The 57,671-nt window shown below is 40.1% G+C and carries 56 protein-coding genes and 1 other annotated feature (2 of these 57 only partly in view); of the genes, 32 read left to right on the top strand and 24 right to left on the bottom strand.

Features of this window, described 5'->3' with window-relative positions; all coding sequences use genetic code 11:
• Positions 1-237: the beginning of an ABC transporter permease gene (locus JOC36_RS01400; protein ID WP_205144719.1), read on the bottom strand. Its footprint begins 819 nt before the window's first position; the window shows 237 of its 1,056 coding nt (coding positions 1-237); the start codon lies at positions 235-237; its stop codon lies beyond the left edge, outside the window.
• Positions 238-396: 159 nt separating this feature from the next.
• Between JOC36_RS01400 and JOC36_RS01395 the strand changes: the two genes are divergently transcribed.
• The 12 genes from JOC36_RS01395 to JOC36_RS01340 all read left to right on the top strand — a co-directional run bounded on the left by JOC36_RS01395 (position 397) and on the right by JOC36_RS01340 (position 9,288).
• On the top strand, positions 397-939 hold the full coding sequence (locus JOC36_RS01395; RefSeq protein ID WP_205144718.1) for an RNA polymerase sigma factor: 543 nt from the start codon (positions 397-399) through the stop codon (positions 937-939).
• Between the two features lie 89 nt (positions 940-1,028).
• Positions 1,029-1,178: a 50S ribosomal protein L33 gene (gene rpmG / locus JOC36_RS01390; RefSeq protein WP_205144717.1), complete on the top strand. Its 150-nt coding sequence runs from the start codon at positions 1,029-1,031 to the stop codon at positions 1,176-1,178.
• Positions 1,179-1,200: 22 nt separating this feature from the next.
• Entirely contained in the window at positions 1,201-1,371 is a 171-nt protein-coding gene (secE, locus tag JOC36_RS01385; protein WP_205144716.1) for a preprotein translocase subunit SecE, read from the top strand.
• 90 nt (positions 1,372-1,461) lie between these two features.
• On the top strand, positions 1,462-2,019 hold the full coding sequence (gene nusG / locus JOC36_RS01380; protein ID WP_205144715.1) for a transcription termination/antitermination protein NusG: 558 nt from the start codon (positions 1,462-1,464) through the stop codon (positions 2,017-2,019).
• A 137-nt stretch (positions 2,020-2,156) separates the two neighbouring features.
• On the top strand, positions 2,157-2,582 hold the full coding sequence (rplK, locus tag JOC36_RS01375; protein WP_205144714.1) for a 50S ribosomal protein L11: 426 nt from the start codon (positions 2,157-2,159) through the stop codon (positions 2,580-2,582).
• A gap of 95 nt (positions 2,583-2,677) precedes the next feature.
• A complete protein-coding gene (rplA, locus tag JOC36_RS01370) occupies positions 2,678-3,370 on the top strand; it encodes a 50S ribosomal protein L1 (RefSeq protein ID WP_205144713.1) in 693 nt (230 codons plus the stop codon).
• Between the two features lie 67 nt (positions 3,371-3,437).
• Positions 3,438-3,565, top strand: a sequence feature (ribosomal protein L10 leader region).
• 26 nt (positions 3,566-3,591) lie between these two features.
• Positions 3,592-4,137, top strand: a complete 546-nt coding sequence (gene rplJ / locus JOC36_RS01365) for a 50S ribosomal protein L10 (RefSeq protein ID WP_205144712.1) — start codon at positions 3,592-3,594, stop codon at positions 4,135-4,137.
• 93 nt (positions 4,138-4,230) lie between these two features.
• Positions 4,231-4,599, top strand: coding sequence for a 50S ribosomal protein L7/L12 (gene rplL / locus JOC36_RS01360; RefSeq protein WP_205144711.1), 369 nt, complete (start codon positions 4,231-4,233; stop codon positions 4,597-4,599).
• A gap of 220 nt (positions 4,600-4,819) precedes the next feature.
• The gene (locus JOC36_RS01355) at positions 4,820-5,557 is read left to right on the top strand and encodes a metal ABC transporter ATP-binding protein (protein WP_205144710.1); all 738 of its coding nucleotides are present in this window, start codon (positions 4,820-4,822) and stop codon (positions 5,555-5,557) included.
• 1 nt (position 5,558) lies between these two features.
• Positions 5,559-6,410 carry a metal ABC transporter permease gene (locus tag JOC36_RS01350; protein ID WP_205144709.1) on the top strand — a complete coding sequence of 284 codons (852 nt, stop codon included), beginning with the start codon at positions 5,559-5,561 and terminating at the stop codon, positions 6,408-6,410.
• Positions 6,410-7,360, top strand: a complete 951-nt coding sequence (locus JOC36_RS01345) for a metal ABC transporter solute-binding protein, Zn/Mn family (RefSeq protein ID WP_205144708.1) — start codon at positions 6,410-6,412, stop codon at positions 7,358-7,360. The genes JOC36_RS01350 and JOC36_RS01345 overlap by 1 nt, the downstream gene beginning before the upstream one ends.
• Before the next feature lie 233 nt (positions 7,361-7,593).
• A complete protein-coding gene (locus tag JOC36_RS01340) occupies positions 7,594-9,288 on the top strand; it encodes an NAD(P)/FAD-dependent oxidoreductase (RefSeq protein WP_205144707.1) in 1,695 nt (564 codons plus the stop codon).
• A 69-nt stretch (positions 9,289-9,357) separates the two neighbouring features.
• Here the strand turns inward: JOC36_RS01340 and JOC36_RS01335 are convergent, their stop codons facing one another.
• Positions 9,358-9,960, bottom strand: a complete 603-nt coding sequence (locus JOC36_RS01335) for a TrmH family RNA methyltransferase (protein ID WP_205144706.1) — start codon at positions 9,958-9,960, stop codon at positions 9,358-9,360.
• 5 nt (positions 9,961-9,965) lie between these two features.
• Positions 9,966-10,979, bottom strand: coding sequence for an acyltransferase family protein (locus JOC36_RS01330; RefSeq protein ID WP_205144705.1), 1,014 nt, complete (start codon positions 10,977-10,979; stop codon positions 9,966-9,968).
• A gap of 158 nt (positions 10,980-11,137) precedes the next feature.
• On the opposite strand from JOC36_RS01330, the gene JOC36_RS01325 reads away from it, so the two are divergent.
• From JOC36_RS01325 to JOC36_RS01270, 13 genes are all read left to right on the top strand, one after another.
• Positions 11,138-11,980, top strand: coding sequence for an energy-coupling factor ABC transporter ATP-binding protein (locus JOC36_RS01325; protein ID WP_205144704.1), 843 nt, complete (start codon positions 11,138-11,140; stop codon positions 11,978-11,980).
• A complete protein-coding gene (locus JOC36_RS01320; protein ID WP_205144703.1) occupies positions 11,956-12,819 on the top strand; it encodes an energy-coupling factor transporter ATPase in 864 nt (287 codons plus the stop codon). The genes JOC36_RS01325 and JOC36_RS01320 overlap by 25 nt, the downstream gene beginning before the upstream one ends.
• The gene (locus JOC36_RS01315; RefSeq protein WP_205144702.1) at positions 12,812-13,609 is read left to right on the top strand and encodes an energy-coupling factor transporter transmembrane component T family protein; all 798 of its coding nucleotides are present in this window, start codon (positions 12,812-12,814) and stop codon (positions 13,607-13,609) included. Before JOC36_RS01320 ends, JOC36_RS01315 begins: the two co-directional genes overlap by 8 nt.
• Before the next feature lie 27 nt (positions 13,610-13,636).
• Complete coding sequence (gene truA / locus JOC36_RS01310) at positions 13,637-14,386, top strand: tRNA pseudouridine(38-40) synthase TruA (RefSeq protein WP_205144701.1); 750 nt, start codon at positions 13,637-13,639, stop codon at positions 14,384-14,386.
• A 168-nt stretch (positions 14,387-14,554) separates the two neighbouring features.
• Positions 14,555-14,998 carry a 50S ribosomal protein L13 gene (gene rplM / locus JOC36_RS01305; RefSeq protein ID WP_205144700.1) on the top strand — a complete coding sequence of 148 codons (444 nt, stop codon included), beginning with the start codon at positions 14,555-14,557 and terminating at the stop codon, positions 14,996-14,998.
• 25 nt (positions 14,999-15,023) lie between these two features.
• A complete protein-coding gene (gene rpsI / locus JOC36_RS01300; RefSeq protein ID WP_205144699.1) occupies positions 15,024-15,416 on the top strand; it encodes a 30S ribosomal protein S9 in 393 nt (130 codons plus the stop codon).
• Positions 15,417-16,030: 614 nt separating this feature from the next.
• Positions 16,031-17,236 carry a DNA cytosine methyltransferase gene (locus JOC36_RS01295; protein ID WP_205144698.1) on the top strand — a complete coding sequence of 402 codons (1,206 nt, stop codon included), beginning with the start codon at positions 16,031-16,033 and terminating at the stop codon, positions 17,234-17,236.
• A 77-nt stretch (positions 17,237-17,313) separates the two neighbouring features.
• Positions 17,314-17,478, top strand: coding sequence for a hypothetical protein (locus tag JOC36_RS08660; protein WP_239517490.1), 165 nt, complete (start codon positions 17,314-17,316; stop codon positions 17,476-17,478).
• Positions 17,462-18,616, top strand: a complete 1,155-nt coding sequence (locus JOC36_RS01290; protein ID WP_239517489.1) for a phospholipase D-like domain-containing protein — start codon at positions 17,462-17,464, stop codon at positions 18,614-18,616. The genes JOC36_RS08660 and JOC36_RS01290 overlap by 17 nt, the downstream gene beginning before the upstream one ends.
• A 55-nt stretch (positions 18,617-18,671) precedes the next feature.
• Positions 18,672-20,399: a DUF262 domain-containing protein gene (locus JOC36_RS01285; RefSeq protein WP_205144697.1), complete on the top strand. Its 1,728-nt coding sequence runs from the start codon at positions 18,672-18,674 to the stop codon at positions 20,397-20,399.
• Positions 20,400-20,513: 114 nt separating this feature from the next.
• Complete coding sequence (locus tag JOC36_RS01280) at positions 20,514-21,425, top strand: aldo/keto reductase (RefSeq protein WP_205144696.1); 912 nt, start codon at positions 20,514-20,516, stop codon at positions 21,423-21,425.
• Positions 21,426-21,586: 161 nt separating this feature from the next.
• On the top strand, positions 21,587-23,266 hold the full coding sequence (locus tag JOC36_RS01275; RefSeq protein ID WP_205144695.1) for an alpha-glucosidase: 1,680 nt from the start codon (positions 21,587-21,589) through the stop codon (positions 23,264-23,266).
• Complete coding sequence (locus JOC36_RS01270) at positions 23,266-25,236, top strand: PTS sucrose transporter subunit IIABC (protein WP_205144694.1); 1,971 nt, start codon at positions 23,266-23,268, stop codon at positions 25,234-25,236. The genes JOC36_RS01275 and JOC36_RS01270 overlap by 1 nt, the downstream gene beginning before the upstream one ends.
• A 34-nt stretch (positions 25,237-25,270) precedes the next feature.
• Here the strand turns inward: JOC36_RS01270 and JOC36_RS01265 are convergent, their stop codons facing one another.
• Positions 25,271-26,233, bottom strand: coding sequence for a LacI family DNA-binding transcriptional regulator (locus JOC36_RS01265; RefSeq protein WP_205144693.1), 963 nt, complete (start codon positions 26,231-26,233; stop codon positions 25,271-25,273).
• Positions 26,234-26,381: 148 nt separating this feature from the next.
• Between JOC36_RS01265 and JOC36_RS01260 the strand changes: the two genes are divergently transcribed.
• The 4 genes from JOC36_RS01260 to JOC36_RS01245 all read left to right on the top strand — a co-directional run bounded on the left by JOC36_RS01260 (position 26,382) and on the right by JOC36_RS01245 (position 32,683).
• Entirely contained in the window at positions 26,382-27,662 is a 1,281-nt protein-coding gene (locus JOC36_RS01260) for a glycoside hydrolase family 32 protein (protein WP_239517488.1), read from the top strand.
• A gap of 284 nt (positions 27,663-27,946) precedes the next feature.
• The gene (locus JOC36_RS01255; protein ID WP_205144692.1) at positions 27,947-28,660 is read left to right on the top strand and encodes an ABC transporter ATP-binding protein; all 714 of its coding nucleotides are present in this window, start codon (positions 27,947-27,949) and stop codon (positions 28,658-28,660) included.
• Positions 28,661-28,663: 3 nt separating this feature from the next.
• Positions 28,664-31,264: an ABC transporter permease gene (locus JOC36_RS01250; protein ID WP_205144691.1), complete on the top strand. Its 2,601-nt coding sequence runs from the start codon at positions 28,664-28,666 to the stop codon at positions 31,262-31,264.
• A 384-nt stretch (positions 31,265-31,648) separates the two neighbouring features.
• Positions 31,649-32,683, top strand: a complete 1,035-nt coding sequence (locus tag JOC36_RS01245; RefSeq protein WP_205144690.1) for an aldose epimerase family protein — start codon at positions 31,649-31,651, stop codon at positions 32,681-32,683.
• A gap of 124 nt (positions 32,684-32,807) precedes the next feature.
• Here the strand turns inward: JOC36_RS01245 and JOC36_RS01240 are convergent, their stop codons facing one another.
• Both JOC36_RS01240 and JOC36_RS01235 read right to left on the bottom strand, forming a co-directional pair.
• Positions 32,808-34,334 (bottom strand): FGGY-family carbohydrate kinase, encoded by a 1,527-nt coding sequence (locus JOC36_RS01240; RefSeq protein ID WP_205144689.1) that lies wholly within the window; start codon positions 34,332-34,334, stop codon positions 32,808-32,810.
• Positions 34,335-34,363: 29 nt separating this feature from the next.
• Positions 34,364-35,140: an SDR family oxidoreductase gene (locus tag JOC36_RS01235; protein ID WP_205144688.1), complete on the bottom strand. Its 777-nt coding sequence runs from the start codon at positions 35,138-35,140 to the stop codon at positions 34,364-34,366.
• A 197-nt stretch (positions 35,141-35,337) separates the two neighbouring features.
• Here JOC36_RS01235 and JOC36_RS01230 point away from each other — a divergent pair, with 197 nt between their 5' ends.
• Positions 35,338-36,465, top strand: a complete 1,128-nt coding sequence (locus JOC36_RS01230) for an ROK family transcriptional regulator (protein WP_205144687.1) — start codon at positions 35,338-35,340, stop codon at positions 36,463-36,465.
• 42 nt (positions 36,466-36,507) lie between these two features.
• On the opposite strand, the gene JOC36_RS01225 is transcribed toward JOC36_RS01230, so the two are convergent.
• Positions 36,508-36,984 carry an NUDIX domain-containing protein gene (locus tag JOC36_RS01225; RefSeq protein WP_205144686.1) on the bottom strand — a complete coding sequence of 159 codons (477 nt, stop codon included), beginning with the start codon at positions 36,982-36,984 and terminating at the stop codon, positions 36,508-36,510.
• A gap of 65 nt (positions 36,985-37,049) precedes the next feature.
• A complete protein-coding gene (locus JOC36_RS01220; RefSeq protein WP_205144685.1) occupies positions 37,050-37,871 on the bottom strand; it encodes a LysR family transcriptional regulator in 822 nt (273 codons plus the stop codon).
• Between the two features lie 130 nt (positions 37,872-38,001).
• Here JOC36_RS01220 and JOC36_RS01215 point away from each other — a divergent pair, with 130 nt between their 5' ends.
• Positions 38,002-39,000: a YeiH family protein gene (locus JOC36_RS01215; protein WP_205144684.1), complete on the top strand. Its 999-nt coding sequence runs from the start codon at positions 38,002-38,004 to the stop codon at positions 38,998-39,000.
• A 65-nt stretch (positions 39,001-39,065) separates the two neighbouring features.
• Here the strand turns inward: JOC36_RS01215 and JOC36_RS01210 are convergent, their stop codons facing one another.
• The 6 genes from JOC36_RS01210 to JOC36_RS01185 all read right to left on the bottom strand — a co-directional run bounded on the left by JOC36_RS01210 (position 39,066) and on the right by JOC36_RS01185 (position 48,337).
• Positions 39,066-40,445 (bottom strand): gluconate:H+ symporter, encoded by a 1,380-nt coding sequence (locus JOC36_RS01210; protein ID WP_205144683.1) that lies wholly within the window; start codon positions 40,443-40,445, stop codon positions 39,066-39,068.
• 127 nt (positions 40,446-40,572) lie between these two features.
• The gene (locus tag JOC36_RS01205; RefSeq protein WP_205144682.1) at positions 40,573-42,615 is read right to left on the bottom strand and encodes a peptidoglycan amidohydrolase family protein; all 2,043 of its coding nucleotides are present in this window, start codon (positions 42,613-42,615) and stop codon (positions 40,573-40,575) included.
• A 123-nt stretch (positions 42,616-42,738) separates the two neighbouring features.
• On the bottom strand, positions 42,739-44,703 hold the full coding sequence (locus tag JOC36_RS01200) for a KxYKxGKxW signal peptide domain-containing protein (RefSeq protein WP_205144681.1): 1,965 nt from the start codon (positions 44,701-44,703) through the stop codon (positions 42,739-42,741).
• Between the two features lie 252 nt (positions 44,704-44,955).
• Positions 44,956-46,824 (bottom strand): CHAP domain-containing protein, encoded by a 1,869-nt coding sequence (locus tag JOC36_RS01195; protein ID WP_205144680.1) that lies wholly within the window; start codon positions 46,822-46,824, stop codon positions 44,956-44,958.
• Positions 46,825-47,019: 195 nt separating this feature from the next.
• Positions 47,020-48,006, bottom strand: coding sequence for a LacI family DNA-binding transcriptional regulator (locus tag JOC36_RS01190; protein ID WP_205144679.1), 987 nt, complete (start codon positions 48,004-48,006; stop codon positions 47,020-47,022).
• Entirely contained in the window at positions 47,999-48,337 is a 339-nt protein-coding gene (locus JOC36_RS01185) for a hypothetical protein (protein ID WP_205144678.1), read from the bottom strand. Before JOC36_RS01185 ends, JOC36_RS01190 begins: the two co-directional genes overlap by 8 nt.
• 203 nt (positions 48,338-48,540) lie before the next feature.
• Here JOC36_RS01185 and uvrA point away from each other — a divergent pair, with 203 nt between their 5' ends.
• Complete coding sequence (gene uvrA / locus JOC36_RS01180; protein WP_205144677.1) at positions 48,541-51,390, top strand: excinuclease ABC subunit UvrA; 2,850 nt, start codon at positions 48,541-48,543, stop codon at positions 51,388-51,390.
• Between the two features lie 720 nt (positions 51,391-52,110).
• Here uvrA and JOC36_RS01175 read toward each other — a convergent pair.
• The 10 genes from JOC36_RS01175 to JOC36_RS01130 all read right to left on the bottom strand — a co-directional run.
• A complete protein-coding gene (locus JOC36_RS01175; RefSeq protein ID WP_205144676.1) occupies positions 52,111-52,503 on the bottom strand; it encodes a RusA family crossover junction endodeoxyribonuclease in 393 nt (130 codons plus the stop codon).
• 17 nt (positions 52,504-52,520) lie between these two features.
• A complete protein-coding gene (locus JOC36_RS01170; protein WP_205144675.1) occupies positions 52,521-52,937 on the bottom strand; it encodes a hypothetical protein in 417 nt (138 codons plus the stop codon).
• A gap of 432 nt (positions 52,938-53,369) precedes the next feature.
• Complete coding sequence (locus tag JOC36_RS01165) at positions 53,370-54,956, bottom strand: DNA primase family protein (RefSeq protein WP_205144674.1); 1,587 nt, start codon at positions 54,954-54,956, stop codon at positions 53,370-53,372.
• 15 nt (positions 54,957-54,971) lie between these two features.
• Positions 54,972-55,862, bottom strand: a complete 891-nt coding sequence (locus JOC36_RS01160; RefSeq protein WP_205144673.1) for a hypothetical protein — start codon at positions 55,860-55,862, stop codon at positions 54,972-54,974.
• Positions 55,859-56,131, bottom strand: coding sequence for a hypothetical protein (locus tag JOC36_RS01155; protein WP_205144672.1), 273 nt, complete (start codon positions 56,129-56,131; stop codon positions 55,859-55,861). The genes JOC36_RS01160 and JOC36_RS01155 overlap by 4 nt, the downstream gene beginning before the upstream one ends.
• 36 nt (positions 56,132-56,167) lie before the next feature.
• Positions 56,168-56,470 (bottom strand): hypothetical protein, encoded by a 303-nt coding sequence (locus tag JOC36_RS01150; protein WP_205144671.1) that lies wholly within the window; start codon positions 56,468-56,470, stop codon positions 56,168-56,170.
• 100 nt (positions 56,471-56,570) lie between these two features.
• Positions 56,571-56,921, bottom strand: a complete 351-nt coding sequence (locus tag JOC36_RS01145) for a hypothetical protein (protein ID WP_205144670.1) — start codon at positions 56,919-56,921, stop codon at positions 56,571-56,573.
• Positions 56,914-57,165, bottom strand: a complete 252-nt coding sequence (locus JOC36_RS01140) for a hypothetical protein (RefSeq protein WP_205144669.1) — start codon at positions 57,163-57,165, stop codon at positions 56,914-56,916. The genes JOC36_RS01145 and JOC36_RS01140 overlap by 8 nt, the downstream gene beginning before the upstream one ends.
• Positions 57,166-57,184: 19 nt before the next feature.
• A complete protein-coding gene (locus JOC36_RS01135; RefSeq protein WP_205144668.1) occupies positions 57,185-57,376 on the bottom strand; it encodes a hypothetical protein in 192 nt (63 codons plus the stop codon).
• A protein-coding gene (locus JOC36_RS01130) for a MerR family transcriptional regulator (RefSeq protein ID WP_205144667.1) crosses the window boundary here: on the bottom strand, positions 57,373-57,671 show its 3' portion. Its footprint extends 73 nt past the window's final position; only the last 299 of its 372 coding nucleotides appear in the window; its start codon lies beyond the right edge, outside the window; the stop codon is at positions 57,373-57,375. Before JOC36_RS01130 ends, JOC36_RS01135 begins: the two co-directional genes overlap by 4 nt.

The raw sequence follows: 57,671 nt of genomic DNA, 5'->3' as shown, positions 1-57,671 counted from the left end.
GGGATAAGCTTTTAATGCTTCAGTGGATAACAAGGATTGTCCCATGTTACCATTGGCATCTTTTGATAAGAGGACTTGTTTAGTGGGCCAAGACGATAGCGCCTCGGTGTTTTCATTGGCTAGACCTAGCGCAAGGGCACTAATAATAAAAATTAAAAAGCTGATTAAACTAATGACCGCGATCATTAGACTATAGCGTAACTTTTCATAAAGCATTTCATGGCGGGCTAAAAACATGCGAAACCTCCGTTTTATTTTTTGTGACACAGTGTCATTCTTTGAACATAGGTTACTTTAAAACTAAAATGACACAGTGTCAATTAAAATAAAAACAAATTTATTTAGATTGCGTCTTTCTTGAAAAGTTTGCATACTGATGTTTTTAAGGAGGCGGGCATGCAAAGCAAGCAACGAAATCAACTTTTGGACAAGGCTCTACTTGGGGATGAAACAGCATTTTGTGAGTTGCTACATGAATTTGATGGCTTAATTTGGCAACAATTCCAACAACAGCGGGTGCGGCAAGCGCCGGCTGATTGGTACCAGGAATGCCGCATCGTGATGCACCGTTGTTTAACTAAACTGCCACAACAACATTGGGGTGTATTAACCATGTATTTTAGGCAGGCTTTGTTTCATCACATCACCTCAGTATGGCGTTTGGAATATCAATCAAAGTTTGGACCAGTCCTAAGTGATGAATGCTTAGCTTATTGTCCGGTGCCAGAAACTTCTTTAGCGCGGCAAACAGAATTTACAGAGCTGTTTGATCAGGTTAAGCATCAGTTAGCACCAACTCAACAAAAATTATTAGTGTTGCGCTTTAAGGGTTACACCATTAAGGAGTGTGCTAAACAACTTCACCGGTCGCCCTCATGGTGCTATCAGCAATGGCGCTTAATTCAAAAATATTTTGTTAGTTTAAAACAACCGGATTAGAGGGCTCAACAGAGGATTAAAGGCTGTTGTTTTTGAAAAAACGTGGTACACTAGACGATATGAACTAAATAAATAAGGTGGGATGTTTGATGACCACGAAGAAAATTGCCTTGGCCTGCAGTGTCTGCGGCTCAAGAAATTATACGATTAACAAAAAGCCTGATCGTTCAGATCGGCTTGAAGTAAAAAAATATTGTAAATACTGCGACCAGCATACAATTCATCGGGAAACGATGTAAGAACAAGTAAAGGAGATTAGCAATGAAGTTCATTCGTAGCGTTTTTGAAGAAATGAAAAAAGTGACTTGGCCCACTTTTAACGAAAACATTCATAATACAACGGTTGTTATCATTACAAGCTTATTCTTTGCTTTGTTCTTAGGTAGCGCCGATTGGATCTTTGAGCAGGGAATTACCTTCTTGTCGAAGTAATGGGTCTAAGGTATAATTAGAATATTCAATGAAGACAAAACAACCTCCAGTTAACGGGGGTTTTTATTTAACAAAAATTTAGGAGGCAGCATGGCAGACGAATCTTTTGACAATCAATGGTATGTGATTCACACTTATTCAGGTTATGAAAACAGTGTGAAGACTAATTTGGAGTCACGTATCGAAACAATGGGCATGACGGATTATATTTTCCGAGTTGTGGTCCCTGAACGCGAAGTTACCGTAAAGGAAAACGGTGAAACCAAGGTTGTTAAAGAAAATGATTTCCCAGGTTATGTCTTGGTAGAAATGGTAATGACTGACGAAGCTTGGTATGTGGTTCGTAATACGCCAGGTGTCACTGGTTTCTTGGGTTCACACGGTGGTGGTTCAAAGCCAACATCATTGTTGCCAGAAGAAGTTGATGAGATGCTTGCGCGTGTTGAAGATACTGAACGTGACGTGGTTGATCATATTGATGCCGAAGTGGGCGACGTGGTAAATATCACGAGTGGTTCATTTGAAGGTATGGAAGGTACCATTACCCAAATCGATAATGATAAGCAAGAAGTCACAGTATTGGTTAACTTCTTGGGACGTGAAACACCAACCGAAATTTCATTTTCTGACGTTAAGCCAGTTGTTTAAAAATAAAATTCACCCGTAGGCTTGCAAAAGCTTGCGGGTTTTATTATAATGTTCAAGTATGCGTGGCGACACGTATATGTGGGAGGCGGAAATCGAAACTCGCCATTTATACCACAAACACGAAGGAGGAAACAATCGTGGCTAAGAAAGTTTCAAGTATTGTTAAGTTGCAGATTCCAGCCGGTAAGGCTACCCCTGCACCTCCAGTTGGACCTGCTTTGGGTCAAGCTGGTGTTAACATCATGGGATTCGCAAAGGAATTTAATGCACGTACTGCAGATCAAGACGGTATGCTAATTCCTGTTGTTATTACTGTATATGAAGATCGTTCATTCGAGTTCGTCACTAAGACGCCACCTGCAGCTGTATTGCTAAAGAAGGCCGCTGGTGTTGAAAAGGGTTCTGGAGAACCTAACACGAAGAAGGTTGCTACAGTGACTGCAGCACAAGTGCGTGAAATTGCAGAAACAAAGATGCAAGATCTAAACGCAGCTGATGTAGACGCAGCAGCTCGCATGATTGAAGGTACTGCACGTTCAATGGGCTTCAACATCGAAGGTTAATTAACGTTAGTACGGATCGCGTAGGAAACTAAGCAAGATCAAGCGGGAGGTCCAAAAAGACCATTTGACCGCGATTGCAAGGAGGAATAGCTACCATGGCTAAGAAGTATGGTAAGAAATATTTGGCAGCAGCCGAAAAAGTTGACAGTGACAAGTTGTACTCTGTTGACGAAGCTGCCGCTTTAGTGAAAGACATTGATTTCGCAAAGTTCGATGCAACTGTTGAAATTGCATTTAACTTGAATGTTGATACGCGTCAAGCTGATCAACAATTGCGTGGTGCCGTTGTTTTGCCTAACGGTACTGGTAAGGACCAAACTGTTGTGGTCTTTGCACAAGGTGATAAGGCTAAAGAAGCTGAAGCAGCTGGTGCCGACGTTGTTGGTGCTGCTGACTTGGTACAACGCATTTCTGACGGTTGGTTGGACTTTGACGTTGCCATTGCTACGCCTGACATGATGGCCCAAGTTGGTCGTGTTGGACGTACATTGGGACCTAAGGGCTTGATGCCTAACCCTAAGACTGGAACTGTTACTTTTGACGTGGCTAAGGCCGTTTCTGACGCCAAGTCAGGTCAAGTAACATACCGTACAGACCGTGACGGAAACGTTGCAGTTCCTGCCGGTAAGGTTTCATTTGATGCTGATAAGCTTGCTGGTAACCTTAAGGCTTTGGGAGACCTTATCCTTAAGGCCCGTCCTTCATCAGTTAAGGGAACATACGTACAACACGTATCAATCTCTTCAACGTTTGGACCAGCTATCAACATCGACCCAACTACTTTGTAATCTATCTTAACTGATAGTTTATTGGGTTGTTGTTGACGCTTCCTCGGATAACTGTTATAGTAATCTGAGTAATAAATCGATTCTACCTAAGACGCAGGTGTCGTAAGACTTAATATCCAGCCGAGGAAGTGAAAAACGCGAAAGCGACTTTTGACCCTCGGCGCAACTGTGTGCCGAGGGTTTTAGTTAGGATCAAATCTAAACAGGAGGAGAATGATACCATGAGTGAAGCAACTATTGCTTTAAAAGCTCAACAAGTAGAAGAAGTTGCTGACAAGTTCAAGCAATCAGCTTCTGCCATTGTTGTTGACGTACGTGGATTGACAGTTGCAGAGTCAACTGAATTGCGTGCGGCTTTGCGCCAAGAAGGTGTTCAATTGAAGGTTATCAAGAACAAGATTTTGACTCGTGCCGTTGACGAAGCTGATTTGTCAGACATGAAAGACTTGTTTGCTGGACCTTCAGCGGTCGCTTTCTCAAGCGAAGACCCTATTGCCCCTGCTCGTGTATTGAAGAAGTTCGCTGATTCAATCGAAGCATTGGAAATTAAGGGTGGCGTGATTGATGGTCATGTCGCAACTCTTGAAGAGATTCAAAAGATTGCTTCATTGCCAGATCGCGATGGTTTGCTATCAATGTTGTTGTCAACATTGCAAGCACCTATCCGTAACGTTGCTTATGCAGTTAACGCTGTTAAGGACGCCAAGGAAGAAGAACCAGAATCAGCTTCTGAATCATCAGATTCAGATTCAAACGACGAAGCTTAATTTTTTAAGTTTAGTTTGTTGATTGATTCAAACTTGTTTTTAACAAAATAAAAATATACCGATACGGTAACAATATATTTGGAGGAATTTATCATGGCTTTTGATAAGGATTCAATCATTGCTTCATTGAAGGAAGCAACGATCATGGACTTGGCTGACTTGGTTTCAGCTATTGAAGAAGAATTTGGTGTTTCAGCTGCTGCTCCTGTAGCCGCTGCTGGTGCTGCTGGTGGAGATGCTGCCGCTGCTAAGACTGAATTCGATGTTGAATTGACTTCAGCTGGTTCAGCTAAGATCAAGGTGATCAAGGCTGTTCGTGAAGCTACTGGTTTGGGATTGAAGGAAGCTAAGGACTTAGTTGACGGTGCTCCTTCAGTTGTTAAGGAAGGTTTGTCAGAAGACGACGCCAACGCCTTGAAGTCACAAATCGAAGAAGCTGGTGGATCAGCAGAATTGAAGTAATTCTGTTATCACTAACTTTAAAAACAGGACTCAATGATTTGAGTCCTGTTTTTTTGTGCCTAAAAAAGTGGAAATGTTGCTAAAACGTCATTAAAATGATACGAAGTTACATTATTTTTTCAAATTAACAAAAATGATTGTTTGTCTAAACTAAGTTTGGTAAATTATTCAGGTAGCAAAAACAAAAGATTTTGTTAACGTTAAATTTTTGGAGGATGTCATGTTACGAGCGGATGGATTGACGGTAGGTTATACCGCGACACCGGTTTTTGAGGATTTATCAGTCCAATTTGAACCGGGAAAGATTACGGGGATTATTGGGCCCAATGGGGCTGGTAAATCCACTTTGATTAAAGCGATACTAGGCATGATTAAAAAGCAAGCCGGAACAGTTACGCTAGACGGACAAGCAGTAAATAAGGTGCGACAAAAGACGGCTTATGTCGAACAGCGTGCCCATATTGATATGAGCTTTCCTATCAACGTTTTTGACGTGGTTTTAACAGGGACCTATGGTCGGTTAGGATTATTCAAAAGCCCTGGTGCGAAAGAAAAACAACAAGCAATGGATGCTTTAAGCGACTTGAAACTGACTGAGTTTAAGAAACGCCAGATTGGTGAATTATCAGGGGGTCAATTACAGCGTGTCTTTGTAGCGAGAGCCGTTGTACAACAAGCCGAAGTGGTCATTTTGGATGAACCATTTGTTGGAATTGATATGAAATCAGAAGCTGATATTATGGCGATTTTGAAGCAATGGCGTGATCAAGGTAAGACGATTATTGTCATTCATCACGATTTAAACAAGGTATCAGAATATTTTGATGATTTAGTGATTATGAACCATGGCATTGTGGCCGCAGGGCCTGTCGATGAAGTTTATACGCGTGATAATATTGCGCATGCGTTCTCACCTGATTTAGGAAATGTTCTTTTTGATGGAAAGGAGCGTGCTTAAAATGTTAACGAGTATTACAGATTTTATTAGCGCTTTGGGCCAATATAACTTCTTGCAAAGCGCCTTGATGGCTTCAATCATGGTTGGTGTGATGTCAGGATTGATTGGAAGCTTCATTATTCTGCGCGGTATGTCATTGATGGGTGATGCGATTTCTCATTCGGTGTTACCAGGAATTGCGGTAGCTTATATGTTAGGAATCAATCTGATGATTGGGGCAACTGTCTTTGGGGTGTTGGCGGCTTTGCTAATCGGTTACGTAGCACAACATAGTAATTTGAAGAACGATACATCAATTGGAATCGTGTTTTCAGCCTTCTTCGCTTTAGGATTTATTCTAATTTCTATGGCTGGTTCATCAACCAATTTGCACCACGTATTGTTTGGTAATGTCTTGGCGGTTTCAGATCAAGATTTGTTGACGACAGTGATTATTTTGGCCGTCGTTGTCCTATTTGTGGTGATTGCATATAAGGAATTATTAATTACATCATTTGATGCCACATTTGCCAAGTCATACGGTTTGAACACAACGGTCATGCAATACGCCTTGATGATCGTCTTGACTTTGGTTACAGTGTCAGCCTTACAAACGGTTGGTTTGATTTTGATTGTGGCAATGTTGGTAACACCGGCAGCGACGGCGTTCCTATGGACAAACCGTTTAGCAATAATGCTTGGTTTGGCGTCAATCTTTGGGGTGATTGCGTCAACGATTGGGCTTTATTTCTCATATACATTTAACTGGGCATCAGGTCCAGCAATCGTCTTGGTGGCGGCAGTCATCTTCTTAATTTCATTTATTATTGCACCAAAACAAGGATTCTTTCAAAAGTTGAGGGGGAAAGTTTGATGAAGAAGTTAGTATTGGTTTGTGTAGCGTTAGCTGTAGTCGTTGGCGGTGTATTTTGGTTTGTTAATGGGCGTTCAGCGCAAACATCAAAGCATGAAGGCCAACTTAAGGTTGTGACGACGAATTCAATTCTAGAGGACATGGTTGAACAAGTCGGTGGTGATGATGTAAAGGTCTACAGTATTGTTAAGCGTGGGACTGACCCGCACGAATATGATCCAACTACTAAGGATATTCGAGAAACCACTGATGCCGATGTTATTTTCCATAACGGTTTGAATTTGGAAACTGGTGGTAGTGGTTGGTTTAAGAAGCTGATTAAGACAGCCAATAAGCAAAACGATGAAGAAGTCTTTGCTGCTTCAAAGCATGTTAAGCCATTACATTTAACAACTAACAAGAACGAAGAAGATCCACATGCTTGGTTAGATGCCCAAAATGGTATCAAGTATGTTGAAATGATTACTGAAGTGCTGAAGGACAAGTCAAATGACAAGGCGGCTAAGCGGATCCAAGCCCGTGCCGACAAGTACATTGATAAGTTGGAAACACTAGACCAAGAAGCAAAGTCAAAGTTTAATGATGTGCCGGAAAAGCAACGCTTGTTGGTAACTTCTGAAGGAGCATTTAAGTACTTCTCAAAGGCTTATGGGATTACACCGGCTTATATTTGGGAAATCAACACGGAGTCACAAGGTACACCTGAACAAATGAGGGCGGTTTTGAGTAAGATTCATCGTTCGGATGTGAAGTCACTCTTTGTTGAAAGTTCTGTTTCACCAAAGTCAATGGAGAAGGTTTCAAAGGAAACTAACTTGCCTATCTATTCAAAGATTTATACCGATTCATTAGCCCCTAAGGGTAAAGATGGAGATACGTATTACGATATGATGAAATGGAATATTGATCATATTCATGCTGGTATGAAGGGCGAGAAGCAAGCCAAGTAATTTTAAATCGTTTTAGATAAGCAGTTTGTGCAATGCAAGCTGCTTTTTTATATGTTTCAGATATTTTTATTTGTGTATTAGTGTACAAAAACCGTGAGGAAAGCGGATACAAGTCTCTCTAATTGGCTTAATTAATGCTTAAAATCATCTGTACAAATTGTGAAATTTAAGCTAGAATAAATGTTGATTATAGAAAAGATATAGTATGGTATTCATTCGAAGGAGATATGATTATGGCAACTAAGAATATTGTGGTTGTTGGAGCTGGTTTCGCTGGTGTTACCGCAACCCGTAAGTTGGCCAAGCAGTTGAAGGGTACTGATTATCAAATTGTTTTAGTTGATAAGCACTCTTTCATGACTTACATGACTGAACTCCATGAAGTCGCTACTGGTCGCGTTACCCCAGAACATGTGCGTAAGGATTTGCAAACATTGTTCAAGCCTTATCCAAATGTAAAGTTGGTTACGGCTGAAGTGAGTGACATTGATAAGGACCAAAAGGTTGTTAAGACTTCAGTTGGTGAAATCCCATATGAGAAGCTTGTTTTGGCAACTGGTGGAACCACAAACACATTCGGAACACCTGGTGTTTACGAATATGGTTTCACACTATGGTCTTATGAAGAAGCAATTCGCTTGCGTAAGCACATCGAAGATGTTGTGCGTCGTGGAGCGGTCGAACTTGACCCTAAGAAGCGCGAAGCAATGTTGCACTTTGTGATTGTTGGATCTGGATTTACTGGGGCTGAATTAGCTGGTGAATTGATGGACCAACGTCACAGCTTAGTTGAAGAAAACGGTCTTGATGAATCAGAAATCAAGATTGATGTGATTGAAGCTGCGCCTTCAATCTTGAACATGTTGAGCAAGCGTGACTTGGCTGATAAGGCTCAAAAGCACTTCGAAGATCATGATATTCATATCTCAACATCAACTTCAGTGACTGAAGTTAAGGAAAATGCTGCTGTCCTTAAGGATGGTACAGAAATCCCAACCAATACATTGATTTGGACTGCCGGTGTTAAGGCGAACGACCAAACAACACAATGGGGTCTTGAACTTGGACCTGGTAAGCGTTTCTTGGCCGACGAGTACTCACGTGCTAAGGGCGAAGAGGATATTTATGTTGCCGGTGATACAGCTGCATACCAAGATCCAAAGCTTGCTGATCCTAACAATCCAAAGGCTGGTTGGACACCACAAACTGTTGAAGGTGCCGAATCTGCTTCAAACACCGTTGTACCTAACCTTGTTTATGATTTGACTCAAAAGGGAGAACGTAAGCAATTTAAGGGACGTTATCAAGGTTATGCAGTTTCAATTGGTTCACGCTACGCTGTTGGTGTGCTAGACCAAATTGGTAACATGAAGATTGGTAAGAATGGAATCGGACTATCTGGTTTCTTTGCGAACTTGTTTAAGCACGCAATTAACATTTACTTCTACTTGGGAATTCACAGCTGGTACTACCTAGGTCACTACCTACGCGATGAATTCTTCAATGCACCTGATCGTCGTGAACCATTCTTCGGATGGGCTTCACGTCGCGGAAACGTATTGTTCACAGTGCCTTTGCGGATTATCTTGGGAATTATCCTTATCTTCTTAGGTGGTAGTGTTGCACTATCAGGTACTTTCGTTGGGGTTATCTTTACCATCATTGGTTGGTTGTTGACCTTTGGTTTGTTTACTTCAGCCGCTGGATTTGTCGGCATTATCATGACATTAGTTTTGATTATGCAACCAAATCTTGAAGTTGGTATGTTGTTGTTCGCCCTTGCACCAGCCCTATTGGCCGTTATGAACGGTTCAGGTCGTGTGCTTGGTTTGGACTACTGGGTAATGCCATGGTTGGAGCGTAAGTTTGACATTAGCTTGCACGGTAAGCACAAGTCAGTCTACGACCAATACAATAATAAGAAATAAAAAAAGCACTAACGTATAAACGTTAATGCTTAAGCCGATTCGGTTGCGTTAGCAATCGGGTCGGTTTTTTTATTCTTGAGGCATATGTTGGCTGGCATAGAAAGCAGCGATAATGCCATTGGCAACACTGACATTTACTGAACGCACACTACCATATTGGGGGATGTAAACCATCGCATCAGCTGCTTCAATAAGATCGTCAGCTAAGCCAAGTTGCTCTTCGCCAAAGAGAAAGGCTGACTTTTCAGGGAATTGGATTTTATAAAGCGATTGAGGATTATAACCGGGTGTGTTGTCGATTGCATAGATGGTATAACCTTCTGCATGTAATTGATCGAAAACAGCCTGATAATCAGTCACACGGTGATGCTCGATTGATTCATAGTTTTGTGTTCCCAAGGCGCCACGGCGATCCCATTTTTTAGCCCCTTCTGGATCATCTTGGTGGGTCCGGTTTTCAGGGTTTAAGAAAATGAGTTTACGCATACCAAAGGCGTTGCTGTTCCGAACGGCAGAGGCTTTATTGAAGTCGTGCGTAAGATTTTGCATGATGGCGACCATCTTTCCGCGTCGAGCATCGAGCGTATCTCGGATGTATTGGTCAGATTGGCCTTTAAAATAATCAGTGACGTTTCGATAGTCGTTTGAACGACTTAAATCAATATCAGACATAGTTGTTAATGTTCCTTCTGTTGTAAATATTTATTAGGGTAAATACCAAAATCCAACCAAGGGTAACGATGGATGAAGCGGTAAAGTAATTGAGTTCCGAACCAACCGATGCTAAAGCCGAGTAAAATGTGAATGAAAATATTTGAAATGCCACAGCTAAGGAGCACAATTCGGGTTAGGCTGACGATTGGGACATGTAAGAGATAGGTTGCCATTGAAGTACGACCAATGTTTGTGAAGTAAGTGTAACCACGCCATTGCGTTGGAATTCTTACAAACAAACTGAGGCCAAGTAAAATGGAAATGAATAGAATCAGCATTGACCAGCCAGGGACACTATAAGAAATGCGATCAGTTGGATTCGTGCTAATCCACCAAGCTAAATAGGCGAGATAACTGCCAGCAGATAATACGATGGTCGCCCTGTGCTTGTAGATTGGGTGCTTTTTGAGCACGCCACCAAATAAGAAGAGCGGACTCCAAATTAAAATCCGTTGTACAATGTAGATATCTGATGGGAATAGGTTCGCTAGAATTGCGAGGCCGAGACTAAGGCTGAAAAGAACATCTACATTCTTGATGTAAATGCTTAAAAAGCCGATAAAAACGTCCACTGCTAAAAGGACGTAGATAAACCAAAGTGGGCCAATCGGTTCGCGCCAAATGCTTAATAAACTGTCAAAAGGATAGGGGGTTCGCACTGCGTTTTGACCAATAAATTTCAGGCCCCATAAAATAATGCTGAAAACGAAATAGGGGAGCCCCAAGCTGATAAAACGCTTTTTTAGGAAATGCCCATAGCTTTTAAAATTGGTTTGGGCCTTAAAAAAATAACCTGATAAGGCAAAGAAAAAAGGCATATGAAAGACATAGATGCTTTCGACACTTATCAGTAGTAATTTCTGGGTCAGACCAGTATAAATATTGGCATCAAATAGTCCGATTAAAACATGGCCTAGGACCACGAGTAAAATCGCGCCCCCTTTGGCGAAGTCAATCCAAGTAATGCGCTGGGCCATATTAAAACTCCTCGTTTTTGTAGTCTTCTTCTAGTATAGGGTATGCTGATTAGATTGCCAAACAAATGCACGTGATTTTATCAGGGAAAAGGGCGTATTATCCCTTAATTTTTGTTATGATTATCTATGACTTATTATTTGTAAAGGAGGGTCGCCGGATGGTGCCCATCATAAAATTTGAAGATGTGTCGTTTACTTATGCGAATGCCCAACGGCCAGCTTTACAAAATATCAATTTGACAATTAATCAGGGAGACTGGGTGGCTGTGATTGGCCATAATGGATCAGGTAAATCGACCTTTGCCAAGTTGATTAATTATTTATTGGTCCCTAGTACTGGTAACATTACCGTTGCCGGGGTGCCGGTAGACATGGAACATGTCAATGAAGTCCGTGATTTAGTGGGTATGGTATTCCAAAATCCTGATAACCAATTCGTTGGTGCCACCGTGGCTGATGATGTAGCGTTCGGATTAGAGAATCGCCAAGTACCACGTTCAGAAATGCTTAAAATCGTGCCTGAGGCGCTTGAACGGGTTGGAATGGAACAATATGCCAGCCGTGAACCCGCGCGCCTCTCAGGTGGTCAAAAACAGCGTGTCGCGATTGCCTCAGTTTTAGCAATTGAGCCTAAGATTTTAATTCTAGACGAAGCCACGTCAATGTTAGATCCAAAAGGTCGGCGTGAAATGATTGCGCTTGTGCGTGAACTCAAAGCTAGTTTAGGAGACGACCTAACCGTCTTATCAATCACACATGATATCGATGAAGCGGCACAAGCTGACCAAGTGGTTGTGATTAATGATGGCGAATTGGTCGAGGTTAATGCGCCTGAAGTTGTTTTTGCAAACGCGCAGACCTTAACTGATTTGGGGCTAGCGGTGCCATTTGCTGAACAACTAAAGGCTAAATTGGCCGAACGAGGCATCGCAGTGCCAAACACTTATCAAACAACAGAAGGGATGGTCGATTGGATATGGCAATTGTATTCAAAGAAGTAGGGTTTACCTACCAAGCGGGCACTCCCTTCGCCACACCAGCATTACATGACGTGAATTTCACAATTCCTGAACACAGTTTTACGGCTGTGATTGGTCATACGGGTTCTGGTAAATCGACCATGGTGCAGCAATTGGATGGCTTGATTTTACCAACAACCGGTTCGATTGAAATGGCTGGCACAACAATTACGGCGGATACGAAGAAAAAACAATTGAATCAGATGCGTCGACATGTCGGGATGGTATTCCAATTTCCGGAATCACAGCTTTTTGAACAGAGCGTGCTCGCCGATGTGAAGTTCGGGCCTAAGAACTATGGCCTTAGTGATGCCGAAGCAATCAATGCCGCTAAAGCGGCTTTGGAGTTGGTACATATTGCACCTGATTTATATGATGCGTCACCTTTTGATCTATCAGGAGGGCAGATGCGGCGTGTGGCGATTGCAGGTGTCTTAGCCATGGAACCAGAGGTCTTGATTTTGGATGAGCCGACGGCAGGTTTGGACCCCGTTGGCCAGAATGAATTAATGCAATTATTTGCTGATTTACATCAAGCACGCAATATGACGGTGGTGCTCATCACGCATCAAATGGAATACGTCGGGCAATATGCTGACAATGTACTCGTTTTTGATGGTGGAACTGTGGTCAAGACTGGAACGCCGGAAGAGATTTTTGCTGACAGTCAATGGTTACGTGATCATCAACTTGATGTTCCGGCTGCGACACAATTTGCGGATGCTTTAGAAGCCAAGGGGATGCCAATTGAGCCAGCTCTTGATTTAGATCAGCTTGCTGATGAAATTGCACCTTTGATTGGGGGTGGGGCACATGAATAATTTAATCTTAGGTCGTTATCTACCTGGAGATTCATGGGTGCACCGCTTGGATGCTCGTACAAAATTCATTTTAAGTATGTTATTTATCTTCGTCATTTTCTTGGCGAATAATGTGTATGGTTATCTTTTGGCGGCTGTGTTTGTCATGATTAGTATTTTGATGACGGGCTTAGGCTTTAAAGTCTTTTTTGATGGGTTAAAGCCTTTGGCGATGTTGATGCTTATCACCACTTTTTTGCAATTATTCTTTATTGATACTGGTCAAGTGTTAGCCCAATGGTGGATTTTTACTGTGACAACGGATGGAGTGGTTAATAGTATCATTGTTTTCGTCCGTTTCATGTTAATCATCATGTTTACAACAATTTTGACTTTGACAACGCCACCACTTGAAGTTGCTGATGCGATGGAAGCCTTAATGCAACCTTTGCGTAAAATTGGTGTGCCGGTGGCTGAGCTTGCCTTGATGGTTTCAATTGCTTTACGCTTTGTCCCAACTTTAATGGATGAAGCGCAAACGATTATGAATGCACAACGGGCTCGTGGGGTGGCCTTCAATGAAGGTGGTCTGATTAAGCGGGCTAAATCTTATGTGCCACTCTTAATTCCTTTGTTTGTGAATGCCATTAAACGGGCAATTGAACTTGGAGATGCGATGGAAGCACGTGGTTATCGTGATGGAGAGCAACGAACAAAATTCCGGGCGTTGAAATTCACGCAGCGTGATACCGTTGCTGCCGTAGCGTTTGTGATTTTTACTGTGGCCTTGTTTGCCACGCGTTATATCTAAGAAATTAAAAAGAAGGAGGGCAATTCGATGCCACGTTATAAAGCAACGATTGCCTATGACGGTACTGATTTTTTTGGTTGGCAGGTCCAACCAGGAAAGCGAACCGTTCAATTAGAACTTGAAAAAGCAGTTAATACAATGGCTAAGAATCCAGAAGAGCCATTACGTGTTCAAGGATCAGGTCGGACGGATGCGCGGGTGCATGCGCTAGGCCAGGTGGCTCACTTTGACTTGCCATTTGATATTCCAGCTGATTCAGTGCGCAAGGGTCTTTCAACGCTTTTGCCTTATGATATTGGAATTAAGCAAGTCGAAATCGTTGATGATGATTTTCATGCCCAATTTAATGCACACAATAAAACCTACCGTTACCGGCTTTCAACGACCCAGTATATTGATCCATTTAAACGTAATTACACTGGACACTGGGGACGGCGTTTAAATCCAGAATTAATGCAACAAGCCATTGGTGATTATGTTGGTGAACATGATTGGTTAAGCTTTGTGGCATCTGGCTTCCAACAAAAAACGACGGTACGGACAGTATATTCAGCTAAAATGATTGAAAAGCCTGAAGAGGATGAGATTTGGTTTGAGTTCTCGGGAAATGGCTTCTTATATAATCAAATTCGGATTATGGTCGGAGTTTTATTGGAGATTGGTAATGGGGCCCGTCCAGTGGATGATATCCCGCGTTTGCTTGCGGCTAAAGACCGGCAACAGGCTCGCTTTACCGCGCCAGCACAAGGGTTATACCTAGTCTCAGTCGACTATTAAGAATTTATGAACCCAGGACAAATTTGTGGCGAATAACATTGACTACTACCCCTAAAAAGGGTAACATGTAAGTCGGTATTGTTTACCAACCACAGATGGGAATGTCCTGGTACGACTATTTAAAATTTTTGGTAAAGTAAACAAACAGAATATTGGAGGAAATTTTCCATGCGTACAACTTATATGGCAAAGCCAGGTGAGATCGACCGTAAGTGGTATATCTTAGACGCTACTGATGTGCCTTTGGGTCGTTTGTCAACTGTCGCAGCATCAATCTTGCGCGGTAAGAACAAGCCAACTTACACACCAAACGTCGACACTGGTGACAACGTAATCATCATTAATGCTGGTAAGGTCGCTCTTACTGGTAAGAAGGCTACTGATAAGATCTATTACCACCACACAGCTTATGCTGGTGGTTTGAAGGAACGCCAAGCTGGTGAACTTCGTCAAAACAACCCAGAACGCTTGATCGAGCTTTCAGTTAAGGGTATGTTGCCAAAGAACTCACTTGGTCGTCAACAAGGTTTGAAGCTACATGTCTTTGCTGGTGAAGACCATACTCATGCTGCTCAACAACCTGAATTGTTGAACATCAACGATTTAATTTAATTTAACGAAAGGAGAATAGTTTATTATGGCAAATGTACAATACTCTGGAACTGGTCGTCGTAAGAACTCTGTAGCCCGTGTACGTCTTGTACCTGGTAACGGAACAATCACAATCAACGATCGTCCTGCCGAAGAATACATTCCTTTCGCTAACTTGCGTGAGGTTATGGTGCAACCATTCAACGCTACTGACACATTGGGACAATACGATGTTAAGGTTAACGTTAATGGTGGTGGTTTCTCAGGTCAAGCTGGTGCCATCCGTCACGGTATCGCCCGTGCCCTTTTGACAGTTGATCCTGACTTCCGTGCATCATTGAAGTCAGCTGGTTTGCTAACACGTGACCCTCGTATGAAGGAACGTAAGAAGCCAGGTTTGAAGAAGGCCCGTAAGGCTTCACAATTCTCAAAGCGTTAATATTTCCATATTTGCGTTTTGCCTGAATTGGCACAAACTGATAATAATAAAAAGACATCACTCGAAAGAGTGGTGTCTTTTTTTGTGAAATTGTTTTAGTCGATGATCAGGTGCGCTCTGGGTTATTATAAAGCTTGAAAGAAATTACTACTCCTAATGTAGTTAATTTTACCGTGTCTATTTTGTTTTTTTAGAATAGTTGGATGAATTGACGTTATAAAAAGATGAGGTTATTCATTTTCATAAGTATGCTGAGATGTGAGAATAAGACGATGTGATTTAATACTTCCATGCGGATCAATTTCTAGAAAAGTAAAAATATAACGTAAGTAAGAAAGTATGATCGAAATTGTTAAATCTTTACAATCGTAGCCACGGGTTATTATTATCAATTTTTTATCGTATTAATTATGAATCCAAATTAGATGAATCCATAATTGAAATTGAACACTTTAGAATGTTTTTTCGAAAAAGATGATTAACCTAAAGACTATATTATTCTTTTTATAAGTAAAAGTGCATATTTTAAATCAAATTAATTTCATTTACTTTAGTAATTTCATACTTTGAATGATATACTTGAGAATGTTGTTTTTTATGAAAAGGGGTTCAACATGACAAAAACTGTAAGTTCTAACCAGAAGTATAGTATTGATGCATTTTTTTCTGGAGTAGGTGGAATTGAGCTGGGTTTCGAACAAACTGGTGAGTTCAGTGTTGTTTATGCGAATGAGTTTGATAAAAATGCAAGAGAAACATATGAATTAAACCATCCGACTACACCATTGGATGGACGTGATATACATGATGTCCAACCTGATGAGCTACCTGATGCTGATGTTATGATGGGGGGATTCCCTTGTCAAGCATTTAGTATAGCAGGTTACAGAAAAGGCTTTGAAGATGAACGTGGAGACTTGTTTTTTGAGCTACTAAAGCTGATTCAGGTTAAACGACCTCGGGTTGTTTTTATTGAAAATGTTAAAAATTTAGTCACTCATGACAAAGGGAATACTTTCAAAGTTATTCGAGAAGCACTTGTAGAGAATGGCTACTATATTAAGTGGAAGGTACTTAATAGCAAAGACTATGGAAATGTACCACAAAATCGGGAACGTATTTATGTTGTTGGATTCAAGTCATTTGATGATTTTAATGATTTTAAATTTCCAGATGAGATTCAACTTACTAATACGATTCATGATGTAATTGATTTCGATGGGAAAAAGGATGAATCTCTGTATTACAAGGAAGGAAAACAACCTTTTTATAGTACATTGGAGCGTGATGTTAATAGCACGGACACTGTGTATCAGTGGCGACGTCAATATGTAAGAGAAAATAAATCGGGGTTAGTTCCCACTTTAACGGCTAATATGGGAACCGGTGGGCATAACGTACCAATCATATTTACTAATTCAGGAGAAATTAGAAAGTTAACACCAAAGGAAACCTTTAATGCACAAGGTTATCCAAAAGATTTCAAATTACCTGAAATCGCAAACAGTCAACTGTATAAACAAGCTGGTAATTCAGTTGTAGTTCCAGTTATTCGACGAATTGCAGAAAATATTGCGGGTGCTTTGAATAGTAATGAATACATTGATAATGATATAAAACAAGGCAAATATGCTTTGATCTACTCTAACTTGAATAGTCGTTTCGAAGGTGAAAGCTTTGTTCGTATGTATGCTGATTCGAAGGAAAAGTTAAAAGATACGATTGAGAATGATTCTGTCCCTCTTATTTCAGATGAGGATTATTTGAAGTTAGTTCAAAAGAAAAAACAAGCTGAATTCTACATGATAGAGAAGGTTTAAGATGAAAAGAGTAGTTAACACTGTTAGCTACTCTTTTATTGTATAATTAAGTTATTGAATAAGAATGGAGATAGAGAATGACAGTTTGGGAAAGGTATACTGAGCAACAAAGGAATGAATATATTAAGTACTTGAAAATGACGGCTGCATTGTCACCAATGTTTAATCAAAAGTCCTCAGAGACTGGTGCCCCATATATAGATTCTAAATTTCAAGAAACAGTTTTTGCAAAAAAGTTTTGAATCGGAGACAGCTGATATTGGTAATACGCCACATGATATCGTCTCGGAATTTGGTAACGATAGGGTTGGAATTGGAATAAAGACGTGGCTGAGCTCTGCACCTTCGTTTCAGAAGGTAATGCAATTAAAAAGTTACAAAGATGAAATAGCACCTTACATAGATAAAGATAAACAATTAGACCTTGCATATAAAATCTCTAACATCAAAAATGATAAGTTAGATGCTGACTACAAGCGATTAGGCTTGAATGAAAAAAATAATATTTATCACTATGTTACACGTGATGAAGGAGTTTTAAAGTTATATGAAACATCTTATCCCAAAGTAGACTTAGATAATCTTAAACCGGAAAAATATACCAAAAGTTCTTTTACCTTTAATGACGGGGTAAAACAATATAAATATACTTTTGGTGATAGCCAAATTTGGATGTATTTTTCGCCAAATCTTGATGATACAAAACTTTTAGAAACCATACCAGTTAATATGTTAAAAGATCCGTTTGTTTTTATGGACGAGGCCTTTGGAACGAATACTGAGACTAGTGTTTCCTTTACAACTGGAGAAGAGTCTAAGCGAGATTATCTATATTTACCATTATATTCATACAGAGATAAAACGGTGCATGCAAGCAGTGGTTTAAATGCATTTAATGCATTACCAAAGAATAAGGGTAGTGAGAAACCAAGGCCAGCAGGTGAAGCCTATATTCCAATTCCATTTGAAGTCTGGAAAAAGGAGCCACATTGGGTGGATCCAAATATTGATATGTCAGATTATGCTAGCTACAAATCAGGTGGTAATAGTAGTTATGCAATTAATTTACATATGCCTGATGGACAAGTTTTTGAAGCAATATTTGCACAGCAGGGCTTTAAGTCTTTGCAGACTAATCCACAGAGTATATTAGGCATGTGGATCCTGAATGCATTGGGAATTAACAATCCACAAAGAGAAATTTACAATGAGCCAGCACAAGAGATTGTAACGATGGATTTGCTGGAAAAAATGGGATTTGATAGTGTTAAATTGTGGCATGAGGATCCTAATAATCTCAAAGAGGTCTGGATCGACTTTGCTCAATATGGTTCTTTTGAGCGTTTTATGAATAATGAAACACAAACGGAAGGTGAATAAGTAAATTATATTCTGAATTAAGTTCGTAATTTTATGAGTAGGTATGGGAGAACTAATGGCAATACAAACTAGAGATTTAACTTTAAAAGAATACTTGCGGGCGTTGTCTGCAGAAATTCCAGATTATCAACGTGGTTATGCATGGGGGAATGACCAAATTAGTCAATTTTTAGAAGATCTTGTTGAAGAGTATTCATCAAACTCTGAAAAGAAGGAAAAAAATTATTTTTTTTGGACTATTGTTGTTGCCAAAGAAGAACATAAAAAAGCGCAAGTTATTGATGGACAACAACGTTTAACAACAATAACGATTTTCTTAGCAGCCGTACGTAATTACTTAAATTCTATTCGAGAAACGGCTGGTGAAGATGCAAATGAACTTTGTGAGGAAATCAATCACGATTATATCGGACGAGAATCTTCAAGAAATGGTTCAACTTACAAGCTACAACAACGTGGCGAGATTGGAGGATACTTCAGAGATGAAATTCAAAAGCCTAAATTAGTTTTTGAAAAATTACCGCTAACCCGTAAAGAAGGAAGAAAGCCACCGCGTAATGCAATTGCGCAAGCATACAATATGATTGTGGATTGGTTAACCAATGATTTGAATGCAGTTCAATATGATGAAACACCTATTTATCCTAATGATAATGCGAAAGCACAACGAGTTGCGAATTTAACGGATACATTATTGAATAATTTCTTTGTTGTTGAGATTGAATCAAATGATTTGACAACAGGATATCAAATTTTCCAAAACTTAAATGGAACTGGAAAAGATTTAAACCCAGGTGATCTAATTAAGACAGATTTCTTTGGGAAAGTTAGTGGTGCGGAAACTAATGCAATTGCTGAAAAATGGGACGAAATCCAGAGTGTCATAGAAAATGATGATACGACAGAAATCATTCGTTATTATTGGAATGCGACAAACATGAAGTTTGCAACGAAACGTTCGTTGTATCCTAAGGTAAGTAAAGAAGTCAAAAGTGCTGGGGATGTTTTTGATTTCTTAGATGGAATCAAAAAAGTAGCACCTGCATATATGGCGGCAACTGGCGCAGATTCAGATTTACTTGAGTATCGAGATGAGCATGTACAAAATGCTTTGCACGATTTAAGGTCATTAAATCTTAAATCATATCTGCCAATTTTGTTTGCACTTGAATTGATGGATGCTACCAATGAACAAATGGCTACAGTTTTAAATGCTATCGTTGCATTAATGTTTAGAAATGTCATCATTGCAAATGAGGTTGCAAATAAGTACGAGAAGTCATTTGCACAGTTAGCAGTTTCATTACAAGATGATGATTCAATTGTTAAGGCGCTTGAAGACTTAGCTGCAGCTAAGATTCCGGATGAAGACTTTAAAGAAGCTCTGTTAAAGTTCAATGCAGAGGGAAGTTTAGAAATTGCACGATTCATCCTACGCAAATTTGAGCATTTAGATGATTTAACTAAGACAGTCAATGGTAATAAGGATGTTCACATTGAGCATATCATGCCACAAAAGCCAGAAAATATTGAAACTTGGGGATTCAGTTCTACTGAAGACGCAACGTTTAATGAACATTTGTGGGCTTTAGGTAACCTAGTACTATTAGATTCAAAAAAGAATACAAGCATTAAAAATCATAATTTCGAACAAAAGAAAGAACAATATCGTTTGTCTGGTTTAAAGCAGGCAAAAGATTTGTGCGAATATTCTGAATGGAATGCGCACACCATTGACCAAAGAACAGAAGAAATTGCAGAACGTGCTGTAACGATCTGTTAATTTTGACTAAGTTAGTTCAAGTGTTATACTTACATTATGGAAGTAAGAAGTGATGTTATATGAATTAATTCATATAGCACCTAGCAACTTAGTTTTACACATTGGAGGTATCACATGGTTGAAGAAAGTCTTGAAACAACAGTACGTTTGAATAATGGTGTTGAGATGCCACGGCTTGGTTTAGGTGTTTGGAAGACAAACAACACTAATGCTAAGGAATCAGTTAGTTCAGCGATTCAACAAGGTTACCGCTTAATTGATACAGCTAAACAATATGGAAATGAAACCGGTGTTGGTGAGGGAATCCGTGAAGGGTTAGAAAAGACCGGCCTTGACCGTAAGGATTTGTTCATTACGACGAAAGTTTTCAATGGTGACCAAGGTTACCAAAGTACCTTGGATAAATTTGAAGGTAGCTTGAAGCGTCTTCAACTAGATTATGTTGACTTGTTATTGATTCACTGGCCAGTTGATGGCAAGTATCTCGATACTTGGAAGGCTATGGAGAAGCTTTATCATGATGGTAAGGTTCGCGCTATTGGTGTTTCTAACTTTGATGTAGAGCGTTTGCAAAATTTGTTGGATCACGCTGAAGTAAAGCCTGTGATTAACCAAATGGAATTCAATCCTTTGCAACAAGAAAAGGAAATCTTGAATTTCGCTCAGGAGCAAGGTATTCAATTAGAAGCATGGTCACCACTTGGTGGTGGAGCAGCTTTGAATAATCCAACGATTCAAAAGATTGCTGATGCCCATAATAAGTCAACGGCACAAGTAATTATTCGTTGGGATTGGCAACGCGGAATTGTAACGATTCCTAAGTCAGCCCATCCAGAGCGCATTGCGCAAAATTCCGACATCTTTGATTTCAGTTTGAGTGATGATGAAGTTCAAGCAATCAATGATTTGGATGAAAATAAAGCAAGTATCTGGTATCAGGACTTCGGTTGGTATGAGCCAAATGGCGGAGTTGATACAGGATCAGTCGATAAGTGGGATGATTCTCCTGCTGACTATGACAAGTAAAGTAATTATGAAAAGGCTCTCCTCAATGGAGAGTCTTTTTAGTTGTGTAAAGATTAATTGAACGGTTTCCTAGAAGAAAGACTTGCATAGATTGTTGTAAGCGTTTACAATTAAAACATAGCTAATTGGAACCGGTTCCGAAATGATTGGGAGTTGACTTTATGGAAAATAAGCAGTGGTGGAAAGACGAAGTTATTTATCAGATTTATCCAATGTCCTTTAAAGATTCGAATGGAGATGGAATTGGTGATATTCCGGGTATTACCCAGAAATTGAATTATTTAGAAGATTTAGGAATTACGATGATTTGGCTTTCACCAATTTATAAGTCTCCAATGGTGGATAACGGATATGACGTTTCTGATTACCGAGATGTCAATCCGATGTTTGGCACGTTGGAAGACTTAGAAAAATTTATTGTCGAAGCAAAACAACATGGCATCAAAGTCATTCTAGATTTGGTTGTGAATCACACTTCTGATCAACATGAATGGTTTAAAAAGGCGATTGCTGATCCGAGTTCTAAGTACCATGATTACTATATTTTCAAGCCTGGTCGTGGAGTTGATGAATCTGAACCACCAACAAATTGGCGTTCTAATTTCGGTCAAGCTTCTTCTTGGACGCAAGTTCCTGAAACAGGAGAATGGTATCACCATGTTTTTTCACCGCAACAACCTGATTTAAATTGGGAGAATCCGGCAGTTCGTGAAGAGATTTATGACATGGTTAATTGGTGGCTTGAAAAAGGAATCGCCGGTTTCCGGGTTGACGCAATTACATTTATAAAAAAGAATCAATCTTTCGAAGATATTTCACCTGATGGGAATGATGGCCTTGGTAAAGTAAAACGCATGACTGAAAATCAACCAGGCATCGAGGTGTTCTTAAAAGAGTTGAATGAAAAGACATTCAAACCATTTAATGCAGTCACGATTGGAGAAGCATCAGGTGTGCCATACGAAGAATATGACCAATTTATTGGACAAGATGGCTATTTTTCGATGATTTTTGACTTCAAATATGCTGACATTGATATCTATTCTGGGTCAGAGATGTACAAACAACGTGATTGGACAATTGATGAATGGCGCGATCGGATTTTTAAAAGCCAAACTGAGATTCAAAAAGTGGGTTGGAGTGCTAATTTTTTGGAAAATCATGACCAACCGCGTTCGGCGTCTAAGTTCATTAAAGACCCAGCCTGGCGTAATCATTATGGCGCTACCGCATTGGCAACCCTATATTTCTTCCTACGTGGGACACCGTTCATTTATCAGGGGCAAGAAATTGGCATGTTGAATGCTGAAAGAAGCAAAATTGATGAATTTAACGATATATCAACTTGGAATAACTATCGGCGAGCACTTGAAGAAGGATGGGATGAACAATCAGCCTTAGCAGCAGTTAACCGACGTTCAAGAGATAATGCGCGGACACCAATGCAATGGAACGCCACGCCTAAAGTTGGTTTTACAACTGGAACGCCTTGGCTAGCGGTAGCAGGTAATGCCCCAGAATTTAATGTTGCTGATCAACAAAGCGATGCAAACAGTACATTGAACTTTTACAAAGAAATGATTGATTTGCATTACAATTCTGACTTGGCCCTTTGTTTAACCTATGGGGAATTTATTGGCGATGTGAACACGCCTGATGAAGTGATTTCTTATCAACGGATTTATCAAAATCAAAAGGTGAAAATCCTTATTAATTTATCGAATCAGGTCCAGAAAATGTCAAATACTGAGGGACAGGTTCGTTTGAATAATTGGTCTAAAGCTTTAACAAATAAGAATGAATTACAACCATATCAAGCAATCGTGATGGAGTGTGAATGATGGCAAAAGATTATACAAATGAGGCAAAACAGTTAATTGACCTAATTGGGGCAGATAATGTAATTAGCGTGACACATTGTCAAACACGCTTACGTTTTGTTTTGAAAGATCGTAAACAAGTTGACGATAAAAAAATTGAAGCTTTACCTGATGTAAAGGGAGTTTTTGATGGTTCAGGCCAATATCAAGTCATTATTGGGACGGGAACTGTTAATAAAGTTTATGAAGCAATCGAGAATTTAAATGTTGTAAATACAATTTATGGAAAAGATGATAATGAGGACGAACCAGAAACAGCTGAAAATCAAGGCTGGGTAAAGCGTCTCATGGCTATGTTATCTGGAATATTTGTTCCGATTGTGCCAGTTATTGCAGCAACAGGATTGTTCTTGGGACTAAAGAGCATGCTCTTTAATGAAAATGTGCTGGCTTTGATTGGTGCTAGCACCTCGGATATTCCACAGACCGTACAACAGTTGACTTCAGTTCTGACTGATACCGTTTTTGCGTTTTTGCCAGCTTTGATTGTCTGGTCGACATTCCGATATTTTAAGGGGACACCAATTATTGGAATGGTAATTGGATTGATGTTAGTCTCACCAATTCTACCGAATGCTTATGCCGTTGCTGATGGATCTGCTAAAGCATTAGAACTATTTGGGGTGATCCCCGTTGTTGGTGCGCAAGGTTCAGTTTTGACTGCGATGGTTGCTGGTATTATTGGAGCTAAGCTGGAACTGTTCTTTAGAAAGCATATGCCAGATGTTATTGAACAGATTTTCACACCTTTCTTTACGATGTTAGTAACGTTTGCAATTATGATTTTGGGTGTTGGACCGATTATGCACATGATTGAATTGCAAATGGTTTCAGGTGTTGAAGCTGTTATTCATATTCCTTTTGGAATAGGTGGTTTCATCATTGGTGCTTTGTATCCATTAATGGTTTTGCTTGGTGTACATCATACGATGATTATGGTAGAAACATCATTGCTTGCTAATACTGGATTTAACCCATTGATTACATTGGAAGCGATGTACGGTTTCGCTAACTTGGGGGTTGCACTGGCCATGATGCTACGTGCACGTAATGACAATGCTAAAGCGAACGCTACCGGTGGCTTTATGTCACAAATCTTTGGTGTTAGTGAGCCAACCTTGTTTGGTGTTTTGATTCGATATAATCTTAAGCCGCTATTAGTGACTGTGTTCACTTCAGGTCTTGGTGCTGCAGTATTAAGTATCTTTAAGGTTAAAGCCAACACCTATGGCTTGGCGGTATTACCTTCATACTTGATGTATATCTATAATGGCCGCATGTTAATTATCTATTTCATTGTATCTATCGCCACAATCGCGGTTGCATTTGTCTTAACTAATCTCTTTGCAATGCCAAAGGAAGTATTGGCAGCAGATGATGCTGATGAGCGCTCTGATGCACCTAAGAATGTTTTGGTACAAACAGATGTCAAAGATAATAGTTTATATGCCCCTGTAGCAGGAAATATTGTCCCATTAGATGAGGTGCCTGATCCAGTCTTTAGTTCAGGCATGATGGGAAAGGGCTTAGCAATTGAGCCTACTGATGCAGGTAAAATTAATATTTTAGCACCACAGAATGGACAAGTTTCATTGGTTGCAGATACCGGGCACGCATATGGTTTGGTAACAGAAGATGGAATGGAAATATTAGTTCATATCGGAATTGATACCGTCAATTTAAAGGGAAAGGGATTTGAAACCCTTGTGAAATCAAATCAAACTGTTAAAGCTGGAGATGTTTTGGGTACGGTTAATCTCGATCAAGTTAAAGACGAGGGCTTGAATTCAGATATTTTGATTTTGGTAACGAATTCAGATGCCTATGATGATATTGAACGGACACAAGATACGCCGGTTGCGGCACAAGATATTATCTTGACGGTACAACGGACAGTATACGAAGAAAACGCACAATCATCATCAATTTAAAAAATAAACCCGTAACGTTTTAAGCGTTACGGGTTTATTTAGTTGAATCACGTTCTACAAGTTGGCCTTGAATGGAAATTTTCTTTATTGCTTGTTGGGGGTGTTCACAAACATCGTTAAACAGTTGATAAAGTTGCTTGCCGGTTTCGAAAAAATCATATTCGAAACTGGTTAAATTTGGTGTGACCGTGGTGCTTAAATCAGACTTACCAAAGCCGATATATTTAGCATGTTGATTGGTAGCTAGACCTGCTTGCAATGCACCAATCGCAATACGGTCGGTTGCGCCAATAATGAAATCAAAGGAGTGATTTTGCATTAATGCTAGGGCTACTTGTTTGGAGCTTTCCATTGTAAAATCAGTTTCAACAGTTGTTACGTTTTTAGAGTCCAATTGAGAAATGATTCCTTCAAAACGTTCATGACCAATTGCCCAATCTTGTCTTTCAGGAATTGTCAAAATTAAAGGTGCTTGCGGCGTAAATTGTTTAGCATAATGCCCAACCATCAATCCTGAGTTATAGTCATCCATAACAACACGGTTGAATTCGGGTTCATCTTGACCTTGAATGACAACAGGTAAATTGCTATCTAACAATGTTGCTTTAATTTCTGAAGTCATATTAGCAGTGAGAATGATTAGCCCGCGGACGTTGCGAGTCAGCATTTTACGAATTTCGAGTAATTCACGTTCTGAGTCTTGATATGTGTTAACGATTAAGAATGTGTCATTAACATTCTCAGCGTCAAGGCCACGTAACATTTCAGTTTGGGCATGTGAATCTAATCGAGGCACAATGACGCCGACGGTGTGATTGTTTTTTAACTTGAGGCTTTGGGCAAATGTGTTGGGAGTATAATTTGTTGTTTCAATAATGTTGTCAATCTTTTGACGTGTTTTTTCACTGACAGAACCACCATTTAAATAACGAGAGACAGTGCTTTTTGCAACGCCGGCAGCTTGAGCAATATCGTTAATTGTTGTTTTATTTTCCATATTAAATATCCTATCATATTTGAATGTTAATTTGCGGACAGGTGATCTTAGAGGACTTGCACTTTTTATTGTAAGCGGATACAATAGAAAAAAGCAAAGATGGAACCGGTTCTGTTTTAATTGAAATAAATGAGTTAGGATTGGCTTAATGATGACGTTAGTACTGAATGACAGCACACAAAAGCAATATGAACAGTATCATCTTTATCCTGAACGAGGGCTATTGAATGATCCAAATGGCCTTGTATACTTTAAAGGCAAATATCATGTTTTTTATCAATGGAATCCAAATGAATGTGACCATAGTCAAAAATACTGGGGACATTTTATTTCGGACGATTTGAAACATTGGGTGCGCCTTGATGCGGCGTTAGCGCCATCAGAAATGGAAGATGCTGGGGGAGTTTATTCTGGGTCTGCCTTTGTTAAAGATGAGAAATTATATTTGTTTTATACAGGAAATCGTCGTGACGAAAACGGTAAAAGCATTGCTTCGACCCAAATGTTAGCAGCAAGTGAAGATGGTATCGATTTTAAAAAGTTAGGATCAATATTTGATCACCCAACTGGATATACAAAGGATGTGCGAGATCCAATGGTCTGGCAAGGTAAGAATGGACATTATTACCTAATCTTAGGAGCACGACCAAATAATAATATTGGTGACATCATTATTTACGAATCGACAGATTTTTTAAAATGGAGATTTAGAGGTTCATTGATTGAAGGAGAATTACAAAATGTTCGTGGCTATATGCTAGAGTGTCCTAATTTAATTAAGGTAGACGGCAAGGATGTATTGATCTTTTCACCACAAGGATTAGCAGCTGATCAGGCCAATCACCGCTATGAAAATATCTACAATACGGGTTATGTGGTTGGTAAGTTCAATGAAGAAACGGCACATTTTGAAGCTGAAACAAATTTTAAGGAACTTGATCAAGGGTTTGAGTTTTATGCGCCACAGACGATGCAATTAGAAAATGGCCGTCAAATTATGTGGGGATGGGCTGGTATTATGCCTCCAGAACGAGAGCAGACATTACCAACTATTGAATCAAAAAATTGGGCACATGTATTAACTGTACCAAGAGAGTTACATATTATTGATGATGAGTTAATTCAGACAGCTATTCCAGAAATCTTAGAAGTTAAGGAGATTAAAAATGTAACTGATATGCAAAGTTTGGGTGTAGGCCAGTATTTGATTAATACGCAAGATAATTGGAAACTTCATTTTGGAATGGATATGACTTTGGAACGATTAGGTCAAAGTTTAATATTATCGAGAAGACAGTGGGATAATAATATTGTAGAAGAACGGGTAGCTATTGGACAACATGATAATATACTAATGATTGTGGATCATGACATTATCGAAGTGTTTACAGATGATGGCAAACAGGTTATGACGGCACGCTATTTCTAAAGTTGGGCATACTAGTTTATTCGCTAAGGGTACCTGATAAGTAAATCAATATCAAAGACATTTCTCAAGTGAGAAATGTCTTTTTTCATACGATTCAAAACGGCCTGCTGAATACACGCAAACTACTCCACAACAACATCTGAAATTAAGCACGGCCACCAATTCACTGAACATCTTTTCATAAAGTGTTCATTAAAGCGGTCTAGACATTGTGACTAAATTACTTATTCGCTATAATCAAGTGGAAACCTATGTAATATACAGAAGTGAGGGACAAACTCAAAATGACACAGGATAAGTACATTCAAGTTCAGAATAGTTCTAAGATTTATAATGAAGGCAAGGAAAGTGAAGTTCGTGCCAACGATGATATCAGTTTTGATATTAATCGTGGTGAACTAACGATTATCGTTGGGGCTTCAGGGGCTGGTAAGTCAACCTTGTTGAACATTCTTGGTGGTATGGATTTTAATACCCATGGAAAGGTGATTGTGGATGGCACAAACATTTCCGAATATAACGAACGCGAGCGTACGACTTATCGTCGGACGGAAGTTGGGTTCGTCTTCCAATTCTACAATTTGATTGAGAACCTTACTGCGCAAGAAAACGTTGAAATGGCGTCACAATTGGTGGAACACCCAATGGATGCGGTCGAAGCGTTGGAAAAGGTTAGCTTGGATAAGCGTAAGGATAACTTCCCTGCGCAAATGTCTGGTGGAGAACAACAACGTGTCTCAATTGCGCGGGCAATGGCCAAGAATCCAGGTTTGTTGCTGGCCGATGAGCCAACTGGGGCCTTGGACTACAACACAGGTAAGCAAGTCCTACAAATGTTCCAAGACTATGTGCGCGAGTCTGGTAAGAACGCTATTATCGTGACACACAATGGGATGATTAAGCCAATGGCGGATCACGTCATTGAGATTTTTGACGGTAAGGTAAAGTCAGATACCCGTAATGACAACCCAACTCCCGTCAAGGATTTGGAGTGGTAAACCATGAAGAGTAGATTAAATACAAATATTTGGCGTGAGATTAAAAGCTCACAAGGTCGTTTCTGGTCAATCACAGCATTGATTGCTTTGGCAGTTTTCGTGTTCGTTGGACTAAAAGCAACTAGTCCTGATATGCGCAATACCGTGCGGGAAGGGTATACGAAACAAAAGCTAGCTGATGCCAAGATTACTAACCCAACCTCTGATGGCTTTAGTAAGCATGAAAAGAATGAAATCGAAAAACAAAGCTATGTGAAGAAGGCTGAATATGCTTATCAAACCGATGCAAAAATTGATGGTAAGCAGACGGCAGTTCAATTGATTTCAAAGCCTAAGAGCTTGAGTAAGATGGAAGTCATCTCGGGACACTTGCCTAAGCAGCAAAATGAAATTGCTTTGGGCGAACAGTTAAAGGGCGATTATAAGATTGGTGACACCATCAAGTTGGGCGATAACCATAATAAAAAGCTTGGGACTTTGAATGGCCAAACTTATAAGGTGACTGGTTTCGTTCGTTCAGCGCAATACATGAAGAAGCATAATCTTGCTAACACTAAGATGGGTGATGGTGAAATTAATGGCTTTGGTGTAATGACTAACGCTGCCTTCACCGGTAAGCCAAATATCGTGCAAGTTAGCTTCAATAATGTCCATGGCGCTGCTTACTCAGATAAGTATGAGTATCAAGCACGTCGTGACAATGAAAAATTGCAAAAGACATTACGCGGCCTTTCATCAGAAAAGCAAGCCGATAAGCGTAAGGAAGCTGATGCCAAGATTAAGCAAGCCGAAAGCAAGCAAAAAGAAGCTAAGCAAGCTGTTCAAGCAGCCCAAGGTACACCAATGGCTAGTCAAGCCAAAGCAGCTTTGCAAAAGGTTGATGCCAAGTTAGCTGAAGCTAAGGATGCTAAGAATGGCATTGATCAATTGAAGTACACGTCAGAGACGCGTCAAAGTTATAGTACGGGTTATAGTGAATTTGGTAGTGATGCGGATCGTGTCCATGAGTTATCAAATACATTCCCAATTTTCTTCTTGGCGGTTGCTTTGATGGTTAGTTTCGTAACCATGCAACGAATGGCCGATGTTAAGCGGACTGAAGTTGGGACGTTGCGCGCGCTTGGTTATTCACACATGCAAGCGCTCCGTGAATTTATTATTTATAGTGTGTTAGTTGCTACAACTGGAACAGCCTTAGGCGCCATCGTTGGGTTGGTTGTATTACCTAAGCGTATTTTCGAAGCCTTTGGTTCCAACTTCTTTACCGGTGCCGTGGTAACAAATATTGCATGGTGGCCAATTCTAATTTCATATGGTTTGGCGCTCCTAAGTACGGTTTTCCCAGCTGTGCGGACAACTTATCACGATATGCGTGAACAAGCCGCTACGCAAATGTTACCTAAGCCACCAGCTAATGGGCAACGTATCCTATTGGAACGTTGGACTTGGCTTTGGTCAAAGTTGTCATTCTTTAACAAGGTGACAATCCGTAATATTTTCCGTTATAAGTTACGCATGTGGATGACGATTTTGGGTGTGGCCGGAAGTATTGCGTTATTGATTACTGGCTTTGGAATCCGTGATTCTTTGGATAAGATTGTGCCACTTCAATATAATCAATTAGTGCATTATGATGTCACAGGTGTTTATAATCCGGATGCTTCTAAACAAGAACGTGATGATTATCATCAAGCAATTAATGATGATAAGAATGTTAAGGGCTCAACCGACGTCCATACAGATAACTTAACAGCGACGGTGAAGGGCTTGCAAGAAAAGCAACCAATCCAGTTGTTGGTCCCTGAAAAAATCAGTGATTTCAATGAGTACATGACTCTGCGTGATTACAAGACTAAGGACAAGCTTAAGTTGAAGGATAATGAAGCCATTGTTAGCGAGAAGTTGGCCAAAATTGAAAAGCTGAAGGTTGGCGACACGATGACGGTCAATAATACAGATGGTTCAAAGCACAAGGTTAAAATTGGCGCCATTGCGGAAATGTATGCAGGGCACACGATTGTGATGAATAAGACGTATTATCAAAAGGTCTTTGATGATCAGGCAGATGCCAATGCAAGTTTGATTCGTTTGAAGAATGCATCATCAAAGAAGATGCATGCGATGACGACAAAGTTGAACAAGCAAGATGCAGCAGTTAGTGCTACGCAATCAAGTTCAATTCGTAATGACATCAATTTGGTCTTAGATAGTTTGAACCAAGTTGTCTTCGTGATTATTGTGGCAGCTGCTTTGTTGGCCTTTACCGTCTTGTTTACCTTGACGAATATCAATGTGTCAGAACGGATGAAGGAACTTTCAACTTTGAAGGTGTTAGGCTTCTATCCTAAGGAAGTCCTTAATTACATTTATCGTGAGACAGCTGTATTGACTGCTGTTGGGATTCTACTTGGATTTGCCTTCGGTTATGCCGTGCACGCCTACTTAATGAAGGTGGTTATGCCAGAAAATGTATTGAGTGCACCAGGTGTTTCATGGCTAAATCTTGGTATTTCAACTTTGATGATTGTAATCTTTGCCTTAGTCGTGATGTGGCTAATGGCCCGTAAGATTAATCGGGTTGATATGCTAGAAGCGTTAAAGTAAATTAATTTTTTATAATATAAGTACGTTAACCTGGCTAGTCAGGCTAACGTACTTTTTTTTTGAACATTTTTCAAAAAAATGGGCATACATTTGCATAATACAAATGATATAATACATATTGTACTTAGTTATACAGCTAAGCACACCCCATACATGGTGGTTTTGGAAAACCCAACCTAGCTACCCACTAGGTTCATACACACTCCGACCATCTGGCTTGCTTTTTACAAAGCAAGCTTTTTTATTTGCCCGCTGAGATGCTACGAATTGGCGTAAATTTGTAAAAAAAGCTGATAAAATCATTATTTATATATGACATTTTTCTTATTTTCCTTTATAATTTGCCTTAACAATGGTTATCGGTAAATTGATTGGAGGATCAGGATGATTACACATGACAATTTTGGACAAGTGGCGGGAACGCCGGTTGAGCGGTATACAGTTGAAAATAAGAATCAAACACGGTTAAGCTTATTAAGCTATGCCGGAATTATGCAAGAGTTTTCGGTACTTGATGAGGGACAACGCATTAATTTAGTGCTGTCTTCGGACCGGATTGAAGGCTTTTCTGAGAATAATTTCAATATTAATCGTATTATTGGTCGTACGGCTGGTCGTCTAGCTAAAGGAACTTGGGAACAAGATGGACATACGTATCATGTTGCGACGAATGATGGGGATAATACATTGCATGGTGGCCCTGAAGGCTTCCAAAGTCATTTCTTTAATATCCAACCAGATGAAGCCAATAATCGTTTGATTTTGACTTATACGGCTAAAGAAAGCATTGATCGCTACCCAGGTGATTTAGCTTTGACGGTTACTTATACTTTAACGGATGACGATACTGTTGAAATTCATTTCTCTGGAAAGCAAAGCGGGGCGGATGGTCTCTTTAATCCGACTGTGCACGCTTACTTTAACTTGGCAGACCCAGCAACCCATGATTTGATGCATCATGATTTGTATATTAACGCTGACCAACACTTAGGTGTTGATTCAGAAAAGTGTCCAACGGGGGAATTTGTGGATAATCAAGGGACCCCTTATGATTTGAAGCATCACCATGATCTGGGTCAAATCTTGCCGGAAATGAAGAATACAACGCCAGAACAAGGGTACGATGATGTTTTTGTTGTGCCAGCTGATATCAACGATATTGCTGCGCAAGTTAAGGACCGCGATTCAGGGCGGATGGTTGATATTCATTCTGACCGTAACGCGATTGTGGCCTTTACTGAAAGTCAAATTGACGGTTCAGTTAAGTATTTGAATCGTGGACCAAGCAAGCCTTGGATGGCTGTGGCTTTAGAAGCCCAAACTTTACCTGACACACCAAATCATCCTGACTTTGGTGATGCCACGATTAAAGCTGGTGAAACCAAGGAAATGGTGATTAAGTATCATTATCATAAATAAAACAAATGAAAAGACGTGCTAATTCTACTTAGCACGTCTTTTTTATGTGATTTAAATGACTTCTGTCGTGATATTATTTTTTTCAGGAGAGAAGGAGCTTGACCTAGGTTACGGAGGTCATCCTCTAAATAAGTTTGGTTAAGGTAGACATATCGTCACTTAAATCATCATAGAGCTTGCGATAAAGTTCAAAGTATTGATTATAAATCGCATGCTTGGCTGAATCGGGTTCGACCTTAGGACCAAGCACTTGCCAACTTTGAACATCATCTACAGTCAAAGTATCAGTGGCTAAGCCAGCGAGCATGACATCTCCAAGGTTTGCTTCAGCATTTTCAATGGGGGTGCGAATCGCATAGCCTGTTACATCGGCGAACATTTGGACCCATTCGGGCGATTGGGTAACACCACCAGCCAGGATAATGTAATCACCCAAATCTTGATCCATTAATTCAATTGAATGCCTTAAAGCATAAGCTACTGCTTCTTGGAAGGCATGGTAGACATCTAATTTATTGTGGGCGAGGGAAAGCCCAAAGATGACACCCTTCGCATCTGAGTTCCAAATGGGCGCGCGTTCACCCATGAAGTATGGTAAGACGACTAAACCGTTACTACCGGCAGGAATATCCTTTGCAGCTTCGCTTAATGCGGCATAGGCATTCTTGCCACCATCGTGTTGCTGAGCGACTTCCATTTCACCAAAGTTATCGCGGAACCACTTGGTGATGGCACCAGCCGTCGCTGAGCCACTGAAATTATAATTTAAATGTTCAGAATGGTAAGGATAAGGCCAAACAATTAAGCCCTTACCTTTAATTGGCTTTTCGCTTACTAAAGCGGCATTCATTGAAGTTCCGATGGCTGCAACGAAACGACCGGGTTCTAATACGCCCATGCCGACATTTGCAGCACCAACATCAACGCCACCAACGATAACTGGTGTGCCAGCGGCTAAGCCCGTCGCTGTTGCAGCTTCATCGGTAATCGTACCAACAATCTGAGTCGCATCAACGAGCCGGTCTGGCATCATTGTGCGCGGTATACCAAGGGCGTTGAGCATTTCATCAGACCAGGTATGTTGATTAATATCATAAACTCCACCGATATTACCAGCGGCTGAGTGGTTAACCGCGGTTTGTCCAGTCAAATGCTGCACAATAAAAGTATCAGGTGGCAAAAGTTGTTTAATCTTGGCCCAATTCTCAGGCTCGTTGGCTTTAATCCAGAGCATCTTGGTATAGCCGTAGTAAGGATCAACGACGTCATTCCCAGTAATATGCGAAAGTCGGTCTAAGTCAAGGTTGGCTTTGACCCAAGCGACTTCATTTTCGGCCCGGCGGTCCATCCAAATTAAGGTTGGGCGCACTTCCTTGCCATCAGCATCAACAGGGACACCAGAACCACCATAGAGGGCTGAAACACCCAAACCGTTAATATCAGTCGGGTTAACACCACTTTGGTCAATCACCATTTTGATTGATTTAATCGTAGCATCAAGCCACACTTGAGCCCATTGTTCCGCCCAAAGAGGCTTGGGGGTTAATACATCATATTCCACTAAGCTTTGGGCAATGAGTTGTCCATTTGTGTCCATTAAGACGCTTTTGGTGCCGGAAGTACCGACATCGGTTCCAATTAGATATTTCATAAGCGCATCCTATTCATAATTGTGGTTGTTTACCAAGCCGTAAAGGCACCATCAACACCAAAGTCTGAACCAGTTGCAAAACTACTTGCATCTGAAGCAAGATAAACAGCAATGCCCTGTAATTCGTCTGGCTTACCCATCCGACCAAGAGGGGCCCAATCATTCCAAATTTCAATTAATGGCTTGAGCTCTTCGGAATTAAGCGTAAGGTCAGTTGCCATATAGCCGGGTGAGATGGTATTCACGCGGACACCGCGTTTAGCCCATTCAATGGCCAATGACTTTGATAGTTGAATCACACCGGCCTTAGAAGCGTTATACGAAGCTTGTGGTTGAGGGCGATTTACAATGTGGGCTGACATAGAAGCAGTGTTGACGATTGAACCACCACCATGCTCAAGCATATACTTACCAGCAGCCTGTGAAGTTAAGAAGACTGAATTAAGGTTAAGGTTGATGACCTTTAACCATTGGTCATAGGTCATTTCTTCGGCCGGAGTGTTAATAACCATGCCGGCATTGTTGAAAGCCCCATCAAGGCCACCTAATTCAGCAACAATCGTTTTAATCATTTGATCGACTTCTTCGGGATTTGTAACATCTGTTTTAACGGCAATGACCTTTTGGCCAGTTGCATTTGCAATTTCATCTGCCGTTGCTTGTGCTTTATCAATATTAATGTCGACAATGGCTAGATCAGCACCAGCTTGGGCAAGGCCTTCAGCCATTGACTTTCCAAGTCCTTGTGCGCCACCGGTGATATAAATCTTCTTACCATCCAAACGTAATTTGTCCATAATTGTCATAAGCAAACCTCTTTCTGGTTTTAAAAAGCATCACATGTTTTTGTTTCTTCGAAGAATACACCTACAGTTTATGACAGCGCTTTCAAAAAGACAACCCCTTTTTATAAAATGATTTTATTTAATTAAGTGTAAGTTTGTAATTTTGCAGGGGACAAAGTACACTAAAGGTATGATGAAACACAGTTTGGAGAAGGCACATGGCTGATCAAGGAATGAAGTCGGTTCAACAAAATAATTTTTCAGAGACATTGCGGGTATTTTATGAACATACTGGTTTGTCGAAGAATGAAATTGCGGAACTGTTGGGAAATAGTTTACCAACGGTTACCGCGAATTTAACCACCTTATTGGACCAAGGTTTAATTAAAAAGGCCGGTTCTTATGGCGGTCAACGGGGCCGTCGAGCGGTTCGGTATACACTTAATCCGCAGGCGTTTGCCAGCATTGGGTTAGAAATATTTGGTAGCAATATTTCGCTCGTGTTAGTAGGAGCGGATTTTGAAGTGGCTGACCAAGTGACTTGGGAAATTCCCTTTGAAAATACTTTGCGTTATTTTGATCAAGTGAGCAAAAAAATACAAGCATTTATTGACGATAGCATTTATCAAGCTGACCAAATCGTGGGGATGGGTGTCGGCGTGCAAGGCCTTGTGTCAGCTGATGGTGCGGAAGTGCTGTACGGGAAAATTTTGAATATGACGGGTTTGCATACCGATGTATTTACTCGTTATTTTAAATTTCCGGTCTACTATGTGCATGATGCGGATGCGGTTGCCATTGCAGAACAGCAAATTGCCCATCGGTCGAATGACGCAATTTATATGTCAATTGGAGAACATCTTGGAACGGCGATGGTTGTTGATGGTCAAATCTATCACGGGGCCTTTGGAAATAGCGGTACCATGGAGCATATTACGATTAACTCTAAAAATGGACGTAAATGTTATTGTGGTCGGCGTGGTTGTTTGGAAACTTACGCCTCTATTTCGGCATTGCTACATGAGCGTGATGAAACGTTGCCTGAGTTTATGAGTCTTGTTTCATCGGGTGATGTGAGTGCGACGAAACGCTGGGACAGTTATTTGGAACATTTAGCATATGCGATTAATAATTTACAAATGTTTGCTGATAATACAATTGTTCTGGCTGGCGAATTAGCGCCATATTTGTCAGATGTAACCGTTGAACAATTAGGCGCTCAAATTTCGAAAATCACCGCTTTTCCCGAGATTCCTTCCAAAATTGAAATTGGTCAAGCTAAGCAACATGCGGTTGCGACAGGGGCAGCGATACCGGCTTTGCAAAATTATCTCAACCAAATTTAAAAAAAGCTCAAGTTCCGATAAAGAGGAACTTGAGCTTTTTATTTAGAAATACCAACCATAAGGGGCTTGTCGAATCATTTGATCAACAGCTAGTTGGTGTTGTGGATTGTACATTTTCGGATGGCTGCTTAATGGCACATAGGTTAATTGTGTGGTTTCATCTCCATCAGCATGAAGAGTGCCACCAGTTTGTTCAACCTCAAATAAGGTCATCGGAATTTGGGCTTTATCACCATTTGGGAAAGTGTGATGGAAGTTTGTGTCAATACCAATTAAGGCCTTAATGGCAACATCAATATTTGCTTCTTCTTTAAACTCACGTTGCAATGAAGTCATGGCACTCTCGTTGAGGTTTTGCATGCCCCCAACAAGACTCCAACCAATTTCGCCATCGCCACGTTGCTCCAGTAGAATCTTAGTTCTTGTTTCATCAAATAAAATCCCGGCGACGCCAGGCATAATAATTTCCTCATGGCCGATTTGTGATCGTAAGTGTTTGAAATAATTTTCCATGACCATTGTCAAAATACCTCCATCATTTCTGTCTGACTTCCAGCATACCATATTTGGCTAAGTACTAATGATTAACTAAATTCGTCAACGTGTTGTTTGACATGTTGTAGCATCTCCAGTAAGAGTGGGTCACGTTCATTGATATGATTTAAGACATAAAATTCACGATTGAATTCAGGGCCTAAGTCTTCATAGGGAAAACTATCGTCAATGAAGCGAGACGAAATCAAAGATTGACCGAAACCGCGCTTCAAGCAAGCTAAAATCATATCATTGTTATCCATTTCGATTGCGCGTTGGGGATGAATCTGATGCATTTCGAGATATTCATGCGTGAAGTGATAAATGCCAGAACCTGTTTCACGAATTAGCCAAATTGGTGAAGTGAAGTCCCCCGCGTGGACTAATTTATCGTCTGCTAAAGGAAAGCTAGTCATATTTGGATCAAGAAGTGGCTTTTCAATAATGCCAATTTGGAGCTCATGATTTAAGATACCAAGTGAAACTTGTTCAGAGTTTAACATTCGAACACTCAAAGCAATGCGATCAAGGTAGGGTTCAAGTAATTGAATAAATTGGGGCAATAAAGTTGTTGCCGCTGAGTGAGAAGCCCCAATGGTAACATTGATTTTTTGATTAGCCAGCTGATTAAGATTTCGTTTCGTATTCAGCCAGCTCTGCCGAAACTCATGGGCTTCAGGGTAAAAAGCATCCGCAACGGCGGTTGGGATAACTTGTTTACCTTGGCGCACAAAGAGGGGCGCCTTTAGTTCAGCTTCTAATTTTTTAATATGGGTGGTGACGGTCGGCTGTGAGATGAAGAGTTGATTGGCTGCCTTGGTAAAACTTTTAGTTTCGTAAACAGCGATAAAGCTTTGAATTAAATTGAACATATTATCACCTGATATAGTATAGTTATAACTATTATAAATCATAATCGGTATGATTATATCTATTTATTTAACTTATTAATGGGAAACTCGTAAAATAAAGAAGTAGTTTAAAGGGGAGGTTTACTTTAGCATGTTCAAAATTACACATGGTATGTGGGCTGGCATTATACTAACATTCGGGGTTGCGCTTGGCGCAAAGTTATTGACACCAGTTTTACCTGCTTTGGGGAGCGAGACATTAGCCATGATGCTTGGACTGATTTTGGGAAATACCGTTTTTCGAGATGAAAGATGGCATAGTGGTATTAAGTGGTCTGAAAAATATCCGATTGAAGTCGGAATTGCGTGTTTGGGATTAACATTAACGTTAGGTACGATTGCTTCCTTGCAGTGGCAAGGTTTGGTCTTTATTGGTGTGTTGATGGTGGTGACAATTGCGTTTGTGATGTGGATTGGACAAAAGTTCTTTCATGTTGACCAGCAATCAGCAATGTTGATGGCTTCAGGAAATGCTGTCTGTGGTTCTAGTGCCATTGCTTCAGTTGCGCCAGCAATCAAGGCAAATGATGATCAACGACGTACAGCAGTTGCAACAGTATCCTTATCGGGGACAGCTTTGTTGCTGATCCTACCATTGATTGCGCCAACCTTGATGCAGCAACATGATTTGTGGATGGGGGCGCTAATTGGGGGAACTGTGCAATCGGTTGGTCAAGTGGTCGGAACAGCGGCACTAATCAATCAAGATGTTGTAATGTATGCGACCTTGTTCAAGATGCTCCGGGTGATTCTGTTGTCCGTGGTGGTAATTTATATGGCACATTTAGCCACTAAAAATACACCAAAGGCGACTGATAGTAAACAAACATTTGGCTTGAAAATTCCTTGGTTCGTTATGGCATTTTTAGTTGCTGTGATTATGAATACGTTTTTACCATTACCACATGTGCTTGGTCAATTTAGTCATCAAGCAGCGTCATTTCTTGGTGTTGTCAATTTGGCCGGGATTGGTTTAAATCTGAAATGGTCAACGATTAAAGCTTCTGGAATCCGCTACTTAGGCTATGGGTTCGTGACGATTGTTTTCCAAGTGTTAGTCGCAACTAGCTTAATTTATTTAATTTGGTAATTAAAAACACCCAGCTAATCAAGCTGGGTGTTTTTTTATGTTAGTTTTGGACTTTGATTAATAATTTAAATTAAGACCATGGTCATCAACAAAATGATCAAGAGTCCGGTGATTGAAATAACAGTTTCCAAAACAGTCCAAATTTGGAAAGTTTGTTTAACTGAAATATCAAAGAATTCTTGGAAAATCCAGAATCCAGCATCATTCACATGTGAAGCCACTAGTGAACCAGAACCAATAGCTAGAGCAACCAAAACTGCCATCATGGGGTTTGATTGACCAGCGACGATTGAAACCATGATTCCGGCCGCAGTCATTCCAGCGACTGTGGCAGAACCAACAGAGACACGCAAAACGGCTGTTACGACCCATGCAAATAGGATAATCATCAATGGTGACATTGATCCATTGGTTGAGAATAGTTGGGCCACATGATCAGAGAAACCTGAAGTAACAAGGACACCACGAAGGGCACCACCACCACCAACGATTAGCAAGATGCTCGCAACAGCATTAATTGCTTCGGTCATTGAGGCGTTAACTTGCTTCATTGAGCGCTTTTGCATGACACCCATTGAGAAAATCGCAAAGACTAATGAAATCGTCATTGCGACCGCTGGATTAGCCATAAATTCAATCACTGAATCAAGCATTGAAGGGTTCTTAGGTGTCACACCACCAGTGAAGACCATCTTATAAACGGTGGCAATTACCATGAAGATGAGTGGAAAGACTGAAGTCAATACTGATAGCCCAAATGAAGGGGTTTCATTGATGTCATATTCCTTCACTTCACCAGCAGCAGGCAAGCTATCCTTTTTTTGGAAAGCATCTGGTGCATACTTTTGCGCCAGCTTCGTGAAAAGTGGTCCACCAACGATAGCTGTGATAATTGACACAATCAAACCAAGGACTAACATCATCCCGATATTAGCACCAAGGGCCGTTGCAACGGCCGTAGGAGCAGGTTGTGGTGGTAGGAAACCTTGGGCTGAAGATAGGGCCGCAGTCATTGGAATACCGAGGTACAAAAGTGGTACGTCGGCTTCTTTAGCAACGGCGAACACGATTGGAATCAAAAGAATCATTCCTACGCCGAAGATCATTGAGATTCCAATGATAAATGAAGCGATTAGGACTGCCCATTGGAGACGCTTAACGCCAAACCAATCAATTAAAGTATGCGCAATCCGGTATGAGCCACCCGCATCAGCCACTAAGCGCCCAATCATGCCACCAAAGATGAAAATAACGGAATTAGTACCCAAAATATTTCCAACCCCTTGATCGCCTAATACGGCGCCAGGGATGTCCATCGGATTCATCCCCAATAATAAAGCTAAAACAAATGCAGTGATAATAAGTGCAACGAATGTATTAAGTTTGAACTTAACAATTAACACGAGCAATAGCAAAATTGCCAATGCTAACATAAGAAATTCCATATTTTTTCCTCCCCAAATAACTAACGTTGCTTATTTTACACCGCTCACAAATGAAAAACTTCACAGACTTGTAACAAAATGCGAAAAAAAAGAACTAATCCGCAGATTAGTTCTATCGATTAAAAGTTTATAGGTTACCGAGGCGGTAGACATATGCATAGTAAAGTCCTGAACCAGCCAAAGTCTTTTGATAGTTAGTCCGTGAAATACCATTGTCGGCATAGTTACAATGGATAATATCAGTATCACTAACGAACATACCAGTATGGCCACCAGCACCTAATGTGTAGCCACGTTGACCCCAAATAAAGATATCACCACGTTGTGGCTTTGATCCAGCTGGAACAAGCTTCCAGCCCTTACTTTCTAGATCAACGAATAGGGTTTCAGTGTTACCAATCATGGTGTTAGCAGACATTAAGCCAGCTTGCTTCAATGCAAGGTAAACGGAACTTGAACAGTCGTATGAGTTAGGTCCTAAGCGATTATACATTGAATAAGTTACTTTACCAGCACGGGCTTCAAACCAGCTAATGGCATTTTCTTTTTGATTATTCGCAGTGTTAGTTGCTTGACCATTGGCATTGAAGTAGATGCTCTTACCAGAAATATTTACGTACTTGCTAGTAGCACGTTGTCGGGTTGTTGGATCATAGTATTCCAATGAGCGGCTACCATCGGCACGATAGTACCAACGTTGACCACTTGCAGCATTACCCCATTGGTCAAGGTAATATGTTTGACCAGCTTTTGGTGTATAGTAGCCATTCACAATACGAAGATGGTTCTTATCAAAAGCTTCTAATTGCTTTTTACCGTTAATATCAACGCGCCAATGGGTACCAGTGATGGCATTTCCCCATTGATCGAAGTAATAGGCTTTAGTAGAGCTAGGGCGATAGTAACCATTTACAATGCGTAATTTATCGTTTCCAAAAGCTTCTAATTGCTTCTTTCCGTTAATGTCAATGCGCCAACGGGTACCAGTAATGGCATTTCCCCATTGGTCAAGATAATAGGCCTTACCAGCACTAGGACGGTAATAATCATTGGCAATGCGTAATTTATCATTACCAAAAGCCTCTAATTGCTTTTTACCATTAATATCAACGCGCCAATGGGTACCAGTGATGGCATTTCCCCACTTGTCAAGATAATAAGCTTTTCCGGCACTAGGGCGGTAGTAGTTGTTGGTAATCCGTAACTTATCATTACCGAAAGCTTCTAGTTGCTTTTTACCATTAATATCAACACGCCATTGCGTACCAGTGATGGCATTTCCCCATTGATCAAAGTAATAGACTTTACCATCACCGGGACGGTAGTAGTTATTGACAATCCGTAGCTTATCGTTACCGAAGGCCTCTAGTTGCTTTTTACCATTAATATCAACACGCCATTGCGTACCAGTAATGGCATTACCCCACTGATCGAAGTAATAGACTTTACCATCACCGGGACGGTAATAGTTATTAACGATGCGGACAAAATCTTTACCGTAACCTTCAAGTTGATCTTTACCATTAATGTCGACACGCCAACGAACACCAGTAAAGGCATTGCCATCTTCACCGAAGAAATACCATTTACCATCAATGTTTTGTTTACCAGTTACGGCGACATTATTCCGGTAATACTTGGTACCATCCCAGCCGTTTTTAACTGTTGAATCAGCTTTTTGCGTGACCTTCGTAGAAGTTGCCGCTTGACTCTTTACATTAGTTTGGCTGCCAACTGTCTGACTTGTCTGGGTTGAAGTGGCACTAGCACTAGCACTAGCGCTTTGACTGGCTTTTGATTCAACTTGCACACTTTGGCTGGTAGTCGACTTAACTTGCGTACTTTGACTACTTGCGCTCATTGATGTTGCGCTTTGGCTTGCAGTTGCGCTAGTAGCTGTTGCAGAGGTAGAGGTGCTCTGGTTATTTGCTTGGTCGCTAGTAGCAGTCTGTGATTGCGTGCTTTGTACTGTCGTACTTGTGGCGGTCTGACTAGTTGCATTATCAGATGTTGTTTGCGCTGCAGTGACGGTTGTTTGGTTAGTGGTTGAGCTAGCATTTGTCGTGTCAGCATTTGCTGATACACCGAACATAAGGGCAGTGGCACCAACCATGGCGCTAACCCAAACCTTACCGCTTTTATATAATTTTACATGTTGTTTAATTTGCATTTGTATGTATTTCACTCCTTAATGTCCATCAGTATAAACTAAAAATTTAATGAGTGAATTACAGCTGTGTAACAATCATATTTACAAAAAAACACTGAATTTACATTCAGTGTTTTTGGTAAATTAACGAATAACCATGTTCATAGACTTTGGTGTGTTCCAACCAAGTGCCTTCGTGTTCTTGTTAATGTAGGCCCAAGTGCTTTGTGATACCCACATTGTGCGCTTGCTAGTAGCGTATGGATCAGCAATTAAGAATTGACCAGGACGGTATCCAACAATTGTCATAACGTGGAAAGCATGTTGGCCTGACAAACGCCAGTAATAGTCTGCCCAGGTTACAACAGCATTAGACCGTGTTAGCTCCTTAATAATCTGTGAAGTACCAGCACCCGTGATGTCAGCGGCTCCCATGTTTTTAAATGCTTTTGCTAATGGATTAGCAAAGATAGTTTCAGTGTAACGGCTACCGTGTCCAAATGGGTTACCATAGAATCCCTTACCTGGGTTAACACCGTAACCAACTGGCACCTTGCGATAGATGCTTGGCAAACCAGGCACAGCACGCTTTTTGTGTGACAATGCAATTTGCATTGAGGCGCCTTCACAACCTTGTGGGGCACCTTGGTTCAATTGTGAGTAGTATGTGTAGTTCAACAATGCTTGATCAACACGACCCTTGCTATTGAAATGGTAACGTGTATTACTCAACGTCTTCCAAGCATTTGTTAGACGCTTAAAGTTGCTTTGGTAAAATTCCATCGTGTTCTTATAGTAACGCTTACCCGTGATGGCATGGCCATACTTATTAAAGAAGTAGTAGCTCCCTTTTTGGAGGATACTCTTATTGCGAGCACCAGCAAAGTTTGAGCTGTAGAATTCTAGTTGGTTCTTACCCTTGGCATCTTTATAGCCACGGAAACCAGTAATCGCTTGACCTGTGTTGTTCAAGTAGTAGTAATGTCCGTTTGTCTTAACACGCTTGTTACGGGCACCAGCAAAGTTTGAACTATAGAACTCTAAGTGTTGCTTACCCTTTGAATCCTTAAACTTACGTACACCATTGATGGCCTTACCATTCTTATTGAAGAAATAGTAGTGGTTAGCTGTTTTGATGCGCTTATTACGAGCACCGGCAAAGTTAGAACTATAAAATTCTAAATGTAGCTTGCCGTTGGCATCTTTATATTGACGTAAACCAGTGATGGCCAAGCCGTTCTTATCAAAGTAATAATAATGATCATTGGTCTTGATGCGCTTGTTATGGGCACCAGCAAAGTTAGAACTATAGAATTCTAGATATTGCTTACTGTTAGCATCCTTGTATCGACGCAAACCGATAATCGCTTGACCATTCTGATCAAAGTAATAATAGTGGTTGTCAGCAAAAATACGCTTGTTTTGTGCCCGGCTGAAATCATTATTATAAAATTCTAAATGCAATTTACCATTGGCATCTTTATATTGACGCAAGCCCTTGTAGGCATTCCCATTGGCATCAAAATAGTAATATTGGTTCCCAATTTTTTGATAACCTGTTGCCACAACACCATTCTTATAATATTTACCATTAATCCAACCGTTTTTTACGACGGGAGTTGGTTTAGTTTCAGTCGCTGAAGTTGATGCATTTTGACTTTTAGGTGTAGTCATTGAGTTAGAAGTAGTAGCACTTTTATCCGTTGTTTTTGATGCTACTGATCCAGCAGATTGTTTCGTGCTGTTTGATTCAACTTGGCTAGTAGCGCTTTGACTTGATTGAGTTGAATTTGTCTCACTCGTTGCCTTTGATTCTGTCACTGCACTTTGGTCAATTACCTTGCTGCCTTGAGATTCACTGACTGCTTGGCTCATTGATGGGGCACTTTGTTCTGAGGTCATTGCGGCGCTCACTGTGGTGTTAGCCACTGTTGATGCTTGCTCAGAAGACTGAGTTTGTGTTGTTTGCATGGCTTCTGGTGTTGTAACACTAGACTTCACTTCATCAGCGTTTGCTACGCCTCCCAAACTCAACATTGCTGATCCAACTAGTGCACTCACCCAGAGCTTTCCACTCTTATATAGCTTAACTCGTTGCTTATTTCCCATTTTTTAACTCCTTAAATTGTGTATATCGATACAAATCAAATATACAATTATAATATATACCAATTAATTATAGTGTATTGAATGCGACAAAAAAAGGACTAGTTATTAAACCAGTCCTTTTTTTATCTTCTTTTAATGCTAATGACATTGTAGGCTTAAGAAAAAGCCATTAATGATCGTGAGGATAAGCAATCGGCAAAGCATGCCGGCTTTAAGCGTAAAAAAAACAGGCCTAAGCCTGTTCTTTAATAATTAAAAATGAATAATCCCGGCGATTGGTTCGCTCATTGTAACGCGACGTTCATTGTAGGCCCGTCCAGCAAAATTTCCTTCGGCAATGATAAAGCTACCATCGCTGTTAACTTGCTTAATGTAACCAACGTGACCGTAACCAGAATAACCACCACCAGCAAATGAGATGACAGCGCCAACTTGTGGCTTACGATCAACCTTGATACCACGAGCACGGGCTTGGCTACTCCATTGAGCACCATTTCCAAGGTTGTAGAACTTACTCTTTGAAACACCTTGTGAAGCTAAGATATTAGCCACAAAAGCGGTACATTGGTAAGGAGGGTAGGTATGACCACCGAAGTAGAAACCAATGGTACCAGCATTTTTAACGTTGCGATAGTTAATGACTTGGCCATAGTTGTTACGCTTAGCCAATCCATTGTTGTCGAAACGATAAGCTGTGTTAGCGTTAAGGACAATCGTTTGATTATGCACACGTTTGTGGTTCTTATCATAATATTCATACTTTGAACCAGAAATCTTACGCAAGCCTGTTACGGCGTTTCCGTATTGATTGAAATAATAAACGGTGTTGTTGTTTTGCTTGAAATAGTTATTTGTAATCCGCAAATGATTCTTATCAAAAGCTTCTAATTGCTTTTTACCATTTGCATCAATACGCCACTTAGTACCAGTAATGGCATTACCATATTGGTTTAGGTAATAGGCTTGCTTAGCATTGGGGCGGTAGTAGCCGTTCACAATGCGCAAATGGTTTTTATCAAAGGCTTCTAATTGCTTCTTACCGTTGATATCAGTCCGCCACTTAGTACCAGTAATGGCATTACCATATTGGTTAAAGTAATAAGTTTGCTTGGCGTTGGGACGGTAATAACCGTTCACAATGCGCAAATGATTTTTATCAAAGGCTTCTAATTGTTTCTTACCATTGACGTCAGTCCGCCACTTAGTACCAGTAATGGCATTACCATATTGGTTAAAGTAATAAGCTTGCTTAGCGTTTGGACGATAATAGTCATTCACGACACGCAAGTGATTCTTATCAAAAGCTTCTAATTGCTTTTGACCATTGATATCAGTCCGCCACTTAGTACCAGTAATGGCATTACCATATTGGTTAAAGTAATAAGTTTGCTTAGCATTTGGACGGTAATAACCATTCACAATACGGATGTAGTTAGAACCGTAAGCTTCTAGTTGCTTCTTACCATTGATATCGATTCGCCAACGGAGTCCTGTAATAGGCTTACCATTTTGATCAAAGAAATACTGTTGATTGTTAATCTTAACTGCGCCTTGCGCAAGTTTATCATTCAAATAGTATTTTCCAGCAACCCAACCATTCTTAACGGTTGACTTAACTTGTGGCTTAGCAACAGCACTCTTGTTCGAAGTCGATGTGCTTTGGGCGTTGCTTGATGCTGAAGTTGATTGTGTAGTAGTGGTTGACTTTGAGCTAGCTTGAGATGAAACTGCTTGAGAACTGACTGACTTTGATTGTGCTTGTGATGAAGCAGATTGAGAACTCGTTGCAGAAGTTGATTGAGCGCTAGCTGATTGAGAAGTAACAGACTGTGAAGTTACAGCTGACTTTGCTTCTGTTGATTGTTGATTACTTGTTTGAGCTGTTGCACTAGTTGAGACAACTTGTGATGAAGCAGTTGCGCTCAATGTGATTTCGTTTGTGGTAGTTGAAGTAGATGCAGTTTGCTGCTTGCTAACTGTAGCAGGATTTTCGTTGTTTTGATTAGCAACGTCATCAGCTGCTGCGTGTTGTGCGCCGCCTAATAGGGCAAAAGTTCCCACAAGGGCACTTAGCCATAATTTTCCGGAATTAGTCGGTTTTGAACGATTAGTGTTTGGCATCAAAATAGCTCCTATCTCTCTTTCAATAATTTTTGAATTGCATATGTATGACTCGAACAAATTACATCATACCGATTGAGTTTTTCAGAGAGATGAAGAGAAGATAACTTATTTCGATAATTATGTCATCTGTTTGTGTTATTTTGAAATATAAAAAGCACATCGTAATATTACGATATGCTTGATTGGACTATATTAAATTGATGCACGTTCCACAAGTTGACTCGGAATCTCAATTTGTTCTAAATCGCCCGTGGCTTCTTTAAGACGTTTTAACAATAGCTCTGCCGTTGTGCGACCAATTAATTGCGGATTCTGCTCAATTGCTGTGATACCAGGGTTGAATAGCTCACCCAGGGTAGAATCATCATAACCAGCGATTCCCACATCAACCGGAATCTTGAATTGTTGATCTTTCAACCAACGCAAGCAGGCGGTCAAAATTTCACCATTTGCAGCAAAAATAGCTGGGACATCCTGAGTGGTATGTGTGAGTTGGGTTAGAAGTGGGTGATAATCATGATCGTTGATTTGCAGGTAAGTAAGGTCCATCTGATGGGCCTTGCTTACACTTGAAACCCCATCATAGCGCAATTTGTTGGACCAAGGATTTTCTCCGGCAGTATCTAAGAAAATAATATGGTTATAATGTCTTTTTTGTAACAATTCTGCCATATTGTGTGATGCATTGTAATTATCAGAGGTCACGCTAGGCCAAATTGCCGGTGTTGTTTGCCGATCGACGAGGACAACGGGCAAACTCGTTTCAATTAAGAATTGATAGTGGTCACTTGTTTGCGCCAGCGGTTGTAAAATTAAACCATCAACATTAGCGGCCATGACTTGTTGAATCGCATGTTTCTCTTGCGTTAGCTGATTGGCTGAATCAAACATCATGAGACTGTAGCCTTGTTCACGTAAGACAGCTTGAATTCCACTAATTAAATAAGAAGAATAGACGTTTGCCATATCTGCAACGACTAAACCGATTAATTTAGACTCTTTCAATTTTAATGAACGTGCCTGTTGATTTGGCACGTAACCGAGACGGTCAATGGCTTCTTGAATAGCAGCTTGGGTTTTAACATTAATGCGGTCAAATTGCCCGTTTAAATAGCGCGAAACGGTTGTTTTTGAGATGCCAACTTCATTGGCAACGTCGGTGATAGTAACTTTAGTCATGATTATGCTCGTTTTCTTCAGAATGATGCGCCTCTTCAGCCGCTTCCATTTGAGGTCGGATAGTAAAGGTATCTAATAGTGACCAAAAAGTAATGACCACAAAAATAATCACGAAATGCCATAACACAGTTTGTAAGGCGTTGTGATAAACGTTGGTATACGTATTAATAAAATGGTGCGTAAAGACAAAGACGACAATTTCCTCAACAGCAATAATGAGGGCAGTTAGCGCCGAAGCGGCTGCTAGGACAGTTGCTAGGAGTAAAATTGCGGACGCAATATGTTCTAAAATCCAATTCAAGCTCCAAGGCTTGGAATCAACAAATTTCATACTGCTCCTCCTTAAAATGTAGTTATCTAGCTTTCATTATAGAGGGCACTAAATAAATTTGGTAGCTAAAGTGATTAAAATGCGGTAAGTTAAAGACAAATTTATACAAATGAACGTAAAAATTAGCTTTTACCTAACATTTCAACGTAAATACCTGTATAATGGTTAACGAATTTAAAGTAAGTCAAAGTAAGGAGCGCAACATGGCACATGATTGGATTACAATCCACGGAGCACGAGCTCATAATTTAAAAAATGTTGATGTCGCAATTCCACGCGATAAGTTTGTTGTCATTACGGGCTTATCAGGGTCAGGAAAAAGTTCATTGGCCTTCGATACCTTATATGCGGAAGGACAACGCCGTTATGTTGAAAGTCTATCAGCTTATGCTCGTCAGTTTTTGGGACAGATGGATAAGCCTGATGTGGACTCAATTGATGGATTAAGCCCTGCAATTTCAATTGATCAAAAAACAACTTCAAAAAATCCCCGTTCTACGGTTGGAACAGTTACCGAAATTAATGATTATTATCGTTTGCTATATGCACGCGTCGGACAGCCTGATCCTGATAAGGATGGTGTAATTGTTAAAACGTCGATTGATCAGATGCTTAATGATTTAGAAGAACGATTAGAACCCGGTAGTCGGATGCAAATTTTGGCGCCAATTGTGCAACACAAGCGAGGATCACACGCTACAGTTCTTGATAAAATTAAAAGCGAAGGCTTTGTCCGAATCATGGTTGACGGTGAGATGCATGAAGTGAGTGACGACATTGCTTTGGATAAGAATAAGTATCATGATATTGCGATTGTTGTTGATCGAATTATTTTAAAGCCTGAATCACATGCTCGTTTATATGAAGCATTTGAGTCTGCCTTACGGATGGCGGATGGGTTGGTTACTGTAGATGTGATTCGGGGTGAAGATTATACATACTCGGATCACTATACTGGTGCCTTAAAACATTATCCGGTTGGTGGCCTTGAACCGCAACTCTTTTCATTTAATGCACCCGATGGGGCCTGTGAAGTTTGTGGCGGATTAGGCATCACCCTTGAAGTTGATACAGACTTAGTGGTGCCTGACCCAAGTTTAACGTTAGAAGATGGCGCCATCGCAGCTTGGAATCCAATTTCATCAAAGTATTATCCTGAATTATTGCGTCAATTTGCCGATCAAAACAATATTCCAATGGATGTACCATTTGAAGACCTTTCAGAGGAGGATCAAAATAAGGTTCTTTATGGTTCAGATGAAAAATTCCATTTCCACTATGAGAACGATTTTGGTGGAGTCCGTGATGTCGATACAGAATTCGAAGGGGTAATTCCTAACATCAAGCGGCGTTATAACGAATCTTCTTCAGATTTCACGCGTGAACAAATGCGTAGTTATATGAACGAATTGACGTGTTCAGCCTGTCATGGTTATCGGCTTAACGATGCTGCTTTGTCTGTTAAAATTGATGGACATCACATCGGGGAAGTTTCTGATTGGCCAGTTGATCAAGAATTAGCCTTCTTCCAACAATTGACTTTCGGGGAGCAGGATGAACAGATTGCCCGTCCAATCGTCAAGGAAATTACGGATCGTTTGCATTTCTTACAGGATGTTGGGTTGGATTATTTGACCCTATCACGTTCAGCGCGGACTTTGTCTGGTGGTGAAGCACAGCGAATTCGTCTGGCAACACAGATTGGTTCAAATTTATCTGGTGTGATGTACGTGCTTGATGAACCATCAATCGGTTTGCATCAACGGGATAATGACCGCTTGATTCGCTCATTGAAAGCGATGCGTGATTTAGGGAATACATTGATTGTGGTTGAACATGATGAAGATACGATGCGCGCGGCTGATTATCTAATTGATGTTGGTCCTGGTGCTGGTTCACACGGTGGTGAAATCATGGCGGTCGGGACACCAGCCGAAGTGGAAGCTAATCCTGAATCACTAACTGGACAGTATCTAAATGGAAAGAAGTTTATTCCGGTTCCAGAAAAACGACGTAAAGGTAATGGCGAAAAAATTACGATTACTGGAGCCCAAGAAAATAACTTAAAGAATGTGAAGGTTGACTTCCCATTGGGGAAGATGATTGCTGTGACAGGTGTTTCAGGGTCAGGTAAATCGACTTTGGTTAATACAATTCTAAAGCGGGCTCTAAAGGCGAAGTTAAATCACAATTCTGAAAAGCCAGGTAAGTTTAAGAAGCTGACTGGCGAAGAGAATATCGATAAAATTGTTGATATTGATCAGAGCCCAATTGGTCGAACGCCACGTTCAAACCCAGCAACGTATACAGGAGTCTTCGATGACATTCGTGACTTATTTGCACAAACTAATGAAGCCAAATTGCGTGGATACGCTAAAGGACGATTCTCATTTAATACCAAGGGTGGTCGCTGTGAGGCATGTAAGGGTGATGGGGTCATCAAGATCGAGATGAACTTCTTACCTGATGTGTATGTGACCTGTGAAGTTTGTCATGGGACACGTTATAATTCGGAAACCTTGGAAGTAAAGTATCGTGATTTGAATATCGCGGATGTTTTGAATTTGACGACCGAAGAAGCGGTTGAATTTTTTGCGCCAATTCCAAAGATTCGTCGTAAGCTCCAAACGATTGTGGATGTTGGCCTGGGTTATGTGAAACTTGGTCAATCAGCAACCACATTGTCTGGTGGTGAAGCCCAACGGATGAAGTTAGCTTCTGAATTACAACGGCGCTCAACTGGTAAAACTTTCTACATTTTAGATGAGCCAACGACTGGCTTACACATGGATGATATTGCCCGTTTGCTTGACGTGTTAGAACGCTTGGTTGATGGCGGAAATACTGTTTTGGTGATTGAACATAATCTGGATGTAATTAAGACGGCTGACTGGGTCATTGATCTCGGACCTGAAGGTGGTGCGGGTGGTGGCCAAATTGTGGCAACTGGCACTCCAGAGAAAATTGCGCAAGTACCTGAGTCATATACCGGTCAGTATCTTGGACCAATTATGGAACGTGATCGTAAACGTGCTGCTCAAGCTAACCATTAAACTTTTGATGCATGTATTTGGTAGTTAGACCGGATGCTGTGGCTAATGTAAAGTAGGGCATTTGCATTTTTATCAGCATGGCGTTATACTTACTTTTTGTTATGAAACGGCTTATGCTCACTAAAAATAAGTGAAAGAAACGCTGATGTATAGGCAAACGAAGACAAATATATATAAATACGATTAAGCAAATTGTGTGGTGTTTGTGTTGCGTTTTGTGTTGTGAGAATTAATAATTTGGCCTACTAAGCTTGTCCGCTGTCCTTAGGGATGGCGGTTTTTTATTGTTAAAAGTAGATGAAGTTTGTAACGGTATTGTTTCGGTAATTAACAATTACTAAACAACTAATATTTAAAGTTTATTTAAGCGAGCGGTGAAGTAGTATTGGAACGCTTTTCGATAGCCCGTTCCTTTGATCCGTGGTGTCATAATCTTCTATTGGGCTAAACCATTTCTGAATTCCTAATTGCTTATGTAATTTATGAGCGCTAACTTGTTCATTTATTTATCCTGTATGACTAACTTTTGTTTGATATTTCTTCATAAGTGAAGAAAAGTAATGAATAGCGTACAAAAAAAGACCGCTATGCAATAGATGCGGTCTTTTAATATTATGTGCCTAAACCATGGTGTGATGGCCTAGTCGTATAGTTATGTGCATTGTGGAGTATCACAATAACATAATCATACTATAAAACTCATTAGCTATAAGTAAGTGCTTACAGTAACCAAATTTCAACTCGGAGTGCTCGTGTAAAGTGCGATTTCTTCTTGCTTAATTTTGTAACAATTTGTGAATCATCAAAGCCTAGAGCTTCTTGTAAAGCATCTAATGTGGGTTTTTCCATGTTGTCCAGGTCTTTAGTTGCTCTGGTAGTTTGATTAACGTTTGTTTGATAAAAGGTAAGATAGATGCCGATAGGGGTGCCTTGGCTGATTTGAACGTTGAACTTATCATTTAGTTCATCAATAGCATCTATGAGTTCTTGCTTATAGGCTTTATATCGTGGTGTTCGATAGACAATGTTTGTTTTTGTATTGTGTTGAATATCGTTACCACTAGCAAACTCATTTTCAAGCTCGATTAAGCCTTCAAAAATTTTATTGTACATAAAACCTCACTTCATGATTATTCTAATGTCTGATTTGCTTTTTGGAGTGTGACTAATCTTGGATCGTCATTGGGGACGTTCAGTAAATTTTTCCCATAATCTGCGATAAGTTGTTTTCTTAAGCTCCAAATGATGGCGTATTTTTCTTTACGACACTTAGTTTGTTGAACCTGCTTAATTAATTCTGTATCTACTTCAATGTTATGTATGGGCGTTGTTTCAAGTGTGGGAGCTTTTACGACTTCTTTGTTTAAACCTGCGTAACGGGGGTTGCAACACTTTCCAGCTTTGTCGGGATACTTTGCATTAAATCGTTTATTAAATCCTTTATGGGCAATCTTATCGCGGCTGATACCATATATTCTGGCAATTTCAGCAATTTTAATACCATTTAATCGCATTATTTCAAATTGTTCATAGTCCAATTCTGACATTGTGGGATTACTCCTTATGTATGCGCAAAATGCGCTCTTAAAATAAAAAATCATGATATTTAGTAATTAATTCTTTGTATCCAAATCTTTTATGCTGTTTACGTTTATTTCACCAAGTTGTTCACCTTTGGATCTTACTTTACTGTTTTTTTACGTTGGTAACATTGGTGAACATAGAAGAAACAGGCAAGTTACCTGTATAAATGCTTTTATATCAACGTTTTAAGCGTAAATGTAACAAAGGAGACGTTTTTTATAAATATCCCCCCACACGCATATATGTATATGGGGTGTTTGTAACGAATATATATATTTACTTTTAAAATGTGTTACCTTGTTACCGGAACATGGATAATTGCCTATATACCAGCATTCTAGGTAGGTAACATGCGCGTTACATGAGAGTTTCCTTTTGTTACCAAAAAAGCATAATCAACCTTTATAACCATAATTTCTTAATCGGTTACGTTTGTGTTGTGCTGGATCGTCAACTGTTGGTTCATCTTCTCGTGATCCTTTTCGGGGTTTAGGTTCAAACTCAAATCCTTTCTTATTCATGGCTTGGGTAAATTCTTGTGTGGTCATACGATTATCAGCCTCTGTATCAAGAAAATCATTAAAACGGTCTATCAGATATGGACGACTGACACCGTACATCCCTGTGATTGGCACGATAAACATATCGGTGAAATGTTGCACGTAGTCGGTACTTTGTAACCACTGCTCAGTACGCGCTTTGGTTTCAGGTAGGATAGTGAGTTCTTTATTATCTAAGGCATGTTGTGCTTGCTGAATTGAATAACTAACAAATTTAGGAAGGTCATTTAACATTTTGTCCATACTGAACTTATTTTTAAAAGCTAACGGGTCTTGCATGTTTGCAATAGCGGGAGATCCTGCATTCAATAAGACAAAGCGCCGTCTGAACTCCGGTTCATTTTCAATTGCTGGTAAATTGTAGTTAGCTGAAACAATGAACTTGGCAGTGTTTGTAAATGTGTAAGCTTTTTTACCTTTCGGATTAGCACCGATTGGGTCGCCACCCGTTAATAGTTTGATAAGATTTAGTCCGTTCTCGGTAATGTATGGGTCGCTTTCTGCAATGATATTAGCTTGTTTAGTGGCTAAGTCATCTAAATAACGATCTCCCTCACGTCCTGATAACTGCGTGATAGAGTAACCACTTGCATATTCACCAAAAGCGGAGGCTAAAACACGTAAGAGGGTGCTTTTACCATTTCCACCGACACCTTGGATAAACACAATGTTATTCATGGTTGCCATATCGTTAAAGAACATATAACCAAACCACTCGCTAAGGGTCTGGACTTCATCCCCAAGCAAATGTTTCGCATAATCATAAACTAGGCCACCTTCATCGCTCCCTTCATAATCAATTGGTAATAGTTTAGTGATGTAGTCGTCTTTAGTATGGGGATGCATTTTATTAGTATCTAAATCAAGCGTGCCATTGGAAAAGTTTGCATAGTTCTTAGTATCAAAACGGATAGACTGCTCTTTTGTCATACCTGCTTGTACATAGCTGTAGATTTTAGACAGGATAGGGTTAGAAAGCTTGCTATAAAGTTTCACGGTTTCAATCTCATCAATGCATGCAGACTTAATATATTCTTTAGCTTCTCTTTTGCTATCGTATTCTTCCCAATTCTTGCCGGTGTATAAAATGCCGTTTTTATATTGATGTGTGAAAATCAAAGGGATCTTGTGCTGAATTATTTTTAAAAATTGTTCATAGTTAATACTGTGAACTAATTGTTTTGCCTTTGCATCATAGTGATGTGATAACCATCTAGGGGAAATTGTGTTCAGTTCTTCTAATAAGTCATCTAAGTTAGTGGGCAATTCAGAGCTTACTTCAAGGGATTGTTTGATTAAATCGTTAACATGCTGTCGTGTTTCCCAATAATTAACATGGAGAGGCTTATCGTGCTGTTGTGTGATTTGTTGTTTCTCTTCATCGGTTAGTGTATCGGCTAATCGTGATGCTTCTGTTGTCATGTAAAGTGTTCCTTTCTAGTAATGCCAGTGTTGCATCCAGCTCTTAAATTTTTTAGTGAGTTCTTGTTCTGAAATTGGGGCAGTACCTCGGTTATTGGTGTCTTGTACAACATCAGCAGTTAAATTAATGTCGCCTTTTGTATTTTTAAAGACCCAACCACCAATGCTGGTTAACATGTTGTCCCAACCGCCGAAAGCGTTGTAATGCTCCTCTGGAGCAAGTAAGGCACGGATGATTTTACGGTTGTTCATTGCCCACTTAGGAGCGTTGCTATTCATGGCAGGTTTTGGCAGGTTCTGCTTTGAACTTTCCATGTTAAGTTTTTCATATTTACTCAAAAAGAAGGCGGTATTTAAAGCTGTACCGTTATTCTCAATAATTGGCTCGTTTTGGGCGTTTTGTGTTGTTTTAACATAAATACCCTGCAACTGTTTAAAGGCTCTTGTAGCCCCTGAATAATCCGCATTTAGGTGTAGATGATACGTTAAGACTTGCCAAACTTTGCTATATTCTTCTGGAGCTAATTCGTTGTCTAATGGAATGCCGACTCGTAAACGTTCTCCCGGCTTAATTGAATTGTTGATGGTAGGATAGATGACATGCTTAATATTTAAACTACTTAAGACGGCATCGATGTGGTAAGCCTCTTTGTCATAGTCTTTACCGTTGTCGTCAACATCTATAAAAAGAATTATTCGGCCGGTTATTTCACTTGTACCACGATCTAGGCAAGTGCTTGTACCATAAATTACGTAAGGTGCCTCATCCTTTTTAAAAGTATCTATTTCATCTTGGATTTTGCTAATAACACGGGGATGCATGACTGACTGCACCAAATGTTGCCATTCATTACCACTGCTTTGTGTGTACTGGAGCTGTTTTACGCCTTGTGTTAGATAGATCATAGTTTGAACTCCCGCAGTAGGTTATTTAATTTGTTAGAAATGATGTGTGCGGGGTAGATTAAGTGAATGAGCTTGTTATATTGGTCAATGGCCTTATTAGCGGTAACTAAATCTATTCCTGATGAATTTTGATTAATGTTACTTGGAGCTACCCGTGATTTTGTAATTTCATTCATAACAAAAATTAAATCATCTAGGGCCCTGGCATCTAATGTGAGATTATCTAGTAAGTAGTCAGAATTATTAGCAATGTTGTTATTTTTAGTCATAATCATGTTTTCCTTAGTTGCAATATAATTGTTCGACTAATGCAAAGGGAATTTGCAAACATCCTCGTTTAAAAAATCGCGAATTTCTTCGATCGCTGTTAATTTTTCGTTCGATGAAAGGGGATTGTGCAAACGTTGATTTAAGGATTCTGTCATTGCTTTAGCATGTTTATTAGAAACCGGTGCATTATAAATAAAACAACCGACCAAGACAGCGTTCATGAAATACTCATGACGATGATTATTGTCTGGGTGTAGCCACATCTTAATGTATTGGTTTGTTGCATCAACACGTAATTCTGTTGTAAAAGAGTTGCTGGCAATTGTATTTTCAGTCATAATAAGTTTGTCCTTTATATTTAATATTTGTACGGGGATGTGTTGCTAGACTCTTTGGTCGGAACTAGCAACGCTTGGGAGCTGATGCTTGAATTCAATTTTAGGCATTGGCTTTTTCTTTATCCCAAAATTCGTTTAAGTCAATTTGTAGCAACGTATCGACTCGTTTGAGTTCAGCGTTGGCTTGGCGACTTAACGGACGTACGGCGTTCTGTAATTCTTGTGGGGTTTCAATTAGGAAATATCCAGTTGGTTCGGTACGGCTTGAACCAATTGGGATATTATGTTTAACGATTAAATCGTTGATAATTTGACTAATTAAGCGAGGCGTTACTTTGAATTGCTCGCTTTGTTCTAGTAGGTAAATCAATTCATCTTGTGGCCGTGGCCGTTCAGCACCTTTAGGTAATAAAGCATAAACGTTTTGTTGTAACGAAGTAAGCTTAGGCATATTGTGCACCTCCTAGAATGAATACCATGAGTTGTTGGGCAGTTTGTTCTTTTAGCCAAGGAAAAATTGTATTCTCCATTAATAAGTCATAAACTTCAATTCGAGATAAACTATTGCGGTCTAAAGTAGTTAAGCGGTTTAAAAAGCGTTTTGCGGTCGCGCTAAGGTGAGGCGAATAAATTGCTTCGGCTGAATTTAAAAACGCTAGTGTGGCTGTTTTAAGCTCATGTAATGACGTATACATAGTCCTATCTCCTTTCTCCTTAGTAAAGTGTATCTAGTTGTTTAAGCAGTAATTTAAATGATTTTACTTTTGCTTCGTCTGAAATATCAGCGTTCTCAATGACGTAGCAATTAGCCATAACAGCTAAGCCAAAGCGATCATCACCGACTTCGATAACTGTGTCGACAAGTTCCTTTAGCTTTTGTGGGTCGTGTGTTGGATTTACATTCATGCATTCAGTCCTTTCTTGACGGCGTCCAAAATTATCGTGTTCGTTTGTTCTTTAGATAACGCTATGTTGTCTGATAGTAGGCTATCTTTAACTTGCTGGGTAACGTCATTAGCAATGTGCTTAATGAAGTTCTGATAGTCGGGGATGTCGGCAATTAAATAGCTTCGGCGACTGTGTGGATTGCGTGGCCTGATAAGTTGCGCTAATTCATCCAGGTCATACAACTTAACGCCATTAACCACATTTGGGTGTAACTTACCTTGCTTCGTCCATGTTCTGATTGTTTGTACTGATA

Origin of the sequence: Weissella uvarum, from assembly GCF_016908785.1 — a bacterium.
Classification (GTDB): domain Bacteria; phylum Bacillota; class Bacilli; order Lactobacillales; family Lactobacillaceae; genus Weissella; species Weissella uvarum.
Note: the sequence above shows the minus strand (reverse complement) of the source record. Positions and strands in the feature narration are given on the sequence as shown.

Coding starts and splice junctions, on each gene's coding strand:
- JOC36_RS01220 (WP_205144685.1), bottom strand. CDS start 37,871: ATGTTCAATTTAATTCAAAGCTTTATCGCTGTTTACGAAACTAAAAGT.
- JOC36_RS01175 (WP_205144676.1), bottom strand. CDS start 52,503: ATGTACAATAAAATTTTTGAAGGCTTAATCGAGCTTGAAAATGAGTTT.
- JOC36_RS01230 (WP_205144687.1), top strand. CDS start 35,338: ATGGCTGATCAAGGAATGAAGTCGGTTCAACAAAATAATTTTTCAGAG.
- JOC36_RS01345 (WP_205144708.1), top strand. CDS start 6,410: ATGAAGAAGTTAGTATTGGTTTGTGTAGCGTTAGCTGTAGTCGTTGGC.
- rpmG (WP_205144717.1), top strand. CDS start 1,029: ATGACCACGAAGAAAATTGCCTTGGCCTGCAGTGTCTGCGGCTCAAGA.
- JOC36_RS01170 (WP_205144675.1), bottom strand. CDS start 52,937: ATGTCAGAATTGGACTATGAACAATTTGAAATAATGCGATTAAATGGT.
- nusG (WP_205144715.1), top strand. CDS start 1,462: ATGGCAGACGAATCTTTTGACAATCAATGGTATGTGATTCACACTTAT.
- JOC36_RS01335 (WP_205144706.1), bottom strand. CDS start 9,960: ATGTCTGATATTGATTTAAGTCGTTCAAACGACTATCGAAACGTCACT.
- rplA (WP_205144713.1), top strand. CDS start 2,678: ATGGCTAAGAAGTATGGTAAGAAATATTTGGCAGCAGCCGAAAAAGTT.
- JOC36_RS01195 (WP_205144680.1), bottom strand. CDS start 46,824: ATGCCAAACACTAATCGTTCAAAACCGACTAATTCCGGAAAATTATGG.
- JOC36_RS01340 (WP_205144707.1), top strand. CDS start 7,594: ATGGCAACTAAGAATATTGTGGTTGTTGGAGCTGGTTTCGCTGGTGTT.
- JOC36_RS01245 (WP_205144690.1), top strand. CDS start 31,649: ATGATTACACATGACAATTTTGGACAAGTGGCGGGAACGCCGGTTGAG.
- JOC36_RS01140 (WP_205144669.1), bottom strand. CDS start 57,165: ATGTATACGTCATTACATGAGCTTAAAACAGCCACACTAGCGTTTTTA.
- JOC36_RS01215 (WP_205144684.1), top strand. CDS start 38,002: ATGTTCAAAATTACACATGGTATGTGGGCTGGCATTATACTAACATTC.
- JOC36_RS01260 (WP_239517488.1), top strand. CDS start 26,382: ATGATGACGTTAGTACTGAATGACAGCACACAAAAGCAATATGAACAG.
- JOC36_RS01265 (WP_205144693.1), bottom strand. CDS start 26,233: ATGGAAAATAAAACAACAATTAACGATATTGCTCAAGCTGCCGGCGTT.
- rpsI (WP_205144699.1), top strand. CDS start 15,024: ATGGCAAATGTACAATACTCTGGAACTGGTCGTCGTAAGAACTCTGTA.
- JOC36_RS01270 (WP_205144694.1), top strand. CDS start 23,266: ATGGCAAAAGATTATACAAATGAGGCAAAACAGTTAATTGACCTAATT.
- JOC36_RS01255 (WP_205144692.1), top strand. CDS start 27,947: ATGACACAGGATAAGTACATTCAAGTTCAGAATAGTTCTAAGATTTAT.
- JOC36_RS08660 (WP_239517490.1), top strand. CDS start 17,314: ATGACAGTTTGGGAAAGGTATACTGAGCAACAAAGGAATGAATATATT.
- JOC36_RS01165 (WP_205144674.1), bottom strand. CDS start 54,956: ATGACAACAGAAGCATCACGATTAGCCGATACACTAACCGATGAAGAG.
- JOC36_RS01145 (WP_205144670.1), bottom strand. CDS start 56,921: ATGCCTAAGCTTACTTCGTTACAACAAAACGTTTATGCTTTATTACCT.
- JOC36_RS01295 (WP_205144698.1), top strand. CDS start 16,031: ATGACAAAAACTGTAAGTTCTAACCAGAAGTATAGTATTGATGCATTT.
- JOC36_RS01155 (WP_205144672.1), bottom strand. CDS start 56,131: ATGACTAAAAATAACAACATTGCTAATAATTCTGACTACTTACTAGAT.
- JOC36_RS01275 (WP_205144695.1), top strand. CDS start 21,587: ATGGAAAATAAGCAGTGGTGGAAAGACGAAGTTATTTATCAGATTTAT.
- JOC36_RS01395 (WP_205144718.1), top strand. CDS start 397: ATGCAAAGCAAGCAACGAAATCAACTTTTGGACAAGGCTCTACTTGGG.
- JOC36_RS01135 (WP_205144668.1), bottom strand. CDS start 57,376: ATGAATGTAAATCCAACACACGACCCACAAAAGCTAAAGGAACTTGTC.
- JOC36_RS01200 (WP_205144681.1), bottom strand. CDS start 44,703: ATGGGAAATAAGCAACGAGTTAAGCTATATAAGAGTGGAAAGCTCTGG.
- JOC36_RS01190 (WP_205144679.1), bottom strand. CDS start 48,006: ATGACTAAAGTTACTATCACCGACGTTGCCAATGAAGTTGGCATCTCA.
- rplL (WP_205144711.1), top strand. CDS start 4,231: ATGGCTTTTGATAAGGATTCAATCATTGCTTCATTGAAGGAAGCAACG.
- JOC36_RS01235 (WP_205144688.1), bottom strand. CDS start 35,140: ATGACAATTATGGACAAATTACGTTTGGATGGTAAGAAGATTTATATC.
- JOC36_RS01330 (WP_205144705.1), bottom strand. CDS start 10,979: ATGGCCCAGCGCATTACTTGGATTGACTTCGCCAAAGGGGGCGCGATT.
- secE (WP_205144716.1), top strand. CDS start 1,201: ATGAAGTTCATTCGTAGCGTTTTTGAAGAAATGAAAAAAGTGACTTGG.
- uvrA (WP_205144677.1), top strand. CDS start 48,541: ATGGCACATGATTGGATTACAATCCACGGAGCACGAGCTCATAATTTA.
- JOC36_RS01250 (WP_205144691.1), top strand. CDS start 28,664: ATGAAGAGTAGATTAAATACAAATATTTGGCGTGAGATTAAAAGCTCA.
- JOC36_RS01350 (WP_205144709.1), top strand. CDS start 5,559: ATGTTAACGAGTATTACAGATTTTATTAGCGCTTTGGGCCAATATAAC.
- rplM (WP_205144700.1), top strand. CDS start 14,555: ATGCGTACAACTTATATGGCAAAGCCAGGTGAGATCGACCGTAAGTGG.
- JOC36_RS01160 (WP_205144673.1), bottom strand. CDS start 55,862: ATGATCTATCTAACACAAGGCGTAAAACAGCTCCAGTACACACAAAGC.
- JOC36_RS01280 (WP_205144696.1), top strand. CDS start 20,514: ATGGTTGAAGAAAGTCTTGAAACAACAGTACGTTTGAATAATGGTGTT.
- JOC36_RS01315 (WP_205144702.1), top strand. CDS start 12,812: ATGAATAATTTAATCTTAGGTCGTTATCTACCTGGAGATTCATGGGTG.
- JOC36_RS01325 (WP_205144704.1), top strand. CDS start 11,138: ATGGTGCCCATCATAAAATTTGAAGATGTGTCGTTTACTTATGCGAAT.
- rplJ (WP_205144712.1), top strand. CDS start 3,592: ATGAGTGAAGCAACTATTGCTTTAAAAGCTCAACAAGTAGAAGAAGTT.
- truA (WP_205144701.1), top strand. CDS start 13,637: ATGCCACGTTATAAAGCAACGATTGCCTATGACGGTACTGATTTTTTT.
- JOC36_RS01240 (WP_205144689.1), bottom strand. CDS start 34,334: ATGAAATATCTAATTGGAACCGATGTCGGTACTTCCGGCACCAAAAGC.
- JOC36_RS01225 (WP_205144686.1), bottom strand. CDS start 36,984: ATGGTCATGGAAAATTATTTCAAACACTTACGATCACAAATCGGCCAT.
- JOC36_RS01210 (WP_205144683.1), bottom strand. CDS start 40,445: ATGGAATTTCTTATGTTAGCATTGGCAATTTTGCTATTGCTCGTGTTA.
- JOC36_RS01150 (WP_205144671.1), bottom strand. CDS start 56,470: ATGACTGAAAATACAATTGCCAGCAACTCTTTTACAACAGAATTACGT.
- JOC36_RS01285 (WP_205144697.1), top strand. CDS start 18,672: ATGGCAATACAAACTAGAGATTTAACTTTAAAAGAATACTTGCGGGCG.
- JOC36_RS01355 (WP_205144710.1), top strand. CDS start 4,820: ATGTTACGAGCGGATGGATTGACGGTAGGTTATACCGCGACACCGGTT.
- JOC36_RS01205 (WP_205144682.1), bottom strand. CDS start 42,615: ATGCAAATTAAACAACATGTAAAATTATATAAAAGCGGTAAGGTTTGG.
- JOC36_RS01320 (WP_205144703.1), top strand. CDS start 11,956: ATGGCAATTGTATTCAAAGAAGTAGGGTTTACCTACCAAGCGGGCACT.
- JOC36_RS01185 (WP_205144678.1), bottom strand. CDS start 48,337: ATGAAATTTGTTGATTCCAAGCCTTGGAGCTTGAATTGGATTTTAGAA.